Here is a 57671-nt window from a genome sequence, read left to right as displayed (position 1 = left end):
TGCATCAGATACGTGTCATTGCCTATACCAGCCAGCCATACGGCCTGAACGCCATCGGAAACCATGGTGTCATAGGCCCGTTTCAGCAGCGTGACCGCCGCCTCTTTCCCCGGCGCACCGGCAATCTGCTCTGCGGTCGGCGCCTCTTCCAGCAGCTGGCAGAGTTCTTTATTGTAGCTTAAAATTCCCACGGCACTTTTCTTGCCGTTAAAAAACTCATCTACGGTGTCCACCGCGTTCTTCGTCTGTCCCTCTGTCACCTGATAGCTCAGGTTTGTAACCGCCAGCGCGGCGATATAGCAGGTAACAAAAATCAGGACAGACAGCGCCGGAAACAGAATCTCAATCAGCCGCCGGTTGATCTTTCCGGATACGGTTGCCCGTTTTTCTCCCCGCCCCGTCTGTTCCGGCATGTGATGCTTTGCTTTTTCAACATTTTCGATCATTTTGCCCCTCCTTACTCACCATTATAATACTGAAAGGCATAACGGGCAAACGATTTATTAAATATTCCGGCCATATGCCGGAGGCCGTTCTGTCCTCCCCATTTCCCTTATCTGTACAGTTCCTCCCGACGCTCATCAAAGTGCTGATAAATCTGATCTCTCATAACGGTTATGGCCCTTCAGCCCTTTTTTATATTTCCAGCACCGAATCGCCTCTTCCAGGGAACGGCCCTCATTGTCCGCAAAGAAATCCCGAATATACGTGTTATACTCAAACTGCCGGTCAATCACTGTCTTTCCCCTTTTCTTCTCCTCCAGAATCCGGCCGTAAGCATCGATGGCCTCCCTGTAGGTTTTTCCGGTGTTGCTTTTCAGCCATTTTTGAAAGGCCACGTTAAAGGAAAATCCCGTGCCGATGGCTTCCCGGAAAAAGGCTCTGTGCTTTTCACTGCACACAAAATCCGGTTCTATCTTCATATCCTCGCTGATCCCCCCCACCTCCGGCCGGTTCTTTGTCTTTGCAGAAACCGGAAGAACGTTTCCCGTATCGAGGAAACAGGCGATCCGCTCCGTAATCTCGAGCTTTCCGCCGGAGACAGGCAGCCCGTTTTCCCGGCAGAATGCCGTCAGCTCTTCTTTCAGATAATAGTAGCTTCGGAAAGTCTCCCCGTCCAGCGATCTGTCCAGTCTGGGTCTCTCGCTCATTGATCTTCTCCTCCCTTTTTCTCATGGGCAAATTCCAGCTTTTCCACCTGGTATGTTCCGCCTTCCAGGGTCATTACCGCCATGGTGATGGGCTGGTGAAACCGCCTCGGCCCACAGCTTCCCGGATTCAGCCAGAGCGTTCCGTCGATCATCCGCTCGTCGTATCGGTGGGAATGGCCGTACAGAACCACATCGGCGTCTGATACGGCTTCAGGGGAAGCTTCCTTTTTATTGTGTATCATGTAAAATGACACGCCCTCCAGAGAAAAGCTCAATTCCTCCGGCATGCCCTCTGCCCACTCCTTATCGTTATTCCCACGTACCACATGGAGCGGCGCCAGATCTTCCAGTTCCTTTATAATGGTTTCTCTGTTTATGTCGCCGCCGTGAAGAATCACATCACACGTCCTTAAAACTTCCTTCACCTCTGACCGCAAGAGTCCATGGGTATCAGACAGAATTCCAACTCTCATACCAGCGTTCCTTTCTTTCCGCAATATGGTTATGGCGGGTCCCCTGCAATGGCGGATTCCCATGCAATGGCCGTTTTCCCTGCAATAACAGGCTTCACTGCGGGGAGTGACCTTACAGCAGTGAAATCGCCTCGCGGATATTCTCCACTCCGACCAGACGGATTCCCTCCATCTTTCTCATCTTATCCAGCGAGGTCTTCGGAAGTATACACGTCTCGAATCCCAGCTTTTTGGCCTCGTTCACCCGCTGTTCTGCCATGGGAACCGCGCGCACCTCTCCGGCCAGGCCGACTTCACCGAAGATAATCGTTCTCGGATTGACAGGCCTGTCCTTTAGACTGGAGATCACCGCCATAACGATAGCCAGATCCAGCGCCGGTTCATTCATCCGCAGGCCGCCTGCGATATTCACATAGGCGTCATACCGGGAAAGCTCATAATGGCACCGTTTCTCCAGCACCGCCATCAGCACGTTCACCCGGTTATAATCCGTACCCGCAGCCGTCCTCCTTGGCATACCGAACAGCGTAGGCGTGATGAGTGCCTGCACCTCTAAAAGCACCGGCCTCGTCCCCTCTAAGGAACAGGCCACCACGGCTCCTGACGCATCCTCCGGACGGCCGCTCAGCATGTATTCTGACGGGTTCTTCACTTCTTCCAGTCCGCTTTCCCTCATCTCAAAAACGCCGATCTCGTTGGTCGAGCCGAACCGGTTCTTTACCCCGCGGATAATCCGGTAGGAGGCACTTCTGTCCCCCTCGAAATAGAGCACCGTGTCCACCATATGTTCCAGCACTCTCGGGCCGGCCACCACGCCTTCCTTCGTCACATGGCCCACGATGAAAATGGCAATTCCCACTCCTTTTGCGATCTGAAGCAGGAGATTCGTAGATTCCCGCACCTGTCCCACACTGCCGGGCGCCGAAGTCACCTCCTCGCGGAACATGGTCTGAATGGAGTCGATAATCACCACATCCGGCTTCTCCCCGGAGATGGCGCCCTCGATCGTATCGAGATTTGTCTCACAGAGAAATTTTAACTCTCCTGCCACAGTCCCAATCCGGTTGGCCCTCAGCTTAATCTGTTTTAACGATTCCTCACCCGAAATATAGAGCACCTTCTGCCCCGATGCAGCCAGATTCCTGCACACCTGCAAAAGCAGTGTGGACTTTCCGATTCCGGGGTCTCCTCCCACCAGGACGAGAGACCCCCGCACCACACCGCCGCCCAGCACCCGGTCCAGTTCTTCATATCCGGTCTGCATACGGTCCTGTTCATCCAGCGATATCTCCGATAAATAGGAAGGCCTGATCTTTGACAAGCCGCCCTCCCCCACGCCGCCGAGTCCGTTCCCGGAGGCGCTTCCAAGGCCCCTCCGCGCCGCAGGTTCCTTTTTCGCCGTCAGTTCTTCCACAAAGGTGTTCCACTGCCGGCATCCGGGACACTGTCCCAGCCATTTCGGCGATTCGTATCCGCATTCTCTGCAGAAAAATGATGTCGCTTTCGCTTTTGCCATGCTGCTCCTTTCCTACGAAAAAAGAGGCTGGTAAACCGCCAGCCTCTTTCTGCCATTCTGATTTTATCTTCTTACGACTTTCACAGACACAGGTTCTTCCTCGTTCAGTTCCACACTGACAGACAGCTTACCGCTCATGTTGGTCATCATGCTTCCCACTGCAGCGTCGTCCACGAATACTTCGTATTCGGTATCATCCTCCAGCTGAATGGTCAGCTGCGCGTCCTTGTCTCCTTCAACGGAAAACTCCACGCCGTTGTTCGAAACGGTAAAATGCTCCACAGCAGTTCCCGGCACAGACTCATAGACGAACATGCCGTTGCGCTCCAGTTTCGTAATCTCATAAAATGTCTTCACTTTATATAAATCGCCATCGTGCTCAAAATCCTGTAATTTTGACTTTGTGCTTAATTTGTAATTACCAAAACTGATTGTTCCATCCTGCTCTGTGCGGATTAATTCTTCAATTACCGGCATCTGTACGCCCTCCTAGTATTCTTGTTTACTTATCCTTTTTGCGAAGCGCTCTGTAACGATTTCGCTTGTCATCATTATACACGAAATCAAATCAAATGGCTAGCACAACATTGTATAAATTCCTGTAAATTCTGCACCCGCTATTTACGCCAGGGGCTCGTATGCGAAGCTAGACGCAGGGTCCACTGTGCCGTCACTTCGCAGGCGGGCCCCTGACGCAAATATCAGGCGCATAATTCACAGAAACTTACATAACGTTGTACTAGTTCTTTACTAGTTCTTTATGAGCTCCGGAACAGAAAATTTTAACTCTGATTCTCCCTGGCTCACCAGAACTTCGTCCCCTTCTTTCACCGCTCCATCCAGAATTTCCTCTGCCAGCCTGTCCTCAAGACAGCTCTGAATGGTACGTCTTAACGGCCTTGCACCGTATTTTTCATCATATCCCTTGTTAATCAGGAACTCTTTTGCAGCCTCATCCACGGAGAGTGTGATGTTCATCTGTTCCTTCGTCCGCTTCATAATTTCTTTCAGCATAATGGTCACAATATCCTTCATATGCCCCTTGTTAAGCGGGTGGAAGACGATAATCTCATCGATACGGTTGATAAATTCCGGCTTGAATATATGCTTCACTTCCTCCATCACACGGTCTTTCATCACCTTGTAATCCGCTTTCTCATCGGCGACTGCTCCAAAGCCTAAGCGCTTCGGGGAAATGATGCTCTCCGCACCCGCGTTCGACGTCATGATAATAACCGTGTTCTTAAAATCAATCTTTCGTCCCTGTGCGTCTGTAATATGGCCGTCATCGAGGACCTGCAGAAGGATGTTAAATACATCCGGATGCGCCTTTTCAATCTCATCGAAGAGAATGACGGAATACGGATTTCTCCTCACCTTTTCACTGAGCTGGCCGCCCTCGTCGTAGCCCACATAGCCTGGCGGAGAGCCAATCATCTTGGAGACGCTGTGCTTCTCCATGTACTCCGACATATCGACGCGGATCAGTGCGTTCTCCGTACCAAACATGGCCTCAGCCAGCGCCTTTGACAGCTCCGTCTTTCCGACACCCGTAGGCCCCAGGAACAGGAATGAGCCGATTGGCCGCTTCGGGTCCTTTAACCCAACGCGACCGCGGCGGATCGCCTTGGCTACAGCGGTAACCGCTTCCTCCTGACCGATCACGCGCTCATGGAGAATGGACTCTAAATTCTTGAGTCTCTGGCTCTCTCCCTCCTCCAGCTTTCTCACCGGAATCTTGGTCCAGCTGGAGACAACATCGGCAATCTCGCCCTCGTCGACCACCTGTTTTCTGGTGTCTTTATCCTTCTGCCACTTCTCACGGATCTTATCAATTTTCTCTTTCTTCTTTTCCTGTTTCTTCTTGATGGCCCCGGCCTTCTCATACGCTTCATCGCGGATCGCAGCTTCCTTCTGATCCTCCAGCTTCTCGATCTCTTTCTCCAGATCCTTGATCTCAGGCGGCTCCACAAATGCGGTCAGACGAACCTTGGAAGCAGCCTCGTCGATGACATCGATGGCCTTATCCGGCATAAACCGGTCGTTGATGTATCTGGCGGAAAGCTTCACCGCGGCTGTCAGGGCTTCATCCGTGATTGTCACATGGTGGTGCGCCTCATACCTGCCTCTCAAGCCCTTTAAGATGGCTACAGCCTCCTCCTCCGACGGTTCCTCCACGGTGACCGGCTGGAAACGGCGTTCCAGGGCGGAATCCTTTTCTATATACTTGCGGTATTCTTCGATGGTCGTTGCGCCGATAAGCTGCAGTTCTCCTCTGGCCAGGGACGGTTTTAAAATGTTGGAGGCGTCAATCGCTCCCTCCGCGCCTCCCGCGCCGATGATCGTATGAATCTCATCGATGAACAGAAGCACCTCTCCATCCTCCATCACCTCAGCAATCACCTTTTTGATTCGTTCCTCAAACTCACCGCGGTATTTGGACCCGGCCACCATACCAGACAAATCCAGGGTCAGAACGCGCTTCTCCGCAATGGTTTCCGGTACATTTCCCTCAATAATCATCTGCGCCAGGCCTTCCACGACGGCGGTCTTTCCAACTCCCGGCTCACCGATCAGACACGGGTTATTCTTCGTCCTTCTGCTCAGAATCTGAATCAGACGCTTGATCTCCGTCTCACGTCCAATGACAGGATCCAGCTTGCCCTCTCTGGCAAGCGCCGTTAAATCGCGGCTGTAGCTGTCCAGTGTCGGCGTGCTTCCCTTTGTCCTGGAGCCCTTTAGAAGTTCCTCCTTGTTGGCAGGCGCGTCCTCACCCATGGCGGCCAGAACGTCGATATAAAGCTTCTGGATACTGATGCCGATGGTATTGAGCAGCCTCGATGCCACGCAGTCATTATCCCGTATGATGGAAATCAGCAGATGCTCGGTTCCGATCAGCCTTGCCTTAAAACGAACCGCCTCTTTATAGCTGTTCTCCAGCACTCTTCTGGCGCTGGGGGTATAGCCGTTCTCCTCCATGCGGACCGTCTGGTCCGGAGAGATCAGCTGGCTTACAAGGCCAATCACCTTTTCTTTCTTAACGCCGTTCTCCGAAAGGACTCTTGCGGCCACACCGCTGCCTTCCTCTAAAAGTCCAATCAGCAGATGCTCGGTTCCAACATAGCTGTGGCCCAGCTCCTCCGCTGCCTGGACAGCCAGATTAATGGACTCTCTGGCCTTGGCTGTAAATCTGTCTATCATATCAGTATGTCCTCCTTGTTATTATCTCCCGCCTATTTTGCCAAATCAGGCAGCTCTCTGCGGATAAATTCCGCCCTTGCAATATCCAGTTCTTCCTTGCTTAAGGGCCTGTCAGATATCTTCTGTAAATTTGCCGGCTGCAGTCCTAGCATAAGACGGTAAACGGAGCACGGTTCTTTCATTGCAAGCAGTCCGTCCGCCGTTCCTGCCATGACCTGGGACAAAAAGATCATTCCGTCTCTGGCCGTAAGCCTCCTGGCATATTTTAAAACACCGTAAGATTTGTATACCTCGTCTTCCCGTTCCAGGCGGCGCCGCTGGAGCGACATCTTCCTGACCGTCATCTCCTGGTTCGTCAGCTGGATGGCCGCCTTCGTAACCACATCGGCGATCTCCTTTTCGCTCTGTCCCAGCGTCTTCTGGTTCGATATCTCATAGAGGGAGCCAAAATTCTCCTCACCTTCGCCGTATACACCGCGGACCGCTGTCCCGAACCGGCTCATGTCAGCGATCAGAGCCGGAAACTTTCGGCCTGATGACAGCATGGGCAGATGTACCACCACAGACGCCCTCAGCCCGGTTCCCACATTCGTCGGAAAAGATGTCAGGTAGCCGTATCGGTCGTCAAACGCATAGGGAAACCGTTCATTGATATAATCATCCAGGGCATCTGCCCGCTCCCACAGTTCTTCCAGATGAAGTCCGGAAGAAAGCAGCTGAATCCGTATATGATCATCGCCGTTCAGCAGGATACTGGTATCCTCGTCCTCAGACAGAATGATGCCAGCCGGCGCCTTTTTTTCCACTGCGGCACGGTTTAAAATTCTCCGCTCCCGCAGGGCCGCACGGTCCAGTTCCTCCAGTTCTTCCAGCATGGCATATTCGTACTTCTTTCCTTCCACCTCTGATAAATCCTTCAGTCCGAATTCCAGGCGGCGGACCATCTCCTCACTCTCCTGAGTCCCGAGCATGGCCGGAAATTTATATTCTTCCCAGTTTCGCACCAGACGAATGCGGCTGCTGATGACACCCGGCCGGTTCTCGTCTGTCTTTTCAAACCATCTAAGCATTCGCCTCATGTCCTTTCTTTAATTCTCTGATTTTATCACGGCAGACTGCAGCGGTCTCATAGTCCTCAAACTGCAGCGCCTCTTTTAATTTCGCGTCCAGCTCCATGATTTCCTCTTCCCGTTCGCAGACGGCTTCTCCCGCCGCCTCGTCCTGTTGGCTCTTTATATCCGGAGCTTTATAAGAAATCTTCTGGTACTTCGGCTGCTTTCCCGTATGAGTGGTACTTCCCTGCAGCTGCTTTAAGCTCTCCTCCATCAGGGGACCAAACACACTGTAGCAGTCAGCACAGCCGAACTGGCTGTTTTTAATAAACTCGTCGTAGCTGGTCTTACAGGTTGGACAGACCACCTGATGCAGCTTATCCGGCACCCGGCTGGTATCCTCGATGCCGAGAAGTCCTGACAGCAGCTTGCCCAACGGAAAATCTCCGTCAAAAATAGCGGAATACGGTCCGAAATCCATCTCTTTGGCACACTGGGCACAGAAATGGTGTTCCTTTTTCACGCCATTGATTACCTCTGTATACTGGATATTCGCTTCGCGAATTCCACATCTCTCACATAACATAAGTATCCTCCATTCTTCCGGCTGTTCGTTACAGTCTGCTCCCTGCCTGAAGCTGCCAACAATAGCTACTCCTCCTTCTGGCCTCTGGAAAACAGCATGTATATCTCATCTACAAGCTGGTGCACCTCGTCACAGGTAACATTCTTGCAGATGCCACGGGCCAGCACGACGCTTAAGTCTCTCCTCATCTCGTCCAGAACGCGCATCTTATCCACATCCAGGGACACGACCGCCCCCTTGCGGCGGTCCAGTTTAACAAAGCCTTCCTGTTTTAAGACAGAGTACGCTTTATTTACCGTGTGCATATTAATTCCTATATTATCAGCCATCTGGCGCACGGAGGGCAGAGGATCCCCTTCTTTAATCGTCTCCGTGGCAATTCCAATAATGATCTGATTCCGAAGCTGGATATAAATTGCCTCATCACTGTTAAAATCGATTTGCAATATCATATTCTCACCATCTTTCGTTATATCTGTTATACACATAATAGCACACAAGAATTCTTTTTTCAATATGTAATATATTTACATCGGACATTCCCTAAAAAGAACCAAAAAAACAGCAACAGGACCGCTTCCTGTTTCAGAAGCAGTCCTGTCCATCATTCGTTTTCTCTTTTAATCATCAAGATCCATAAATTCAAAATCATCATCGTCTTCCATCTCCGGATATCTCACTGCACGATCCGGTTTGGACGGTTGTGGTCTGGACGGTTGTGGTCTGCCCTCCTGGCCTCTCATTGCCTGAGCTGCATTCCGTGGGTTTGGCCGTGGTGCAGCCATTGTCTGCTCTCTTATGGTTCTCTGCGGTGCAGCTGCGTCCCTCTCTGCCTCTTTTGCAAGACGGGCGGACAGTTTCTTCTCCATATCATCGAGACTGTCTTCCATCTCAAAATCATCCTCTTCCGGTTCTTCCTGTATCTGAAGAGGTGCTTCTCCCTCCCCTTCAAACTCATCACGGGTATAGCGGCGCACACGGCCCGCCTGGCTGTCCGGCTCTGTAAAGAAGCCTTCGGGCTCCTCAGTTCTTCCACGCCGTTCCTCCCGGAACCCTCTGTCCGAACCATTTCCACCCCGTTTTAAAAGGATCAGAATCGCGATCAGAAGGATAAATGCCAGCACGCCCACACCAATCAGGATATACCGCTGCAGGTTATAATCACGGACGAGGCTGTTGTAATCCTCTTTCATCTTGTTATAGGAATCCATGGATACGCCGGAAGCATAGTACCGCTGGATCGTCTTTTCTGTCAGATCATACCGATAGAAGTTCTTTTCTCCATTCCAGTTCATCGCATAGAACAGGCAGTACTGCGGATCGCCTTCGGACTTCGGGATCCAGCCCGTTACACGGACTCCGTCGATATCAATCTGACGTTCTTCAAAGCCCTCCGGAACCGTTACCCCCGCATCGAGCGGCACGATTACGATCGCCTTGGAGCTTGTCTCCACTGAGACGAACTGTGACCAGGAATCCGCCTCCGCATTATAGATGTAGAAGCCGCCGTTTCCGCCCGCATCCTGGAGATACAGGAGCGTTAAATCTTTTTCCAGACCTTTTCCGGCCATCACTTCGGTTCCCTTATAATCATACGTGCCTGCTTCAAAGCCCTCCGGCAATGCCGACTCGTCGAAGGAAGCCGCCACCTTATATTCCGTGCCGTTCACCGTAACAGCGGCGTCACCGAATTCCGCGGACACATCTGCCCCGATGCTTCCGCCCGGTGCCGTCTCTCCGCCTTCCGCCTTCGTCACAGCAATGGTATAGTTCTTAACGGTCTCTCCGTCCTCTGCCGTTACATTAACCACTACCTGATTTTCTCCGGCCTTTAAGCCCTTGTCGCCCTGCAGCCTGACACTGGCGCCCGCGTTGGCCGCCACCGCGTTCACTACTAAGTCTACGGTGTTTCCATCCACGGAAGCCGTATAGTTTTCCACCTCCGGTGAAAACTCCGGTGAAAGCTCACCTGGCGATATCTTTAAGGACTTGAGCGCGGCATCCTTTGAGGAGGTAGCCGGGGAAGTTACTTTCACAGTAGAACTACCCTGCTGATCCACCGTTACAATCTGGGAATCCGCATCATAAATCTCCTGGGATGTCACAGAAATCTGTGTATTTCCTGCCTTCAGTGCCTTAAATTTTAAGGTAAAGCTGAATGATTTCTGATCGGCGGCATCTGTGGTATCCTGAAGCTTTAACGCTCCTGCCCCACCGTTTGCACCGTTACCGCTGATAAATTCCAGTGCGGCCGAATCATAAGCCACCATGACGTCAGCCTTGCCAAGCGCAGAATCACTGGTGATCTTCATGGTTACTGTTACTTCATTGCCCACCATAACCGAGGGGTCTGAAAATGCAATTCTCGTATTGGCAGCCCAGGAGACCATCTGTCCCCATGGTCCCATCACTGTCAGCATGCAGACCAGCATAAGGCCGGCCATCAGTCGTTTCAGTTTTATTTTCATAGAAATCTCCTTACTTACGTTTAGTTAGAACCATCCGGGGCGATTGTTATATTGCTTCCGCCCGGTGTTCCCGCGCTGCCGCCGGAAGACGGTTCAGACACGCCTGGTCCGCTGCTTACGCCAGGTCCGACCTCTCCGCCGCCCGGTCCCGCTGAGGAACCGCCGCTGCCGCCGGTGCTTCCTCCGACAGAGGAGGAATACGTCGGGCCGTTGTCCTGACGGACCACGTGAACCACATACTCTCTGACACTGCCGTTCTGAGCCGTTACGGCGATCCGCACATCGTTTTCACCGTTCTGCAGCTGGATTGTTCCGGAGCCGCTGACTGCTGCCCTGCTGTCAATTGCACCGGCATTGACCGTAATACTGGAAACGGAAGGATCAACAATTAAATTATACTCCAGGGTATCTCTGTTGTAGGTTGGCGTCATCACAAATCCATCCACACTTAAATAGGACAGCTTGTTATTTGGATTGCCGTCTGTGGTCGGCTGGCTGCACGCGTTATCCGGCATGTTGTTATAAACCGGAATCTTAAACTCCAGAGCAGTCTGCTTCATCTCGTCGTTATAAGCCTTCGCATAGACTGCGCCCTCAGAAGCCGCGCCCTGTATATTAGTCATATACTGGTGCTTATAGAGATTATTCCCCTGTACGTTGAATTTCTTCAGATAAAATGTATCCTGTCCAACTTTTACGTAATTATTACCATAATAAAGAGCTCCGCCCAAAATTGATTTTTCAGGGGAATTCCATGGTCTCTCGTAGCTGCCTGACTGAGAAGCCCACCATAGTCCTCTCTGTACGGCAGACATACTGCCCGACTGATATGCCTCTATATTAAAGAAATTATAATAGCCTTCATATCCCGGTTCGGTTCCGGTAATACTTCCGCCGGTTCCGCTCGAACTCTGTTCCTGGATAATCATGGCGGCCAGCACATAGGGATTGACTCCCGACTGAGTTCCGGCGTTCATGATAATATCAACATAGTTGGTGCTTCCGCTCGGTGTCACGGTCCCGCTTCCGCTGCCGCCTGCCGAAGGGCCGGTCAGACTGACGCCCGGGCCGTACTCCATAAGCACTCGGGGCGTGTTCGGCGTAATGGAGGCGTGAGGCGATTCCTGGCTGACTCCCGGCGTATTGCCCTTGCTGGGAGCAGCGCTCTCGATCGTATCAGAACCTCCTGCCCCCGAGGAACCCCCGCCTGTACTTGGAAGACTAACCCCCGGGCCTCCACCGGAAACTCCCGGACCATAGGAGGAAGAATCCCCTCCTCCCGGGCTGCTGCCTCCCGGAGACGAACTTCCTCCTCCGGCTGCGGTTCCTGATAAAAAGGTTCCTTTTACCATCGTCTGAAGCCCCTCCACGGTGTGGCTGTTGCTGTCGTACGTATGCGTCAGGAACTGGAAGACATTGGTCTCATCCAGAAAATTTCTCGGATCCATATAATATTTTACAATATCCTCGGAGGCCGCCACCCAGGAGCTTCCGTCGAAGCCTGACCAGGTGCTGCTGTCCCAGTTAAACGCGCCATCCGCGATGGACTTCCAGGAAGACATGCTGTTGGTGTGAACCAGGTTTCGCCCCACCTGGCTCTCCTCCTTCACAGCCGTGTTCCAATCCAGGTTCGTATGCTGAGCCCTGAATACCCACTTCGGGTACTGTGCATGAAGTTCCCGCAGCCTCACTTTGTAACTTTCCGGAAATCCCTCCGAGTTTAAATGCGCTTCAAAATCGGCATCACTCGTGTAGGAAACCGGAAATTTCAAATAACTCTTTGAAACGTATCCGGTCGTCTCAGTCCCGCCTGAGCCCTTTACCCGGATCTGATACCACAACGCCCCGTCTGAGGCCGTCTTCTCATCTATAACCGTTACCGCCGCCCCGCTGGTCAGCTTCGTAACGATAGAATAGGTCGTACCAGGACCGCTCCTCACGTTCAGCGAAGAAGCATTAACCGTCGCCGACCTCTCCATGTATGCCATACTCTCTATGTACGGTGATACGTATCCCACGAGGGAATCAATCACCAGGACACTGGCCAGTATTGCTGCCATCTTACGAGCTTTTTTATATCTCCTCATCTGTCTCTCCCAATATGTCCTCAGTATTTTTCCATTTATACTAATTTATGTAAATTTCGCATTCAATTAATTATAATGACAAATACTGCCATGTGTCAACCTCAACACGAAAAGTTCACACAATTGGCAGTATTTGTAAGAAAATCTTTAAACTCTTGGGATAACACAATCGACAAGATCCCCAGTCTCTTCCATATGTTTCATCAACCGACTATGCAGCCGTGCCATCACGGGCTGCTCCCAGGGAGACCTGCATATCAGCGGACTCATTTCATATGGATCTGCAATTCTGTCAAACAACAGGAATCTTGGTATTTGTTCCGGCATATAGCCCTTCTCAATCACATATTTGTATTCCGGTGTTCTGATACAGCGCCAGCCGCTTCTTTTTGGATCCAGCCCCTTCTCCTTATAAGCTTCTAAAAAAATGTCACGGCTGATATAGGCAGAAGAGTATACAGCCTCATTTTCCGGCTTTTTACCGCACATAATCCAGTCTGCCAGACATCTTCCCTCTGCCGATGGAGGTATCGCAATGTCCACGAGTCCCAGCAGGGTAGGAACTATATCCACAGTTTCCACCGAAATATCATTACGGCCCGCAGGCAGTTTTTCCGGATATCTCATCAGGAAAGGGATGTTAATGGATTCCTCATACCAGGTATGTTTTCCCACATACCCATGTGCTCCCAGATGTTCCCCGTGGTCAGCAGTCAAAAGAACGATGGTCTGATCGTAAAGCTCCATCTCCTTCAGCCATGAAACGATTCTTCCGAACTGCTCATCCAGTCCCGTAATCGCCGCATAATAGCAGCGGACTGCCTCAGCCAGTTCCTCGCGGCTCCCGAATCCCGGTTCTCCCGTCTGATTGTCAAAGCGTTCCCCTTCGACATTGGGTGGTAAATCCGGTTCTAAGTTACGGTAACGGTTATAATACTCTTTCGGAACCTTCTCAAAGGGAGGATGCGGCGGATTCCAGGAAAGGAACAGGGCAAAAGGCTGCTCCTTCACACTTCCCATAAATTCCAGCGCCTTATCCGTCTCATGAACCGGTGACCAGGCATCCGCATAGATTTTTTCACTGCTGTCTTCCCAGTAATGCATCTGCAAATGGTCGTTCCATGCGTTATAGGCATGCCAATACTCGAACCCATGCCGCATCTTTCCCGGAGGCGTATATGCATCCCAGCCTTCCGCTCCAGACACCGGATGACTGACGGAGTTAAGTTCAGGACTGTCCAAATGCCATTTTCCAATGTAGCCGGTCCGGTATCCATACTCCTTTAAAACCTGGCTGATGCATAATTCATCCGGTGACAGACACATATCATATCCGGTCATGCAGTTTCCAAAGACTCCTGTATGAACGGCACGGCGCCCGGTAAGCAGTTCACTTCGGTAAGGTGAACACAACGGGCAGCCGCTGACAGCCTGATCCGTACTAAATGCCTCCTCAGCAAATTGATCCATATTGGGAGTTACAATCTGTGGATCATGAATTCCCCTTGCTGTATTTCTCCATTGATCTGCGAATACGACAAGCAGATTAGGCCTTTTCATGACGCATTCTCCTTTTCGTTTCTTTCATACCCAACTCTGATCACACGCAGTTCCAGAGGTTCCAGACTGTACGCATTCTCCTCCATACCTTCTTCATACATGCATAGGTTAGCATTCCTGCGAAGGCATGCCGTCTGCACATCCAGCCCCGTATTTAACAGTGCAAGAAGGCCTTCCCCCGTCTCTCTGTCTGAATAATAGAAAGGCGCAATATTGGGACTGTCTTCCACAAGTACGGGAAAGGTCCCCTTTGACAGCCATTCCACGATACGCATCATCTGCCAGCTTCTGCTCCGGTATGCAAACTGCCACGTCCCTATATAACCGGGAATCACGCAGACTCTTCCCCCCAGTCTGTTCTCGTACAATACAATTCCCTGTCCCAGGACCTTCCGGTCTTTATCGACATATACGGTCAGAACTTCGCAGTCGGGATCATACTGAAACAGAGGAATTCTGATTTTTTTGTATTCCAGTCTCATCCAGTCAGTCGGCAGCAGATTCCCGGAGAATGATCCATGAAATTCTTCTCCGCACAGAAGTTCTGCAGACGGCGACCTCAGTTCAGCTCCCACATCTTCACACCCGATATATCTTCCCAGCCCGCGTCTGCATAAATACCCGGCCGCTGCTCCATCCAGAATCAGACCTTTTTCCAACAGCCTCATAAGTTCCTCACGGCTGCAGCAGAGCGCATTGACACCGGACAGCAGATTTACTTCCCTCTCCCGGAAACATACAGGAATACCAAGCAGCGGAAAAAGTGTGTCAAACTCCCTTTTTAAAACCAGCTCTTCCAGCCGTCCTCCTGGTGTCTCCAGCAGATTTTCCTGCCCTGGATACCATAACACACCAAGCCCATCCTGCTCTTTTCCCCTGCGCAGCCCGTCCATCTTAAGAAGTTCCGGCTTCTTGTCTCTGATCAGCTCAACCATGGGCATCTCCTGCACATAAGGCGTCCCCATAAAATCAAAAACATTCATGGATATTTTGTCCGCCCCCGCCAGCACATGAAGCTTCATCTGCAGTCCGGTCATGTTCAGACTCTTTGTAAATCTCGTATGAGGCCAGTTTTCCACTTCGCTGATAATTTCCACCTCAGATGAAAGCTGTGCCATGCTAAGCGCCATTCCCTGATGGACTGCAATCAGATCCTGATGCAGACAGTCGGAGTATGCTCCTCCAAGAGGCCTCGAAAGAGGTCTGTTTGCTCCTGCAAATGTACGCAGAAGCGATTCCATATCTCTTCCCTGCAGCGCATGGGCTGCCTCCCCACTGTTCATCAATCCAATCCTTACCGCAGGATCGACGCTGTGTACCGCCTGCTCAATTCTGGCTGCCGCCTTGCTTTGGCCTTCAAAATTCACTTCCAGCCAGGCTTTTCTCACCGCTCTTCCTTCCTCTGTGTTGCGTGTTACCGCCTCCAAAAGCTGACTACTGTCAATCTCTCTCCCCAGTTTTTCCGATACAGCCCGCGCATGGAGTGAGCAGAAGCATCCAAAGGCATCCGAATGATTCAGACTTCGAAAATCGTCATCCACCATCAGAACAGCAGGATGGGTGCGCGCATAAACGGTACACACGTCTGCGATATATTTCTGCCATTCTTCATCCAGAATACAGTATACAGAATCTGCCGGTTGAAGGCTTTCCCCTGTAAATTTACTATATGGAAGGATATCTTTCTTTTCCAGTCTGCAGTCTACATGCCCCACACTGGTAGCCAGATTGATGCTGTATGTAATCTTCTCTTCCTTCAGCCTCTCTGCCATTTTACCGTAGATTTCTGCCATCCTGCGATGCTTTTCCAAGGGAAATGGAGACATCAGAATCTGATGGCACTGTTCCTTTAAATAAACCTCTTCAATTCCAGCTTCATGGCACACCCAAACAATATCTTCCAGTTGACGCTCCCATTGATCCTCATGAATCACTGCGCGTAATATATAGTTCATTTTGGCCTCCTGCTAATTTTTCATTCCGCTGGTCGCGATTCCCTCAATAAAATATCTCTGCGAGAACAGGAACATCACGATAATCGGAATCAGCACCATCGTAGCCGCGGCCATCTGGAGCCCGTAATCCACGGAATTATTCACCTGGAACATCTTAATTCCGACAGACAGCATCTGTTTGGCTGGTGTGGTTATAAATATATACGGCCCCATATAATCGTTCCATGCCCAGATAAAAGTAAAAAGAATCATCGTAATAACTGCCGGTTTGGCAAGCGGAAGGACAATCTGTGAATAAATTTTCAAGTGACCGCAGCCATCGATAATTGCCGCTTCACTCAGTGTCTCCGGTATTCCCAGAAAAAACTGGCGTACCATAAAGACAAAAAATACATCAAAGATAGACGGAAGAACGATACTCCACATGGAGTCCGTGATCCCAAACGCTTTAAAGATCACGTACTTCGGTATAATAACCGCATCCGGCGGAATCATCATGGATGAAAGCAGTACGACAAAGAGGATATCCCTTCCTTTAAAACGCAGTCTGGCAAACGCATATGCCGTCAGGGTAACTATGCCAACCTTCAGCACCAGTATGGTTCCAACCATAACAAACGTATTAAAATACCAGCGTACAAAGCTGTACTGGGCTGAAAAAACTTCTTTATAATTGCTTGTAATAAAGTGTTCCGGTATCAGCTTCACCGGATAAACAAATATTTCGTTCAATGGTTTGAAAGAAGCGGACAGCATAAAAATAAACGGGAATATATTTGCTGCCCCCAAAATCAGGAGAACCGCCGTCATCACCATCTTTCCAACCCTTTTTTTATTTTGCTTCATAGCGATACCCTCTCCTAATATATTTCGCTGCGGTTTTTACCGACCCACTGGATAACAGTAACACCCATAACCAGAACAAACATAACCATGGCCTGAGCACTGGCATATCCCATCCGCGCAGAAGAAAAAGCCGTATCCACAATGTTAAGAGGCAGTACCGTAGTGGAATTCCCCGGACCTCCGGCAGTGAGTACCTGAATGATCGTAAAATTCTTAAGCGAAGTGATAATAGAGGTAATCGTCAGCAAAAATGTAGTGTTTCTTATGAGCGGCAGCGTTACGTAAAAGAACTGCTGGAACCTGCCGGCTCCGTCAATCTGTGCCGCCTCCTTCAGTTCTGTCGGGACCTCCTGCAAAGCAGCTAAATACGTCACAAACTGTAGCCCCACTTCTCTCCACACAGCGATCATCACCACCGAATAAAGAGCCGTTTTCGATCCCATCAGCCACATTGGCGCCTGATTGACCCCCAATGCACGCAGGGTCTGATTCACAATTCCATCGACCGGGTCCAAAAGAATAGACCATACAATGGCGATTGCTACCATGTTGGATACGTATGGCATGAAAATCATCGCCCGTATTCCATTGCGGAAATGAATCTTCTGATTTACCAGGACTGCCAGCAGAAGGCCGGCAGCCATGACAAACGGTACAAAACAGATCGAATAAACGATGCTGTTGCAAAATGCGTTCCAGAATTCCGGATCCCGGCTCATCTCAAAGTAGTTGCCCAGTCCAATAAAATGTGTCTTGTCAATCATACTGATGTATCTCATGTCAGTAAGGCTGAGCACCGCGGACAGCAGAACAGGCAGAAAATGAAACAAGGTAAATCCAATCAAGTATGGCGTAATAAACAGCCATGCAATGCGCGCCTCTTTTTTACGTAAGGAAGAAGTCACGTATTATCATCCCTTTCCACTCTATTCTTTTACTTGCTGGCGGTTTCAATAGCCGCGTCCGCTTTTGTCTTGATATGTGCCACGGTATCATCCAGCGACTGCTCACCGATTCCATAAAGTCCGCACTCATCGACAATGATATTCTTGATCTCCGTACTCGCTGTTCCTACCGGTTTTTCATCAAAAATATTTACATCCGGATCAAACCACATGGCCTGGATGTCTTCTACTGTAATTCCATCCGGTTCCAATGCCGGCAAAATCTGGTCTCTGATATAATCCTGAATTTCATCGTCAGTCAGATCAATTCTGGCCGGAATACGTCCATATCCCAGTGTATACTGTTTTTCCGCAAACAGTTTCACCACGTCAAATGCCTTCTCCTTATTCTTTGATGTGGCAGGAATCCATACATTACTTACTACAACACTGACAGATGGATCTTCTCCCTCCGGATGAGGCATGGGCAGTACTCCTGCTTTCCAGTCTCTCGGATATTTTTCTTTATCAATAATCCAGTTCGTTGTCCAGCCGCCGCAGACACTCATACCTACCCTGCCTGTGGTAAAATAATCTACCGGCATCTGTTTGCTCTTTTGTACCAGATAGGAAGGCTGAATTTTTTCAGTATTTCCCAGATCGTAATACCATTTCACACTCTCTTTAAACAGCGGATCATCATAATTGGAGGAACCATCCTCTTTATAATGGCTGAACCCCTTCTGCATGGCATACATATAATTATAATGAACCCAGTCCGGGTTGTACGCACCATAGATCCCGGCCTTTTCATCTGTCAGCTTCTTTCCGATTTCAATGAATTTCTCCCATGTCCAATCGTCTGCCTCCGGATAAGACACACCTGCCTGATCAAACACGTCTTTATTGTAGATTGTAATCGCTTTATCCACATAAGCTGGAAGCCCATAGATTTTCCCGTCAAATGCCGCCGGATAATCACCGAAAATCTTTTCCACATCATATCCTGCTGCTTCCGCCAGGGGGCCCAGTTCCTCGATCACTCCGGCCTCATAAAACTGCTTCATATTAGAATAGGCATCCTCTACGATATCAAACTCGTCTCCTGCCATCAGGCTGATCAGAAGCTTATTCGCTTCTCCCGCCCCCGGATCGGGAAGAGCAATAATCTCTATATCCACATTGCAGGCTTCTTCCGCCATGGCCGCCATCTCTTCAAATTCCGCACGTCCAGCCTCACTGGCTTTCACCGCCCATTTTAAGTGAACTTTTTCCCCCGGCTGCTCACTGGCCTGCTGTTCTTTTTCCGTTTCCCTGTTCTCAGACGCTTTTGTTCCCCCTTCCTTTGTTGCGGAAGTCTGACCGGATGCACTCTGTGCCGTATCTGCCCCCTTGCAGCCGCCCATCATGGAAACAGCCATGGCAAACGCCAATACAATACTCAATCTTTTCTTCATGGTAGTTACCCCTCTCTTTCTTTATGGCTCAAGTATAGCATTGGGTCAGGACTGCAGCCATAAAAAAGAACTACGATTTCCGGTAGATTTTTACGATTTTCCCGTCGGTATTCGGATGATTACTTCCGTCCCCTCCCCTTCTCTGCTGAATATCTCCAGACCATACTGATTTCCATAATAAAGGCCGATTCGCTGATGGACATTCTGAAGGCCGATCCCTCTTCCGCTGTTCCTTCTGAGTTTTGCGTTCTGTTCATCATATTCAATTACATTCTGTTCCTTCAGACTTTCCCGGATGCTGTCCAGTTCGTCCTTTGAAATACCGATCCCATTATCCTCCACGTCGTATACCAACATGCCATGGCTGATATAAACTCCGATGCGAATCGTACAGTCCTCCTGTTCTTTCGTAAAACCATGAAGAATGATGTTCTCAACAATCGGCTGAAGAATCAGCTTTAAAGTACGCAACTGCAGCAGATCCTCATCATCCAGATCGATTTTTAAGTCAAATCTGTCGTTATAGCGGTTATTTTGAAGATGTACATAGAGTTTTACATGCTCCAGCTCCTTTTCCACAGTCAGCATGCTGTGTCCCTTATTCACCATAATATTAAACATTTTTCCCAGAGAATAGGCCATATCGCTGATTTTATATGCACCGGCAGCTCTCGCCTGCCACACAATGGATTCCAGTGTATTATAAAGAAAATGAGGATTAATCTGTGCCACAAGTGCGTCCAGCTCAGCAGCTTTTTTCATACGCTTTATCTGATACTCTTCTCTGATATATCGCTCAGTATTTTCCAGCATGGTATTGTAATGATGAATCAGCCGCGCAATGTCGTAGGGCCCCTTCTCTTCCACCCGAACAGAAAAGTCACCGTTTTCCACTCTTTCCATGGATGCAATCATGGTTTCCAGAGGCTTTATGGCCTCTCTCGACAGCAAAACCGATACCGATACAGAGATAATCAGAATGACGGCAATCACAAAGATAAACCTCTTATAGATCCCGATTACTTCACCAATCATATTATTCAGTGGAATTACTGCTATCGCTGTCCAATTACCGTCATTGAGACGTTGTGACATTACCACTTCCCTGTTTTCAATAAAATAGTTTCCAGTGCCTTCCATCGCTTTCTTTGTATATGCCAGGTTTACAACTTCCTCCGGATGGAGAAGCATGGATTCATCACTGTGAGAGATTAACCGTCCTTCTCTGTCGACAATATACAGATATCCTTCTTCCAAAAGCTTAGACTTTTTGTATTGTTCGTATATCTGTTCCTCGCTGAGACTGTAAATCAGAGTTCCCTGATATCCGCCGCCATCCAGTAAAAGATTTTTGAGCACAGGAATCATGCTGTCATTCCGAAGATTTCCCGTTTCAGGCGCAAAGCAGTTCTTCTGGAGAGGATACCAGTCATAGCCGTATTCCAGACGCTTCTTATCTTTCATCAGCGACTCAGCAAATGCTTCCGCTTCTTCTGCCATATCCATGGGATACTGGAGATTGTAGACCACTCCATTCTTATTGATAATTCCTGCCAGAACCCCGCTCACTCTGGAATATGAATTTCTTCGGGTTAAATAACGGTTCATCAGATAGATATCAACCAGTTTTTCATGCTGGTTTTCATAATCCTCCGGTTTTTGTTCCAGATGCTCTTTTAAATCCGAATCGCTCTGCATGACCTCCGTACTGATCTTTACCTCAGTCGTAATAAAATCATCTACGCTTCTGCATACATAGGTCAGCATGTCATAAGAGCTGTTAATCAGATTCTTCATGGATACCTCACCACTGTAACGGATCAGCATAATGGAACTGTACAGCAAAGCGACCGTCAGTAGAATGACATTTACTACGACAAGATTACGTTTCAGCGTCCATTTCCTAATCATAGAGCTTCTCCTCTTTCTGCCTGGCAACAGTCTCCCTGTAACCTGCAGGACTGAGTCCCGTATAACGTTTAAAAAGCTTGGCAAAATATGAACTGTCCGTATATCCGATAGACTCTGCGATACGGTACATCTTCATCTGCCCTTCTCCCACCAGACGTTTTGCCTTTTCCATACGGCATCGCACGATCTCATCATTAATATTTTTACCGGTCTCATTCTTATATACAGCTGACAAATAATTCACCGTCCGCCCGGTTTTTTCCGCGATATAGTTCAATGACATATTAAAACTGGAATAATCCTCTCTGATAATCTGTTCAATATCCCGTACCAGCCTTGACTTTACCTCCGTTCCCGTGACTGATTTAGCCATCTGGCTTATTTTTGCAGTCATAAGCGCCTGTTTTCCGCTCAGGGTATATATATCCGCCAGTTCTTCTGCAAATTCAGCCCTGGAACACGTCTCCAACACAGGAATTCCCCGCTTATCCGCATAGCGGAGAAGCTCCAGATACATCTGGATACATAAAAAATCCAGATGACGGTAATCGTAGATGTACTTTCTCTTAAAATAACTGAAAAAGCGTTCCAGTTCCCTCTCCCAGTCTGCTTCCCCATTTAGGAAAACTCCATTGATCACCGGCTCCGCCGGAAACTGAACCACCGTACAGTCCTCATCAAAAATAAGATCCTGATAGCTGAATATCTGTTCTGATTCCACAAAAATCATCTGATGCAGTGCAATATCTGCTTCCTTCATTCCCTCTGCCGTCTCTGTAATGTCAGTCATGGAACTGATTCCGAAGCAGAGACCGATCCCCCACTCAGCCCACACTTCTCTCATCAATTCCCGAATTTTTCTCTCCAGCTGTGCCTCCCCCAGAGTGCCGGATACAATCACAGTTATCAGTTGTCTTTTATTCACAAAGACAAAACCATCGCTGCTTCGAAAATACTTCTGCACACAGCTTCTTATCTTCATTCTGTCCTTATCATTTTCCTCAGCATTATCTCTGCGCCAGCCGATTTCCACCACATACGCATTTCGCGGCAGTGAGATACCGTACTCAGACGCCTTCTCCTCAATCGCCCCGGTCTCCCGGTATGCCCCCTCGGCCAGATCACAGAAAAAACTTTCCAGCAGCGCTTCTCTGTTTTTGTTCCAGTGTTCCTTAAAATAATGGTACTGTTCTTCCTTGCTCCGTTCCTGATCCAGAAGAGCCCTCAGATTACTGAAAATCTTCGAAAAGTCTTCCTCGCGTGACGGTTTTAATATGTAATCAAAGACCTTATATTCCAATGCCTTTCTGTAATATTCAATATCACTGTATCCACTAATAATCACGGACCGTATCTCCGGATACTTCTGATGGACACGGTCGATCAGCTGAATTCCGCTCATTTCATCCATCCGAATATCTGTCAGCAGCACATCCGGAATGTCAGCCTCGACGAGCGTCCAGGCTTCTTCTCCACTCGATGCTGCTCCCGTTACTTCAAATCCCCATTGTTCCCATGGCAGAGTATCCCTCATCCCCTTAAGGGCTTCCCATTCATCATCCACAATAATCAATCTGTACATTATTATTCCTTCTCCATTTTATAGAAAAGGCGGGATACGCACCCCCGCCTTCTCATCACTGCAATGACTCGTACGCAGTGCGTGCGGGTCATCATTTCCTGTCAATCTCTCTGTCCTGTGTCTGAACCGGTAATTTTTAAAAGGACTGTGTTCTTAATCAGAACGATTAAAAACACAATCCTTTTCTATTTTACATTATACCGGATAAGCCTTGCTTCCCTTATCCGCCACTGCAGAATCCACACCGGTCTGCTGGGCTGCTCTGTACTCGAAGAATTCCTTCGCTACAGCCGGGAACAGCGCGTAGGATAACACATCCTCATCCTGCTGCTTCCACTGCGCGCATTCCTTCTCAAACTGAGGAAGCTGCGGAGCAATTAAGTCTGCCGGACGGCAGGTGATCGGTGTCTCGTCACCGATGATCTTCTTCTGGACTTCCGCATTGAACGGTTTAACCGTCTGTCCGAACTCGCCCATAAGGATCTTCTTGGACTCTTTTGTTACCATCTTGTAGCGTTCGCCGCTGATTACATTTAATACGGCCTGAGTACCTACGATCTGAGAGGACGGAGTAACAAGCGGCGGCTCGCCGAAGTCTTTTCTTACTCTCGGGACTTCCTCCAGAACCTGTCTGTATTTGTCTTCCTGTCCTGCTTCCTTTAACTGGCTTACCAGGTTGGAAAGCATGCCGCCAGGTACCTGATACTGTAAGGTCTTGATATTGACACCCAGAACCTTCGGGTTTAAACGGCCGCTCTTAAGCGCTTCCTCACGGATCGGCTGGAAGTGGTCGGCGATTTCTGCCAGTAAGTTCTGATCATAACCGGTGTCATACGGTGTTCCGCGGAAGGTCTCAACCATAACCTCGGTAGCCGGCTGGCTGGTTCCCAGTGCCAGAGGTGACATTGCGGTATCGATGATATCGCAGCCTGCTTCTACCGCCTTTAAGTAGGTCATGGAAGCGACACCGGAGGTGTAGTGGGTGTGAAGATCGATCGGAAGCGCAGTGGATTCCTTTAATGCGCGTACCAGCTCGTCTGCCTTATAAGGTGTCAGAAGACCGGCCATATCCTTGATACAGATGGAATCAGCGCCCATGTCCTCAATTCTCTTGGCAATATCTTTCCAGTAATCCAGTGTATAAGCATCGCCCAGCGTGTAGCAGAGCGCAACCTGTGCATGGCCCTTCTCTTTGTTGCAGGCTTTTACAGCGGTCTGTAAGTTGCGGATATCATTTAAACAGTCGAAAATACGGATAATATCGATACCGTTTGATAAAGACTTCTGAACGAAGTACTCTACCACGTCGTCTGCGTAGTGATTGTAGCCCAGAATGTTCTGTCCACGGAACAGCATCTGCAGTTTCGTGTTCTTGAAGCCGTCTCTCAGCTTACGAAGTCTGATCCACGGATCTTCCTTTAAGAAACGAAGGCACGCGTCAAAGGTAGCGCCGCCCCAGCACTCTACCGCGTAATAGCCGACTTTATCCATCTTATCGACAATCGGAAGCATCTGCTCGGTTGTCATTCTCGTAGCAAGCAAAGACTGGTGAGCGTCACGAAGGACGGTCTCTACAATCTTAACCGGCTTTTTCTCTATTTCTGCCATTATTTTACCTCCTTGTTATGGGCACTCGGCGGGCGGTGTCCGGCCGCCGGGTGCGATACATGAAAAATCTTTATTTCACTCCGAAGATAGCCATGAAGGTACCGGCCGCTACCGCGGTACCGATAACGCCTGCCACGTTCGGGCCCATCGCATGCATCAGCAGGAAGTTGGTAGGATCTGCCTCAGCACCGACCTTCTGGGATACACGTGCCGCCATGGGAACTGCGGATACACCGGCAGAACCGATCAGCGGATTTACTTTTCCGTGAGTCAGCACACACATCAGCTTTCCGAACAGCACACCGGCCGCCGTACCAACGATAAATGCTGCAAGACCAAGGAATACGATCTTTAATGTGTTCAAGTTTAAGAATGCTTCTGCACTCGTGGTTGCGCCTACAGACGTTCCCAGCAGGATAACTACGATGTACATTAACGCGTTGCTCGCTGTCTCTGCCAGCTGCTTCACAACGCCGCTCTCTCTGAATAAGTTGCCTAACATCAGCATACCAACGAGTGGTGCTGTAGTCGGGAGGATCATACAAACAACTACCGTTACGATGATCGGGAATAAGATTCTCTCAAGCTTGGAAACAGGACGCAGCTGTTCCATCTTGATCTTACGCTCCTTCTCGGTAGTAAGCAGCTTCATAACCGGTGGCTGAATGATCGGAACGAGGGCCATGTAGGAATAAGCCGCCACAGCGATCGGTCCCATCAATGCAGTCTGTCCCAGCTTGCTCGCAAGGAAGATGGAAGTAGGGCCGTCAGCACCACCGATGATGGAGATAGCAGCAGCCGCTTTTCCATTGAATCCCAACAGAATTGCCAGGAAGTAGGCGCTGTAAATACCAAACTGTGCAGCCGCACCGAGTAAGAAACTCTTCGGATTGGCAATTAAAGGAGCGAAATCCGTCATCGCGCCGACGCCCATGAAGATAAGCGGAGGCAGGATGCTCCATTCGTCCAGTTTAAAGAAGTACTGCAGAAGTCCGCCGCCGGAACCATCTGCACCAATTTCCTTCATAATATCCGGGTAGATATTAACAAGCAGCATTCCGAATGAAATAGGAATCAGCAGCAACGGTTCAAATCCATGTCTGATCGCAAGATACAAGAATACGAATGCAACCAGAATCATGAGCAGATTGCCGCCTGTCATATTAAAGAATGCTGTTTGATGAAGAAGATTGTTCAATGTGCTAAATATATCCATGTTAATCCCTCCATATGGAATCCGCCTCTATCTGGCGGAAGCTCTGCCTTAGTTTAATGTAGCCAGTGTCTGACCTGCTTCTACGGAATCGCCGGTTGCTACATTAATGCCTGCAATTGTTCCATCCTGAGGAGCTACGATTTCATTTTCCATCTTCATGGCTTCAAGAATAACGATTACATCGCCCTTCTTAACAGCCTGTCCAGGATTTGCCTTAACGCCTAAGATCTTGCCTGGCATCGGAGCCGCTACCTTTACGGATCCGGCTGCTCCGGCCGGTGCTGCTGCCTTCGGTGCTGCCGGAGCTGCCTTCGGTGCCGCCGCAGGAGCTGCCTTTGGTGCTGCTGCCGGTGCCGCGCTTCCGGTTCCTTCTTCTACGGTTACGTCATAAACATTACCATTAACTGTAATTGTATAATTCTTCATGATGATAATCCTCCTGATTATTATGCTTTTTTCCATTTTCCCGCCGGTGCACGTCTGATGGAGCGTACGACAAGACCGCTTGGGCTCGTTCCTGTAGATGCTGCTATCGCAGCTGTAATGACTGCTACCAGTTCCAGATCATCGGCCAGGTTTTCTTCCTCTGCCTGAACAACTGCCGGTTCCGGTTCCGCAGCCGGCAATGGCGCCGGTTCTTCTTTCTTTCCTCTGTTCTTCATCTTCTCTTCAAAACGGTTGATGTATTTGAAGCAGCTGATGAGGAAACTGATAAAGATCAGGACAAGAAATACGGTTCCCATACCCATGAGCATATTCATGGCGGCCTGTTCCATATTTTCGCCTAATGTGTACTCCGGAACGAAGGAAACGCTGGTAATCGCCCCTTCCCTGTCAGTCGTGATGCCGAAGTCCATCTCTCTCTTCTCAAAAACCGCATGGACTGTTGCGCTGTAGCCGCTGTCAATCTCCTCTACCTCTGCCGTGTCCTCAACGGATATCATAGCGCCAAGATCATGCTTGACGTTCTTCCAGGAGTCCACGCCCTCGGCAAGAGCTTCGCTCTGCTTTGCAGTCTGGTTTCTCACTTCATCCAGCTGATCATCCGGAATGTTCACGTAAGAGTTTAAATATCCGGAAGCCATCTGGCTTAACTGAGCCTGAATGTTGACATCGACCTCTGTGGAAGCGCTGTCAGCCTTGCTGCAAGCAGATAATGAAAAGAGACAGGCTGCCATGCAAAGTCCTAATGCTACTCGTTTCATATTCAGTTTCATATACCTGTCACCTCATTCTAGACCGTGCCATGTTTTTTATCCGGACGATCCTCTCTCTTCGTGAATAACATCTCAAATGCAGCAATCACGCGGGCTCTAGTCTCGCTTGCATCGATGATATCATCAACATAGCCTCTCTTTGCAGCAGCCAGTGCACTGGACTGCAGCGCCTGATAGCTTTCCGCCTTCTCATTGATGAAGGAAACGCTGTCATCCGCCTTGCCGATCTCATCCGCATACATAATCTTCGCTGCTTCCTTTGCATCCATCATACCGATGGAAGCATCCGGCCATGCATAAACCATATCAGCACCGATTGACTTGCTGTTCATCGTTAAATAAGCGGTTCCGAATGCCTGTCCGATAACAACCGTTACCTTCGGAACGGTCGCATTGGCAAATGCATATGTCAGTCCGGCCGCCGCTTTGGCGATCTTTCTCTCTGTGCACTTGCTGGCCTTATATCCTTTTACATTGACAAGGGTAAGCACCGGGATATTAAATGCATCGCAGAACTCCACGAATTCAGCCGCTTTGGTGCAGCCCTGAGAGGTTAAAACCGCATCGTACTCAGCAGTCTTCAAGCCGCTCTCATCGTAGGATTCCGTGCGGTTGGCAACACAGCCCACCGTCGTTCCGTTCAAACGGATGAATCCGGTTACCATGGAAGGTGCGTAATCCTTTTTTACTTCCATAAAGAAATTATCATCAGAAATCTGAGTCAGCGCGATCGCCGTGTCTCCCACATAGTTTGCAAGGTCGGAGCACACACGGTTTAAATCATCGTTACACTCGTCATAAGACATGTCATCTTCGTTGTTGGCCGGGAGGATGGTAACCAGGGTTCTGATACCGTTTAAGATCTCCGCCTCATCGCCTGTGAAATCCGCCAGTCCGGTTTCCTTACTCTGGAAATCAGCGGACGACGTATCGCATTTGCCGGTATAGTTGCCAGCCAGTGCGTTCGGGGAATTCACAAACACCTTTCCGTTCCTGTTCTCCACAAATGTGAAATCAGCCATAGCTGCAGATACCGCCATACCGCCGCCGCAGGTTCCGAATACCGCGCTGATCTGGGGAATCACACCGGAAGCCATGGTCTGGCTTAAATAAAGCTGGCCGAATCCATCCAGGGCATCGGTAGCTTCCTGAAGTCTTAAGCCTGCGCAGTCGATCAGACCAATGACGGGAGCGCCCGTCTTCATGGCCGCCGCATAAAGATTAACGATTTTTTTTGCATGCATTTCGCCGATGGAACCGCCCAGTACGGAAGCGTCCTGGCTGTACACATACACAAGGCATCCTTCGATGGTACCGTAACCGGTAACAACACCGTCAGCAGGGGTTTCCCTTGATGTCATGTTGAAGTCTGTGTTTCTGGCCGTAATATAGGCGCCGACTTCAACAAAACTGTTCTCATCAAGCAAGGCATTGATTCTGTTGCTTGCTGATGTCTGTGCTGAATTACTCATTTTGCAATCCTCCATTTTGTAATATTTGTACGGACTCTGTTAAGCAATTAACAAAGATCCGTAGAATAACACCAATTTCTGCCGATTATAATTGTATAATTAATTATGACAAATTTCAAGGTTTTTTTGGAAAAAAAAGAACTGCATTCTATGGATTTTTCATAATCCACGTCCTGCAGTCCCAAGAACTTGTCAGCATTATTTCACAATCTTTCTTTACTTCCGGCGAAATACACAAGTTTTGATTGTTTAATTTGTAACTATTGCCTACGCTACTCCCGGATATCCGTGATGCCAAACGTTCCATCCTCTGTTTTCTTATAACGGATATGGGGATTTTCCTCTCCCATCGTCACACCGTCCGCATTCGCCTCCAGAGTCGCTGTGTCCACTCCGGCAATCGCCACCATTAAGTCGTCTCCGAAGATCAGGTCCGGATTCTGCTTTAAAAACTCGTCCCGGTCTTCAAATGTCATCTTCTCTCCGTCTGCGGTCTCCAGATTCAGCGGAAATGCCGAGAGATCTGCCAACGCTTCCATATCCCTGTCCGCCACTGCTTCCTGAATCCTCTCCGCAAAGGCCTCAATATCCTGAACTCCGGCCCCCGATTCAGCCGCGTCTTCCGCATCCGCACCCGGACCGTCTGCCGCGCGCTCCTCGTTCTCCTCAGCCGCCGGAGCCGTCTCGTCCTCTTTTTCTGTCTCCGTGTGAAGCGGCGCAGCCTCTTCTCTCACAGCCTCTGTGGCATTTGCCGCTGTCGTCTCCGCAGCTCCCGCTCCGGGTGACATACTTTTCTTAAAACAGCCGCCCAACGCCAGCACCGTGATAACAGCCAGCAGAACGGCCATAAGCTTTCCTCTTCCCGCCATAAGTGCACACTTCCTTTCTGCGCTTCGGGCAAAGTATATACCACGCAGAACAGGAAGTCAATAGAGTTTCCAAAACTGTAAATGTTAGTCAGCTTTCTGTAAGATTCTCTCCGGCTCCTTCACAGTTTGGAGCGCGCTGCGGCCCTATTTATACTCCTTGTGAAGCGTAAATCCACGGCCCCGCACTTCGCTGACCTGGTTGATAATCATAAATGCATTGGAGTCCAGTCCCATGACGAGTTCATTCAGCTTCGACAGCTCCCTGCCCGAGATGACCGTAAGCACTGCATAGGAAGCCTTTCTCAAATGGCCCCCTTCAATCAGAAGCAGCGTTGTCCCGCGGTCCATCCTGTTCTGGATGGCCTCACTGATGATTTCACACTGTTCACTGATAATCTTAACCTGCATCTGGTTCTGGCCGATCATCAGTACCTTATCCAGCACCATGGTGTAAAGAAGTACCAGCAGAATTCCGTACAGGATCTTCTCCTTACCCGCGAATACCATCTGGGTCAGCAGGATCAGGCAGTCAAACACCGACATCGTCATGGAGACCGGAAGCCGGAATTTTTTATTGAGAATCAGCGGCGGGATATCCATGCCTCCGGTCGATGCTCCCGCCCGGATTACCATACCGATTCCGGCGCCGATAAAGAGACCGGCAAAGACAGTCGCCAGCATCGTGTCCCCGGTGATGGGAGCGGTGCCGAACAGCCCTTCAAAAACGCCGAGAATAAACGGATAGTAAAACGTGCTGATGATCGTCGTAAAGGCAAACGCTTTGCCGAGAACCGCCGCGCCCGCCACAAACATCACCACGTTAAAGACACCCACAAACGCCGCAATGGGAATTCCAAGTTTATACTGGGCCACCAGCGCAAGTCCCGTCGTCCCCCCGGTAATAAGGCCGTTTGGAAGGATAAAGAGGGATACAGCCAGTGCATACAGCGTGTTTCCTACCAGCACGGTTATAATTTTTTTCATATTCATACAGATCTGTCATCCTTTCATCGGTAAATAACACGCCTCCCAGTATAGCATAATCCCCGGTTTCTTAAAACCCCCGCCGTTAAGATTTCGATTCATTTTCTCTTTCCTGGTTACAGTTCCTGACAGCCTGTTACAATAGAAACTTCCGTTTCAGTTCCGCCCGCTTCCGCTCATTTAAACCGATCCGCTCATACAGATAGGCTTCCACGGAACCGCAGGCCGCCTCCATGGCAGAAAACGCATGGCGGATATAATCCTCCGATACCGTCAAAAGCACCTTCACACACTCCGCAAGCCTCGCATCCTTCGTCTTCTCCCGCACCAGAGCCGCGGTCTTCTCCGCATTTTCCATCACAAATTCATTCGTTCTGACAAAATCCCGGATAATCGTATCCCGGTCTACGGAAAGGGCGGATAACAGCAGGGCTGTCCCCACACCCACCCGGTCTTTTCCGGCTGTACAGTGCCAGAGTACCGCACGGTCATCCGCCTCCAGAAGGATGTCGAAAAAGCGGCCGTAATATGACGATGCATGTTCATCCACAACGAGATTTTCATAAAGCTTATCCACATAGAGCTCCGGATCTCCGCCCAGAGAAGAGGCGTGTTCCAGCATTCCGAGGATGGCATCCTGCTTCGGCTTTCCCTCCTCTTCATCCTCAAAGGTAATTCCCACCGTCTCCTCATTCAGAATCGGATTAAAAATATTGGTGACGCCGTCCATGTCCGGATCCGGTTTCTGGCTTCTCTCCACGGCTGTCCGGAAATCCACCACCGTCCCCAGACGCCACTCTCCCACCAGCCTTTCCAAGTCCGCCGGCGTGGCCTCATAGAGCGCCCCGCTCCGAATCAGCCGTGCCGGTAAAATCTTCTTTCCCTCCATAGTCCGGATTCCGCCGAGATCCCTGGTATTGGGAAGTCCCTCCAGGGGAATCCTTCCTGTGCAGTGATTTGCTGTTCTGTTTACATTCTGTTCCATGATGTACGCCTCTTTCTTTCGTTCATTCTACCTCAGTATTTATCGGATACAAGTGTTCCCAGTATACCACAAATACGCGTTTCCTGAAAGCCCCCGCTTACAGTCAAAAGCTGTGATGTCAAACGGCGTTTGGGGCCATTTCTGTACAATGCAGAGAGCATGATTGCTCACAGAGCAGGCAGACATTCATTGACAAATGCAAATGGCGCCCGAAAGAGCTGTATCACATGATCGAGACACCACCGAAAGGTGATTTTTTCCACATCTTCGGTCAGATAAACCGGAAACGTCTTCACAGTCTCTCCCTGCAGGCGGTAGGTCACCGTTCCCACCGTCTGCCCTTTTTTCAGCGGTGCTTCCAGGGTATCCGGAAGTTCTTCGGATACGGTCACCTCCTCATCCTCTGCCATAAGAAGCTTCAGGCTCTTCTCTTCCTCCTTCAGATTCAAACCGGCGTGAACCACCACCGGGTCGCCCGGATTACCGGAACGCGGGACTCCATTTTCCACCGGTATTTCAGGAAATGTCTTCTCCTGGTAGACTTCCCGGTACTGATAATGCTCCATCCCATATCCGAACAGCTTCCTGGCATCTGACCATTTATACGTCTTGTGCGGCGGCCAGCCGCAGCCCAGAAGCGCAATGGTAAACTCTCTTCCTCCATCCTCCAGCGCCCCCACATAGGAGTAACCCGCTCCCCCCGTAAAACCTGTCTTGCCGGAAAAAGCGCCGCTCATCATCGTCAGAAGCGCATTGTGGTTCTGGCAGTTATAGGACCGCTTCCCCTCCTGATCCGTAAAATAATAGCTCTGCGTACCCGTGATTTTCAGAAACTCTTCCTTTTTGGGAGACATCCCGATGCAGTAATTCATGATGCGCGCCAGATCTGCAGCCGTAGTGGAATGCTCCTTCATCTGGCCGTTCTCCTCCCTGCTGGCGTCCAGCCCGTTGGGGGTGATAAAATACGTGTCACTGCATCCCAAATCCCGGGCTTTTTGATTCATCAGGGCCGCGAAGCCCTCCACGCTTCCGCCCACATGCTCCGCGATCATTACGGCCGCGTCGTTGTGAGATTCCAGCATCAGGCTGTAGAGCAAATCCTCCAGCCGGAAGGTCTGCCCCTTATACACGCCCAGATGGACCTTCGGCTGAGCCGCCGCATTCTGGGAGGCGGTCACGGTGTCAGAGAGATTTCCATATTCCAGGGCTATGATACAGGTCATAATCTTCGTCGTACTTGCCATGGGACGGGCCACGCCCTCATTTTTCCCATACAGGATTCTGCCTGTTTTCGCGTCCATCAAAACAGCCGACTGTGCATACAGCCCCAGTTCATCCTTCTGATTTTGTTGTTCCTGCCCATCCGTCTCCGCCTGCGCCGCAGTCCTCCCGCATATTCCCGTGCACAGCAAAAGACACAGAAAAAATAGTATGACCTGCTTCATCCTCATACCACCCTGTATGATTTTATTTTATCCTATTCCTTCCTTTTTTTATTTATTCCGGTTAAGAGTCCCGACCTTACGTTTGGACAAAAGTTTCCGCTTTACTTGCGAACGTATATTCGATATAATAAAGACAGAATGGAGGGAATCTTATGACGCAGAGTCCGCTTGTCTTTCACATTGATGTTAATTCCGCATTTTTAAGCTGGGAATCTGTCTGCCGGCTGGCAGAGGATCCGAAGGCCCTGGATCTACGCACCATCCCATCCGCGGTAGGCGGGGACGCCGCTTCCCGCCATGGCATTGTGCTGGCCAAGTCCACTCCGGCAAAGAAGTATGGGATCACCACCGGAGAACCGCTGGTCCAGGCGCTGCGCAAGTGCCCGGAGCTGTGTGTCGTTCCCTCCAGGTTCGATGTCTATATCCACTATTCCGGCCTCCTGATGAACCTCTTATCCGATTACACCCCGGATATTGAAAAATTCAGTATCGATGAGGCATTTTTAGACATGAGCTCTACCATCCATTTATTCGGGGATCCGTGGACCACTGCCAATCAGATTCGTGAACGGGTCTTCCGGGAACTGGGATTTACTGTGAATATCGGTATCGCACCGAACAAGCTTCTGGCCAAGATGGCCTCTGATTTTAAGAAGCCCGACATGTGCCATACGCTCTTTCTTGACGAAATCCCGAAAAAGATGTGGCCCCTCCCCGTCCGGGAACTGTTTTTTGTAGGCCGTTCCGCCCAGAAAAAACTGGAGGGGATTGGAATCCACACCATCGGCCAGCTGGCCGCCTGCGATGTAGAGCTGTTAAAACCGCTTCTGGGAGAGAAGTATGCCATACAGATTCACGGCTACGCCTGCGGAATCGATCCCTCCCCCGTGGCAGAACGTGAACCCACAGGCAAGGGATACGGCAACAGCACCACTCTGTCCCGGGATGTGGATGACTTCGATACGGCATGCACCGTTCTCCTGTCGCTCTGCGAGACCGTAGGGGCGCGGCTCCGTGCCGACCACGTGATATGCGACTGTGTCTGTGTAGAGATCAAAGACTGGGAGTTTCATGTGCAGTCCCACCAGGCGACCTTAAACAGCCCCACGGATTCCACCACGGTGCTCTACGAGAATGCCTGCCGTCTGTTAAAAGAGTTCTGGGATCTCACTCCGCTCCGTTTGATCGGAGTGCGCGCCACAAAGATATCTGACGACGAATTCACCCAGATCAGCCTGTTTGAATCGGAGCAGTCCAGGAAGATGAAGGAGATGGAAAAGGCCGTGGACCAGATCCGCAGCAAATTCGGCACCGACATCATCAAGCGGGCCAGCTTCTTAAAAAAGGATACTATCGTCGATCACGCCGCCAGTAAGCAGAAGCATCTGTCCAGTCGGTCAAAAGAACGGAAAAGCGGTTCAGAGTCAAAAAAGGAGCGGAATGATTAAGCATTCCCGCTCCTTTTTGATCTTTTCCGCTCAAATCATATCAATTGGTTTAAATCCCTCACCAAATACCTCATTGGAATCCGTAATGATGATAAACGCGCCCTTGTCGATCTCATGAACCTCCCGCCGGATAGGAATTACCTGGCTGTTGTTGCATGCGCACATAACCACCTTCTTTTCATCCAGAGAATAGGAGCCCTGCCCTTCCAGAAACGTGCAGCCGCGCCCGGTGGCCTCCTCGATGGCCTCCGCCACCGCCGCTTCACACGAGGTAACGATCAGCATCAGCTTTCCGGCGCCAAGACCGTACATGATCTTGTCAATCACCATGGTAGTCACGATGGACGAGATCATGCCCAGGATCACCGCGTCCAGATTACGGAACACGAAGCCGCCCGCGATGATGACGATGGCATCCACCACCAGGGAGATCTGACCGATCGTCAGATGAGGGAACAGCTTTCTGATCGCCATAACGAGGAAATCCGTGCCGCCCGTGGAACCGCCTCTTAAATAGACGATCGTAAGCCCAAGCCCCGAAAAAATACCGGTACAGATCGAGGCATAGAACGGATTGCCGTCATAGACGGGAATGATTGGCATCACATAGTCCAACACGAGGGCGAAGATCACCATACTCTTCATGGAGCGAAGCAGAAACCGCCTGCCCAGCAGCTTATAGCTGACCAGCAGGATCGGTATGTTGAGCAGGATGCTCACGATACCCATGGGAAGCCCGAATAAATAGCGAAGAATAAGGGCGATACCGGAGACGCCGACCGGGGCGAACTCCGCATTCACCGCAAAATTATAGATGCCGATATTAAAAAGGAACGCGCCCGCTATATCACAGAGCAGGTCAATCCCAAGATCTTTTGCTGTATACTGCTGTCTGATTCCAGTCATTTGATTCTTTCCTCCATTTTATTTTCTCCGGCAGCGGTCCTTCCGGTCCCGCCTGCGGAGATTTTGACTTCCGCATTCGTAATACGGACTGTCCTTAGAGGAAGTAATCGTCAATCTCAAATTCCTTTTTTCCCACACGGATCCACTTGATCAGCACACTGATCTCCCCGTCTTCCTCCGCACAGACTCCGCAGCCTTCAACGCTTGTCTTTCCATAGGATTCCTTAAAAATAACTTCTTTATCCATAATTCCCTGATCCGCCATATGTTCCGCAAGGTCGAGAAGCACATCCTCCACGTCTTCGTCCACATGATTCTTCTCAAATTCCTGTTCCAGTGCCTCGTAAAGCTCTTCATTCATCATAATCGTCAGTCCTTTCTTCGTTTCCTGTCAGCATTTGGTCCGATGCCCGCAAATTGTCGGAATTCTATAAGACAATTATACATATTTAAAATTTCTTGTCAATCGAAGCCTTCCATGATAAAATTTATGCCATGAAAACGACGATGACATACTTAATACAACAGCACGACACGCAAAAGACGGCAGAACAGTTCCTGCTGTCAAACGGATATTCCGCGGCACTAATCCGCCGGCTGCGCCGCACGGAACATTCCATTTTAAAGAACGGCAGCCCCATTTATACGACGCACCGCCTGAACGAAGGCGACACGCTTTCCGTCACACTGCCGGAAGACCACGGCTCAGAAAACATCCTCCCCATACCCATGGATCTGGACATCTGCTACGAGGACCGTGACCTTCTTGTTATCAACAAGGCCGCCGGTGTTCCCATCCATCCGTCACAGGGGAATCACGATAACACACTGGCCAACGGAATTGCCTGGTACTTAGGTGAAAAGGGCGAGACTGCCGCGTACCGTGCCATTAACCGGCTCGACCGCGACACAACAGGCCTGCTGATTCTGGCCCGGCACGCACTCAGCGCCTGTATTCTGTCTGAAATGGTGCGCACACATGCCATACGCAGATGTTACCTGGCCGCGGCCACAGGCCTGGTTCCCCCGGAAGGCGTGATCGATGCTCCCATCGCCCGGGCCGGAACCTCCACTATCGAACGCTGTGTGGACTTTGAACGGGGTGATTCTGCCAGAACCCATTACCGCACGCTGTGCTATAATCCAGACACGAACTGTTCCTTAGTGGAGCTTCGCCTGGAGACCGGACGAACCCATCAGATCCGGGTCCACATGAAGCATATCGGCCACCCGCTGCCCGGCGATTTTCTCTACAATCCAGACTACCGCCTGATCGGAAGACAGGCACTCCATTCCTGGCAGCTTGACTTCATCCATCCCATTAAAAAGGAGCCTCTTCACTTCGAGGCCCCTCTTCCGGACGATATGCGTCCTCTCTTCGGGATGGACTTACCTTTGGCTCTTTACAGCCAGCGCAGTCCCCTGGGATAATGATTCTTTAAGATTCCGCCGGCCAGCTTGGAAAATCCCAGGGGCCAGCCGTCCACGGTCATCAGGACCCAGCCTTTCTGCCCGTTTAACCGGCAGTTTTCTGACTCCTCTGGCCGGAGCCAGTCGTCGATCCGCAGTGTTTCCCCTTTCAGATAACGGCCTGCCTCCTGCCCTTCCGCCTTCATGGGAAACCGGCGTACTGCCTCTTCCTTCTTCATGGAGAGCGCCAGCGCATGGGACGGCTCAAAGCGGTTTTTCTTCATTGTTCCCATGTGAAGGCCGGGGCGCACTATCTTTAATCCCGCCAGATCGATCATCTGAGGCGGAAGTAAGTACAGCTGGTCTCCGAACAGAATATACTCTTCCCTGTCCAGGTAACGCTCCGGATCGGTAAACAGATCCCGGCAAAAGCCTTCATACTCCTTATGCACGGCCTTGTCCTTTAAATACGCCGGGGCCTTTCGTTTCCATGCCCGGCAATCCTCCCCCGTCTTTCGAAGGACCGCCAGATAGTGGCCTTCCCCCTCTGATAAATGGGGCCATATTCTGTAAGTTCCCCGGAGTGTCTCTGCAGCTGATATTCCCCATTCCGGCTTCCCCGGCGAAAGGCCTTCCCGTACTCCCATATCCTCTATCTCAAATTCCGGATGTTCCGAGAGAAACATTTCGATCGTCTGCTCGTCCTCCTCCGGCGAAAAGGTACAGGTAGAATAGACCATGCGTCCGCCTGCCTTCAGCATCCGAGCCGCGGAATCTAAAATCTGGCGCTGTCTTGCCGCGCACATGACCACGTGATCCGGACTCCACTGGCGGCATGCCTCCTCATCCTTCCGAAACATTCCCTCGCCGGAGCAGGGCGCATCCACCACCATCCCGTCAAAAAACTCCGGAAAGCGTTCTGCCAGCCGTTCCGGCGTCTCATTGGCGACTACCGCGTTCCGTATTCCCATGCGTTCCACATTCTGTGAGAGAATCTTCGCCCTGGCCGGATGGATCTCATTACTCAGCAAAAATCCCTCTCCCATCAGGCGGCCTGCTATCTGGGTGGTCTTTCCCCCCGGCGCTGCGCAGAGATCCAGCACACAGTCTCCCGGCTTCGGATCCAGAAGTTCCACCACTGCCATGGCGCTGGGCTCCTGAATGTAATACAGCCCCGCCTCGTGGTATGGATGTTTCCCCGGTCTGTCCGAAGAATCGTAGTAGTATCCCTCCCTCGCCCACGGAATCTTCGTTAAGTGAAACGGGACCTTCGCCAGGAACTCTTTCTCATCCGTCTTTCCCGGATTCAGCCGCAGTCCCTGCACCCGTTCCTTCTCATAGCTTTCCAGAAACGCCTCGTATTCCGTTCCCAGAAGGCTCTTCATCTTCTCTTTAAATGCCTCAGGCAGCTCTGTCATCACAATTCCTCATTTTTCTCAAAAATTTCTTCCATCAGATTACCAGATCCGGCCTTTTTCGTCAATATTTCGATCTGATTTTTCCTGTTTAGGTGAAGTGCGGTTGAGATACACCGGAAAATTTTACCTTTATTTTTCCAATTTTTTCGACAATTTACACACTTTCTTTATAATTATTTTCGAACTATATGATAAAAATAAATAGGAGACGTAAAACGACCCTTCAACAAATGAACCTGTGAGGTACGACATGATCTTAAACATTACCGCTTATTTTATTATTCCCGTTTACACGTTTCTTTTTGCCTGGGGAACCGATTGGTTCACGCTGAATTTCTCCGTGCTGGGCAGCCTGGCCAACCGGAAGAACGCATTTCTCCTGTGGGGAATCATTGTGGGCACCTATTTTTACTATGTGTTAAGAAAAATTATTCATCATCTGCCGCGCAACCGGAAGGAAACCGTTACAAGCGTCAGCGCGCTGATTCTGCTGGCCTTCGCGGTCACCACGCCATATCTCCCCGAAAACAGACCTTTCCGGGCATTTCTTCACGTAATATTCGCCTTCAGCGCCTCCGTGCTGCTGCTGGGCTGCCTTTATCTGATTGTGTGGAAGCTCTACTGCATGAATCGGGACGGATACCGTTCCTACTTTATCTGTTTAAATGTCATCACCGTGCTGTCGGCCATGCTCTTACTCCTGGCCGGAATCGTCAGCAGCGCACTGGAGATATTCTTTACCGTATCCTGTACCCTGATGCTGATCCGGCTGTACCGCCGCGTATCATCAGCCGGGGACACTTACTACAGCCTGAAGCATTAAATCAGTATCTGTCCCGCTCACAGTAAAAAAATAAGGTGCTGTAAAAAGAACGTCAGCCGCGGAAATCCGCGTCCATTCATTTTACAGCACCCTGTCATGTTCTATGTATTGAATTATAACTGTACCTTATACTGATCAGAACCTTCACCGTTTACAACGTAGTAAGCAGCGCCCTCTTCCGGCTTCACATAGATCTCTATCGTCTCGATGGCAGTGCCCTTGTTCATGGACTCATAAGCCTTCTTCGCAGCCTCCAGAACATCCCTGGCAACGATCTGTCTGCCGGCATACTCGATTACTACGGAAGATTTTACTTCCTTCTTCGCTGCAGGCTTCTTAGCAGCCGCTTTCTTCGGCGCAGCTTCCTTCTTCTCAGGAACGGCCTTCGGTTCCGCTTCCTTCTTAGCCGGAGCAGCCTTCTTTGGTGCAGCCGCTTTCTTTTCTGCCGCCGGTTTTGCTGCCGGAGCCTTCTTAGCCTCTGACGGAGTTGCCTTAACCGGTGTTTTCTCTGCTGTCTTTGTTTCAGCCGCTTTCGTCTCTGCCGCCTTCGTTGCTGCCTTAGTTTCACTCTTAGTATTCATCATAATTCTCCTCCTCAAACAGATTGATCTGTTTTTACTGTTGACGTGTATAAGTTCAGCCTGCCTTCTGATGTTTATATTTTAGCTGAGTGAATTATAAAACGAAAATACCGTTTTGTCAACAAAATGACTCGCATTAACCCTGCTTTTTTACTTATTTATGCAGGATTTTAAAGGAAAATTACATAAATTTTGCATTTTATAAGTATTTCAAAATCTGTGAATAGGCTGCTCTCAATTCCTCATAACCAGTCCGGCAGTTGGCGGGACTGGTCGACGGAAGCCGGACAGAGGCGATCCCGGTCTGGGAAAAACAGTATCTGCCATACAGTTCATCCGCCTTCGTTCCTGTCGTAAAGACTGCCTTTATATCTGCCCTGGAAAAAATCACATTCATGTCATTGGGAACCGGATTTTTAATGGAACTGTCATCTGCTCCGCAGATATCACACCCGGCCAGGACATCCCACACAGCGATATGATGGCGCAGCGCCAGGCTTTTCTTTTCCTCAATCGTTTCAGGAGCCGGCTCCCCCAACAGATCCGCCAGCACAGGCCAGAAACGGTTGCGGGGATGACCGTAGTAAAACCCCTGTTCCCTGGATTTGGGAGACGGCATGGTTCCCAGCATGAGAACTCTGGAGTTCTCATCAAATACCGGACAGAAGGTATGAACAACCGTCTCTTCCCTGTTTTTCTTCTGCATCATGGCCGGATAATGGAGGAGGCCCCGGAAAGCTTCTCGGCAATATCGTACATATTGGTGACATTTCCCACTGCCAGCTTCCCGCTTAGGCCGTAATAATTTAAACATGTGCCGCAGGTAAGAATCTCCACTCCCTGCGCCTCCAGACTTCTTAAATCTTCCACAGACTGCGATCCTTCTGCCGACAGCTTTGCGCCGCCGTTGTAGAGCAGAATCGTATCAGGAAGCACGTCCAGCTGGGTCTGGGCATAGAGAAATCCCTTCATCAGCTGCCTTCCCAGTTCATCATCCCCGGTTCCCATGCAGTCGGAGGAAATCACCACCACCTGCCCCTTCCGTCTGGCATCCGGGGTACAGGCTTCTGCTTCCGTTACTGCTTCCGCATCGGCAGGCTGTCTGCCGTCCCCCGGCAGCATTTCCCCGTTCCGCTCCGTGACGTCGTAGCTTACCCGGAATTCTTCCTCTGAAACCTTTTCTGATACCGGCTTCAGTCCAAAATAACCGCCCAGTTTCATTAAGTTCTGTACCGCAATCTCATTGTCCACCAGAACTTCAACCGTTCCCTCCGCCATCTCCTTTAATACCGCTTTTGCCTTTATTACAGGCTGGGGGCACGGAAGGCCCTTTGCATCAATAATTTTCTTCATCCTCTTCTCCTTTCCGGCATCACCGTTTATTCCCGCAGGCAGGCCGCCATACGGACACAGTCCGCCTCTTAAAAAGAAGAGGCTATCATCCTTAGACAATAGCCCCGCCTTCCTATTCGCTTTATTCCGTCTCGTCTTCGCCTACCAGTTCATCGTATTCTGCATCATCCAGCAATTCGTCAAACGCATCCGCTACGATCTCATATTCGTCATCATCTTCAATATTCTCCAGATTCGGCTGTCCATCCTCTGACTCGGAATAACGGTATAAGTAAACCTCTCCCTCTTCCGCCTCAGCACCTTCCATCGGAAGCAGAGCAATGTAATCGCGTTCGCCGGCCGTAAAGATGGTAAGAACCACACACTCGATTTCTGAACCATCGTCCAGAGTCAGTGTAACGGTCATCTCCTCCTGCTCTTCCATGTTCTCCTGGTCTAAATTCGGATCCTGTGCCATGTCGATACCTCTCTTTTTGTAATGTTCTTTTTCTATTATTTTGACGACTGCCTCGTCTCTTTCCACTCTATCAGACTATGCAGTAAAAATCAAGGGATTTCTGTCTGATACGGAATAAACTTCTAACAGCTGCTGCCGTTCAGGCTGTTAATATTCGATTCCCTCCCGCGCAGAAATCCCCTGATCGTAAGGATGCTTCACCTTTCGGATCTCCGACACGTAATCCGCCAGTGAAATCAGTTCCTCAGACGGCTCCCGTCCTGTCATAACAACCTCCAGTCCAGAGGGGCGTCCTGTGATAAACGCTCTGACGGTCTCCTCCTGTACCAGGCCACAATTCATGACCGCCATGATCTCATCGAGAACCAGCATATGGTAACCGCCTTTTGCTGCCTTCTTCAGTGTCCTGTCTAGCAGCGCTGTATAATACACAGCCGCTTCCTTCTTCTGTTCCTCCGTCATACGGAAGGTAAATCCGAAGCTTTGTTCACACGGTGTAACCGTAATCCCCGGTATCAGCCCCAGTGCTGCCACCTCACCAGAATGGTCAGTCTTCAAAAATCGGGTAATCAGAACCTTTCTCCCGCATCCGGCCGCGCGGACAGCCAGTCCCACGGCTGCCGTCGTCTTTCCCTTTCCATCTCCGCAATAGATGTGTACACATGAATCCATGTTGTGCTCCTTTCGTTACAGTTTACTCCCGTCCCAGGTACTCCTTGACAAACCGGGACACCTCCTGCTTCTTACTGTACCGCTCGCTTACGTAATTGACATGGAGCCGCTCCTTCGCCCTCGTCATAGCGACGTAAAACATGCGCCGCTCCTCTTCCATATCCGCGTCCAGAACCGCCTTGTGGTGCGGTGTGACGCCTTCATTGGCATCGAGAATATACACAATCCGGTACTCCAGCCCTTTCGAGCTGTGCATTGTCATCAGAGAAACGCCCTCCGTCCGCTTCTCCCTGGAACGTGCCTGAAGCTTCAGTTCCCTGGCGTACTCCTCCATATGGGCAAACCACGCTTCCACCGTCTTGAAGCCCGCAGCGCTCTCCGCCAGCTGGTCCAGGACCTCAAACAGTTCCTCCGGTTTCATACGGCGGTACTCCGCATACTCTCTGATGTAATCGTCATATCCCACCGCCTTTCGTATATAATTCACCGCAGCGGCAGGCGCCAGCTGCCTTAAGAATTTCAAATCGTACTCCAGCTGCTCGATCCGTTCCACCATCCAGCCTTTATCCTGATAAAACGATTTAACCGCCTCCCAATTCACGACTGGAAGTTCCAGTGCATCCCGGCTGATGTACCGGTTTGGACGGTTGATCACCGAGAGAATACAGGAACGGCTCAAATCTCCGGCGGCAGCATTTAAATAGGCGATCAGATTTTTTGCAATCCAGTGATCGTACAGATTCGGCACGGCATCCTTCATGCAGAAGGGAATATTGTACTCCATCAGCTTCTCGATCAGCAGACGCGGCCCCAAGTTGGTCCGATAGAGGACTGCAATATCAGACCAGGCGTATCCCGCCGCCGCGTAATCGGCAATTTCATGGACAATCTCCAGGGTCTCCTCCTGGGGATCCTTCCAGACTCTCGTAACCACAGGCTTTCCCCTGCCCTGCTTTGTGATGATCTCCTTTGGAAAGCGCGTCTTATTGTGGGCAATCAGCCTGCCCGCCGTATCCACGATGTCCTTTGTGCTGCGGAAATTGATATTGAGCAGGACACGCTCAGCATTGGGGTAGTCCTTCTCAAAGCCCAGCATAATCTCCGGCTTCGCGCCGCGGAACCGGTAGATGGACTGATCATCATCTCCCACAATAAACAGATTATTCTCAGGTGCCGCCAGCATCCGCACAATCTCATACTGAACCCGGTTAATATCCTGAAACTCATCCACCAGTATGTACTGATATTTCCTCTGCCATGCGCTTAAGATATCCTTCCGTTCCTGAAACAGCTGGTAGCACATAACCAGCATATCGTCAAAATCGATTAAATTTGCTCTCCTGAGCCGCTCCTCATAGCCTGAGTAAAGCTTCTTGAATACCTCTTCCGAACAATTCTTCGCATAGTAGTGATTTAAATGGATCATCTCTCCTTTTACGGAGCTGATCTCAGATAAAACAGCGCTTACAAACTCCGCCTCATCTTCCACCTCGACCCGGTTTGTCTCCATCAGTTCCCGGATATACTGCATCCGCTGTTCATCACGCACAATATTGCGCGCGTCATATCTGTATGCAAATTTTAGGATTCGGAAAAAAATGGCATGAAATGTGCCGAAACTGACAGATGACGGGGTCCCGCCGCACAGACTCTCATATCGCTCTTTCATCTCCGTGGCCGCCGCCTTCGTAAAGGTGATGACCAGGATACCGGACGGATTCACGCTGCATTCCTCCGTCAAATATTTAATCCGGTGGGTTATGGTAAATGTCTTACCCGAACCCGGACCGGCCAGCACCAGCATGGGCCCCTTATCGTGAGTCACTGCGGCCTTCTGCGCGCCTTCAAACAGTACTTCTGAACTCATCCGGATTTCCCTTCTCTTTAAACACGCTCTGGAGCGTGTCCGAACCATCCGTTCAGGCACGCTCCAAAAAGCCATTCTCTTATCTTTTCTTATCTGTTACCCGTTTCCATTCGTTTCTGCTTTTACGAACGGCTTAACAGCTCGATTCCGTTCCGAATCCTCGCAATGGATTCCTCCCTGCCGAGCACTTCCATAATCTCTGTAGCGCCTGCCGGCGTCATCTGCTTTCCGGAAACTGCGGTGCGGATGGGCCACATGACAAAGCCTGTTTTACAGCCCTTTTCCGCCACATACTTCGACAGCGCTTCGTATAATGCGTCGTTGCTGAAGTCATTCTGTGCTTCCAGAATCGGCAGAACCTCTGTGAGAACCGTCAGGGAGGTCTCCTTATTCGTCTTCATCTTCTTATGAACGTACATCTCCGGATCGTACTCCGGCAGCGTCTCAAAGAAGTCGATGTGATCTGCGATATCCGGGAATACTTCGATTCTCGTTTTCACCATGGCGGCGATCTTTCTTAAATCCAGATCTTTTCTGATCACTTCCCTGATATAGGGCTCTGCCATCTCGAAGAACCGGTCAAACTCCATGGCCTTCATATATTCGCTGTTCATCCATTTTAACTTCGTCATGTCGAACACGGCCGGGGACTTGCTGATGTTATGGTAATCAAATTCCTTTATCAGCTCCTCCAGAGAGAAAATCTCACGGTTGTCCACCGGAGACCAGCCCAGCAGCGCCACATAGTTGACAACCGCCTCGGAAATAAAGCCCTGCTCGATCAGATCCTCGTAAGAGGCATGGCCGCTCCGCTTGCTCAGCTTCTTATGCTCTTCGTTCGTAATCAGCGGACAGTGCACATAAACCGGAACTTCCCAGCCAAACGCTTCGTAGAGACGGTTATACTTCGGTGAGGAAGACAGATATTCATTGCCGCGGACCACATGGGTGATTCCCATCAAATGATCGTCTACCACATTGGCAAAATTATACGTCGGATAACCGTCCGATTTGATCAGCACCATATCATCCAGCTCGGAGTTGTCCACCGTAATGTCACCATAAATCTCATCATGGAATGTAGTGGTTCCCTCGGTCGGATTGTTCTGGCGGATGACGTAAGGCATACCGGCGGCTAAATTGGCTTCCACCTCTTTCCTGGATAAGGAGAGGCAGTGCTTGTCATAGGTCATGATCTCCTGGCCTTCCACCGTCTGCTTTAAGGAATCGAGGCGTTCCTGTGTACAGAAACAGTAATACGCTTCGCCCCTCTCCACCAGCAGCTTCGCATATTCCAGGTAAATACCGGAAGCCTGACGCTCGCTCTGAACGTAAGGGCCCACGCCGCCATCCTTGTCCGGTCCTTCGTCATGAACCAGCCCGGTCTCCTCAAGCGTTCTATAGATAATCTCGACAGCACCTTCCACATACCGCTCCTGGTCCGTATCCTCGATACGGAGAAGGAACTCTCCGTCTTCATGCTTTGCAATTAAATATGCGTACAACGCGGTTCTTAAATTGCCGACATGCATGCGCCCCGTTGGGCTCGGTGCGTATCTCGTTCTTACTTTGCTCATTTTGCACACTCCTAAATTATTATTTTACGCGTACCCTATTATATAACGAAGTACTGGAAAAAACAATCATTTCATCGAAATTTGGCAGGAAACCACGCCCCCTTCTCCGCTTACGGAATCGGCGGGAATACCGCGATAAATCCCAGAATAACCGCGGCTGCAAGGATAATGATTGCCGCCGTACGACGGTCCTTTAAGATCAGCGGGTTGCCTCCGCCGCCTTCGCTGTCATCTTCAAAATCCCCGGTGTTTTCTCCAGTGTCGTCTCCGGCCGCTTCTTCCTCGCCTTCCAGAACTTCCACACCGCCGTTTTTCTTCCCGTCCTCCCATTCCTTCAGGCATTGCTGCGCGGCAGGAAAATCAGAGGAACGCACATAGATTTTCTCCCCGAATATAGAGTATCCCATATAAATCCTCATATATCCGCCGCTCTCCTCATCCTGGGAATACGATGGAATCCCCTGATTCGCCAGGATTCCCTGCAGCAGCTCCGCTTCCAGGTGGTCGTTTACAGTCGTCAGTATTTCCACATCGACGCCCTCTGTTATTAACTCCTCTTCTCCCGCGCTTCGCTCCTCTTTAGGAATGAGCAGAGTCTTGCAGTCCGTACACACCTCGTTTCCATCCACAAACTCCGCACCGCATTCAGGACACTTCATTGTCATCGCACATACCTCCCTTTCCGGGCCGCTTTCGATAAACAGGCAGCCATTCTCTCCATCTATTATACCATAAAATCCCTGTGTATAAAAACTGTTTACATTTGTCTTTGCATCGTGTAAAATACTTTATATCCTACTAAACAGATAAGAATGATAGGAAGGGGAAAAGACCATGAAAATTTCTACAAAGGGACGGTATGCCCTTCGTATGATGCTGGAATTCGCCCTGCATCCCGGTGAATGTACGAAAATCAACCAGGTAGCCGAACGCCAGCAGATATCAGACAAATATTTGGAACAGATTGTGACAATCTTAAGCCGCGCCGGCTATGTCAAAAGCATGAGAGGTGCGCAGGGCGGCTATTATCTGACGAAAGAACCTTCCGATTATACCGTCGGTATGATCCTGCGTCTTACCGAAGGCAGTCTTGCCCCGGTAGCATGCATGGAGGATGAATTAAACCAGTGTATCCGTTCCGGCCACTGTGCTACACTGACGGTATGGAAACAGCTGGATCAGGCGATTAACGGGGTTGTGGACAACATCACGCTGGCCGATCTGGTGGAAGAACAGAAGAAACTGGATGGTGACTGTCATGATTCATGAATTCTCACGGAGTGAGCTCCTGTTGGGTAAGGACTCCATGGCAAAGCTGGCAGGTTCCTGCGTCGCCGTCTTCGGCGTCGGCGGAGTGGGCTCCCACTGTATTGAAGCCCTGGCCAGAGGCGGCGTCGGCCGCCTCGTTCTGATTGACAACGACACGGTCTCCATAACCAATATCAACCGTCAGAGCATTGCCTATCACAGTACTGTGGGCATGTACAAGACTCAGGTCATGAAAACGAGAATCCAGGACATCAATCCACAGGCGGAGGTCTTTCCGTTTGAGACCTTCGTTCTCCCCGATAACCTTGAAGCTCTGTTTGAACAGATTCCATACAAAGTCGACTACATCGCAGACGCCATCGACACGGTCACGGCCAAGCTGGCCCTGGTCCAGTACGCCATAGAGCATGACATTCCGATCATCTCCTCCATGGGAACAGGCAACAAGCTTCATCCGGAGCTGTTCGAGATCACGGATTTATCGAAAACCTCGGTCTGTCCGCTCTGCAAAGTCATGCGCCGGGAGCTTAAGAAACGGGGAATTACCTCTCTGAAAGTCCTGTATTCCAAGGAGGAGCCGCAAAAGCCGCTGGAAGACAGCGGGGAGGTCACCTCGAAGCGCGCCGTACCGGGCAGTGTCTCCTTCGTTCCCCCGGTTGCCGGTCTCCTGATCGCAGGGGAAGTGATACGCGGGCTGACGGGCAGGAATTAGCTGTAAGACAGGCAAAAGCCATCAGACAGAAAAAGGAAGCATTTAAGCGCCCGGTCACCATAACTCCGGCCACACGCTCAAATGCTTCCCTTTCTTTTTATATTCCGTCTCTAAAACTTGGCTATATACCCCTGAATAAAGATAAACAGTACGATCACAGGCAGGACAAATGTCACATAGCCCCTCACCCATCTCGGGAACCTGATTCCCTTTCCTTCATTGGCTTCCTTCATGAAGTTCTCAAATCCCCAGCCGTACCTTGTGGTACAGAAGGCCAGATAGATCAGACTTCCCAGCGGAAGCAGGTTATTGCTGATAATAAAATCCTCTAAATCCAGGACATTGCTCCCTTCGCCAAATGGCATGAAACCGCTCCATAAATTAAATCCCAGAACACACGGCAGGGAAAGCAGGATGATGGCAGCGGCATTGCACATAACCGCTTTCTTGATGGTGCAGCCCGTCAAATCCGTGGCGAATGACACAATATTCTGGAATACGGCGATAACCGTGGAGACCGCCGCAAACGACATAAACAGGAAGAACAGCGTCCCAACCAGTCTCCCTCCCGCCATATTGTTGAATACGTTGGGCAGTGTCACGAAGATCAGCTTCGGTCCCTGACCCGGTTCAATGCTGAACGCAAAACATGCCGGGAAAATAATAAGGCCTGCCATAAAGGCTACGAACGTGTCAAGGATCGTAACAGAGAGCGCCTCGCCCATCAGACTGCGTTCTTTCCCGATATAGCTTCCGAAAATAGCCAGTGCGCCGATTCCCAGGCTCAGCGTAAAGAATGCCTGTCCCATGGCCGCGAAGATTACCTCTCCCAGACCGGCTTCCTTAATCTTTCCAAAATCAGGCTTCAGATAGAATTCCAGTCCAGGTCCGCTGTTGTCCATCAAAACGGAGTGAATCGCCAGAATTACCATCAGAATCAAAAGGCAGACCATCATCACCTTGGTGATCTTTTCCACACCGCCCTGCAGTCCTTTTGCACAGACTGCAAAACAGCCAATTACAACAAGAATCATAAATACGGCCATCAGAACCGGATTCGTCAGCATTCCCTCGAATTCCGCGCCGACACCGGCCGCATCCAGGCCTGTAAAATCGCCCTTGGCCATCTTTAGGAAATATAAGATCATCCAGCCGGCAACGGTAGTGTAGAACATCATCAGGATGTAATTACCTGCCATTCCCAGATATTTTGCGTAATGCCACTTTGTTCCTTTTGGTTCCAGCACATCATAGGACAGCGCCACACTTCTCTGGCTTGCCCTTCCCACTGCAAATTCCATGACTACGATCGGAAGACCCAGTATTACTAAAAATACCGCGTAAATTAATACGAATGCCGCGCCGCCGTACTGACCTACGATGTATGGAAAACGCCATACATTGCCGAGTCCGATTGCGCATCCCGCTGAAATTAGAATAAAACCCAGCCGGGATGAAAATTTCTCTCTCCCCATACTCTTTCTCTCCTGGTTGATTAGATTCGAACCGCCGAACCGGTCAAAATCTGCTTCCTTCTGACTGGAACGGCAAAGATTCTGTACCATTATAGCACAGAATCTCTGTTGTGGCTACTTCATATTATACTGTATCCATTACCGTCCCTAACGCCTGATGGAAGCCGCCATCCGATGGTATGTGTGTCTCACGCCGCGGATTACTTTTCCATATTCCAGGATATTTTCCGGAAGCGCCATACCGCCGTATCCGGCATCTCCCAGGTGATGCATATCCGTTCCGGTCATCTTGCACATCAGCGCAATCTCCCGGATTGTGGCCGTGTCCGAGCCCTCCTGGGACGTCCCTACAGCGGTCAGGGTCAGCGCTCCCAGCTCATGTGCAAAGGAGACAAGCCCTCTGATATATTCCATGGTAATTCCCGGAACCGTTCCCGGAGCCGGCATCAGGATCACATCGGCGCCCGCTTCGCGAAACTGCTTTACATCCTCCCGCGTAATGATCTTCTCCCCGGCCTCTGACAGAATTCCTGCCGCATGCATCTTTCCGGCCACCAGGACAACGGCATCCCCAAACTCCTTCCGGTACAGCGCCAGCGTCTCTGCGATGGCCCGGTTGGTGACACCGACCCCCGGATTTCCCGTCAGGACGATGAAATCGACTCCCATGGCAACTGCCTTTTTCCCATTTTCCAGCGTTCCCAGACGGCCTCCCGTGATCCCCCACATGGCATCTGCTTCCACCGCACTCTCGACGCCCTGTTCCTTTGGCTCTAAATTGATGCCCACCGGCCGCCCGGTCAGCGCCTTCACCTTCCGTATGATGTCCGCTCCATCGACAGGAGGAAGCCCGTGGATTACAGGGTGGTCCACGTCAAAGATATTTAACAGAATCACATCGGCGCCCATAGCCGCGGCCAGCTCTGCATTGCTCACATCTCCCAGCATTGGCTGTGTCGTCCCGATCGTCTCACAGACCAGTACACGGCCCTCGCTGGAGGCAATGGATTCCACCAGTTCTTTCCCATTCATCTTCTCAAAATCCGATGCATTGCAATTTAAAAAGCGCTTCACCGCATATTCTCCTCTCCATATGAAAATGATTTTATAAAAGTACCGCAAAACCACTCATGATCCCGTGATTTTGCGGCACTCTGTCTCTTATTAATCGGATTCTCTCAAGTATGGCTTATGCAATGGTCTCCGCATACTTTCTGATATTAGATGCATTGGCGATCTTCTTCACCTGACCATCCTTGATGACGACCAGAGTCGGCGCCTGCATAATGCCCAGCTGTTCTGCCAGCTCTGCGTTTTCCTCTGCATCCACCACCTCGTAATCCACATCCTTTAAGAACTGCTTCGCCATCTTGCAGTTTGGACACGTCTTGGTCGTGAAAAGGTAGGATCCCGCCGGAATCTCCGCATTATGAACGGCTTCCTTCACGGTCTCCGCTCCCTTGTTTCCCTTCTTTAATACGGAACCGGTAATGTCATAGGTGGTACGGTTCTTATATTCCTGAGTCTTGCCTTCGTTCCAGTTCTGTACCGGTCTGTAGTAGCCGGTGATACGGCTGTAAATCTCAGCACGTTTCCCGCAGATCGGGCAGACGCTGTGCTCTCCGATCAGGTAGCCGTGCTCTGCACAGATCGAATACGTCGGAGACAGCGTATAGTATGGAAGCTTGTAGTTCTCTGCAATGGTGCGTACCAGTCTCGCCGCGGCCGCCCAGTCAGGAAGCTTTTCACCCAGAAAAGCGTGGAACACGGTTCCCGACGTATATAAGGTCTGCAGTTCATCCTGAATATCCAGCGCATCGAATATATCAGCCGTATAATCCACTGGCAGATGAGAACTGTTGGTGTAGTATGGCGTGTCACCCTCGGCTCCTGCCGTCCTGATATCCGGATACTTCTTCCTGTCATGCTTGGCCAGACGGTAGGTCGTGGACTCCGCCGGTGTGGCCTCTAAATTGTATAAGTCGCCGTATTTTTCCTGATAATCGGAAAGGCGCTCTCTCATATGGTTCAATACGTTCTTCGTGAATTCCTGCGTCTTCGTGCTTGTCATATCTTCGCCCAGCCATCCGGCATTTAATCCAACTTCATTCATGCCGATTAAGCCGATGGTGGAGAAATGATTCTCAAAGGTTCCCAAATACCGCTTGGTATAAGGATATAGTCCCTGGTTCAGCAGCTTGGTGATGACCTCCCGCTTCGTCTTTAAGGATCTGGCGGAAACATCCATCATATGATCCAGACGGCTGTAGAAATCGGCTTCGTCCTTTGCCAGATAAGCGATTCTCGGCATATTGATGGTTACAACGCCGACAGATCCGGTACTCTCGCCTGATCCGAAGAATCCGCCCGTCTTCCTGCGCAGCTCACGAAGGTCGAGGCGCAGACGGCAGCACATGCTTCTGACATCGCTGGGTTCCATATCACTGTTGATATAATTGGAGAAGTATGGCGTTCCATACTTGGAAGTCATCTCAAACAACAGCCTGTTATTCTCAGTATCGGACCAGTCAAAATCCTTGGTAATGGAATAGGTCGGAATCGGATACTGGAAGCCGCGGCCATTGGCATCTCCCTCGATCATCGTCTCGATGAAGGCCTTGTTGATCATGTCCATCTCTGCTTTACAGTCTTTGTACTTGAAGTCCGCTTCTTTTCCTCCTATAATGGCCGGAAGCTCTGCCATATCACCCGGTACGGTCCAGTCCAGGGTAATATTGGAGAACGGAGCCTGTGTTCCCCAGCGGCTTGGCGTATTGACACCATAAATGAAGGACTCGATGCACTTCTTTACCTCCGGGTAGGTTAAGTTATCTATCTTTACAAAAGGAGCAAGGTAGGTATCGAAAGAGGAGAATGCCTGGGCTCCTGCCCATTCATTCTGCATAATGCCTAAAAAGTTAACCATCTGGTTGCAGAGCACGGATAAATGCTTTGCAGGGGATGAAGTGATCTTTCCCGGAATGCCGCCCAGGCCTTCCATGAGAAGCTGCTTTAAGGACCAGCCTGCACAGTAGCCTGTCAGCATGGACAGATCGTGGATATGGATGTCTGCGTTCCTGTGGGCATCCGCAATCTCCTGATCGTATATCTCGGACAGCCAGTAGTTGGCCGTAACTGCGCCTGAGTTGCTTAAGATCAGACCGCCTACGGAATATGTAACAGTCGAGTTCTCCTTGACACGCCAGTCTTCCACCTTCACGTAACTGTTTACCACATCCTTGTAGTCCAGGATGGTATTCTTCATATTACGGATTTTTTCTCTCTGTTTTCTGTATAAAATATAGGCCTTTGCCACATCCGTATAACCGGTCTGCTCCAGAACATGCTCAACGCTGTCCTGAATCTGCTCAACCGTTATCTGGCCGTCTCTCATCTTTTCCTGAAAGTCTGCCGTGACACGGAGGGACAACAGCTCCAGAATCTCATTATTATAATCCTTCTTCGTAGCCTTAAATGCCTTCTTTATCGCTTCCGTTATCTTATTCAGACTGAATTCAGCGACCTCCCCATCTCTTTTCAATACTGCTATCATCTATACCTGACTCCTTTCCTTTTACAACCGTGACACCGCCTTAACCGGTGCATTGTTTATTATAGCAGAAGAGAAACGAAAACACAATATCTGGTTTCGCAAAAAACATTAAAACCAGATATTGTGTCTTATTATGTTTTCTTATAAGCTTCAAGTCACTTATCGCAAAACTGCGGACTGTCTGCCAGTATAACACAACTGCCACAGTTTCTCAACCATCATTTCGTCCGATGTGCTTCACAGCCGTACATTTACGCTTTTAAATCAGGTTTGTATACATCTCCGCAGGCACATAGGCGCTGACAAAAATGCCGTCGTCCCGGTACTCTTCCTTCAGAAGCTGTCCGTATTTCCGGATCAGCTGAATCTTTCCGGCTTCCTGATAGGGGTATACCCGCTCCAGGAATACTTTCCGGCTCCTTAATATACTCTCCAGCAGATTGAGGAGCTCATCCAGTCCCTCCCCGGTCTTTGCCGATATCTTCACCTGGTAATCGGAAGATAAATCGCGGGGGATCCTCATCTCACCTGCTGCATCGATCTTATTAAAGACCGTGATCACTTCCTTGTCGTGAACCCCCAAATCCTTCAGCGTCTCATAGACCACATACATCTGCATGTCCATCTGGGGATTGGAGCAGTCCACCACGTGAAGGATGATGTCCGAGTATTTTGCCTCCTCCAGTGTGCTCTTAAACGCCTCAATCAGATTATGGGGCAGCTTCCGGATAAATCCGACCGTGTCGGTCAGAAGAATCTGCTCCCCGCCGGGAAGTTCTAAGTTTCTGGTCGTCGGGTCCAGCGTGGCAAACAGTTTGTCCTCCGCCAGAATTCCGGCGTCCGTAAGCGTATTGAGCAGCGTGGACTTTCCCGCGTTGGTGTAGCCCACAATGGCTGCCACCGGCGTATGATTCCTTGTGCGCTGCTGCCTGGCCACATCCCTGTGGCGCTTCACATCCTCCAGCTCCGCTTTTAGCTGGCCGATCCGGTCGTGAATCAGACGGCGGTCCGCCTCCAGCTTCTTCTCGCCGGGACCTCTCGTTCCGATTCCGCCGCCCAGACGGGAGAGCGAATTTCTCATTCCCACCAGTCTGGCAGCCCGGTACTTTAACTGGGCCAGTTCCACCTGGATCTTGCCTTCCCTGGTGGTCGCCCTGGAGGCAAAAATGTCAAGAATCACCATGGTACGGTCCATAACCTTCGTGTCCAGGGCATCCTCCAGATTCCGAAGCTGTGCGGGGGACAGCTCGTCGTCGCAGACAATACCGGTGGCATTCAGCTCCCAGACACGCTCCTTCACCTCTTCGATCTTTCCCTTGCCCAGATACGTGCCCGGATGAATCCGCTCCCGGTTCTGGATCATCTTATCCACCGTGACGGCTCCCGCCGTCTCTACCAGCTCTTCCAGCTCATCCAAGGAGGAGGCTGCCAGGCTTCCCTCTTCCGTACTCACGGCCACCAGTATGACCCGCTCTTCGATTTCCTTTAACTCCACTAAATCAGCCATTGATCTCCTAATCCATTACCTCATCTTTATTCCAACCCAACCTTTGAGGCTCATATACCACTCAAAATAACACAGCGGCTTATCTGCTTTTTAGAAATTCCAGTTCCCGCGCAGCCTCTTCGTCCGAGCTGTTTCCTGCCACATACTGCTCCATCAGCTCCCGAGCCTTGTCAAAGTCTCCCTTGTACTCGTACGCAACCGCCTGATTATAAATCAGGTCCGGCACTGAGGCGGCGTCCGGCTTTAATAACCCCTGGGCGAAACAGGTAATAGCCGTCTCATAATCCTTTTCCCCAAATTTGCAGAGGCCCATCCGGTTATACAGTTCGGCGCTTTCGATGCCTTCCGCCTTTGCACTCTCATAGAGCGCCATAGCCTCGGCGGCAGCTCCCTGGTTCTCTAACGCCGCTCCGGCCGCGAGAAGCGCCTCCGCCCTGCCCGGAGCATTTTTCTCCGTATCCAGCTCCGAAGCACGCTTATAATCTTCCAGCGCACCGTTTAAATCACCGGTCTGTGCCCTGGATACACAGCGCATGTTCAAATATTCCGGCCGTTCCTGATCCACCTGAATCAGAATCCCGTAGGTATCCGAGGCCGCCTGGTAATCCGCGGCCCGGTATTCGGCTTCCGCCCGGTATTTCAGTACGTCGATATCAAACGCTCCCACCAGTGCGTTGGAGGCGTTAATCGCCTCGTCGAACGAAGCAATCGCACTTTCATAATCCCCAGCATTCAATGCTTCTATTCCTGCATCGCGGTACGTATATTTATTTTCACTTTTCCCGCATCCGACGGTCAGCCCCATGCACAGACCGGCCGTCAGGATCAGCACCTTTATTTTCTTCTTATTATAACCCGTTTTCACTCTGGAATAACTGTTCATATTCAATTCTCCATCCGGGGAGCTTACTGCTTACCGGTACTTCCGTGGCCTCCGCGGTCTTCATGGTCAAGCCTGTCCGTCTCTTCAAAGGACAGCTCCGGCTGGTGCTTCATGATGCGGAACTGGCAGATTCTGTCGTTGACACGGATCACCGTATCACGAAGGGCATAAGCCGGAAAAAACCACTGGTCATTGTCCCCACAGTATGTTTCGTCGATCACTCCCATGCTGTTCGTCTGGATCACACCGTAATTCTTAAACGTACTGCTTCTCGGCACCACATGGGCCTCGTAGCCCTCCGGCAGTTCCATGGCGATTCCAAGAGGAATTAACCGAAACTCTCCGGCCTTTAATGTAATCTCTTCTGCCGCCCGCAAGTCGATCCAGTCGGATTTGCCTCCGACGTAGCATAAACGCTCAATTTTATCTGTAAAGTATTTAATTCTGATCTTTTCTGTCACTGTATGTCCTCCTGGTTATCAGCACTTTTTGGCTGTAGTTCGTTTCTATTATTGTCTGCGGAGCTGGCTTCTGTAAACCCGGCTTCACTCTCCTGTCGGGTCACGGCTGCTTCCTCCGCTCCCGCTCTCATCTCCGCGATGGGAATCTCATCCAGAAGCACCTCATCCTCCGGGAGCAGTTCCCCGCTTCCCTTTAACTCCTCCTCCACCTCCATGCGGATCTCAGCCGCAGTTTCGGGATCGGGAGTCGGAAGGTTCTGAGTCGAACCGATTCCAAACCGGCGCAGGAACTCTTCCGTCGTTGCAAACAGCGCCGGACGGCCCGGAGCATCGAGGCGGCCTACCTCGTATACCAGATTGTATTCCACCAGCCTGTTCACTGCGTGATCGGACTTTACGCCGCGGATCTTCTCGATCTCCATCTTTGTAACCGGCTGCTTGTAGGCGATGATCGACAGCGTCTCCAGAACCACGTCCGTCAGCACCTGTTTTTTCGGAGTAGCTGCCACACGGATGAGATTCTCATAATACTCCGGCCTGGTGCACATCTGGTAACTGTTCTCCAGTTCAATAATCTGCATTCCCTTCCGGCCGGCCTCATACTGCTTCTGAAGCCGTTTCACGGCGGAGCGGGCCGTCTCCTCATCCTGCCCGATCGCGGCTGCCAGCTGTCGCACCTCGACGGAATTGCCCATGGTAAATAAGACCGCTTCGATCACGGCCTCATACTCTCGCTCTTCATTCGTAATCTCTCTCAGTTCCTCCATCGGCAGCGACTCCTGCGCCTCCCACTTCTTCTTCATCTTCTCTATACCCTTCGATATCTTCCTCTAACTCCGATAAGTCCAGATCCTCTTCCTCACCTTCCGGCTCCAGCGTCTCGATCAGCATATCGTCAAATAAATGCTCCTGGGTCAGATGAATCTTACCGATCTTCATCAGCTCCAGAAGCGCCAGAAATGTCACTACGACCTCCGTCTTATCCGCCTGCTTCTCAAGCATTCCCCGGAAAGAAAATCTGCGGTGAATTCTGGCGTACTGAAGCACCGAGGTAATCTTGTCCTCCAAACTCACAGGTTCTTTCGTGATATTGCCGAACCGGCTCCTTACCGGGTCGATCCGGTCTTCCGTCCGTTTCATGACAGACTTGAAAATCTCCTGTAGCTTTGCCAGCGTCAGTCCGTCCAGCAGGCCATCTAAGTCCACCGGAGGCTCGTACTTCGCCACCTCCGGCGGAACTGTGGGCCCCTTAAAGAGCAGACGGTCCGCGCCGACCTCCTTCTCCTTCAGTTCAAACGCCATATACTTGTAATACTTATATTCCAGAAGACGCGCCACCAGTTCGGCTCTCGGGTCCTCCTCCTCGCCATCCTCATTCACTTCTCTCGGCAGGAGCATACGGGACTTGATATCGATCAGCGTCGCCGCCATCACCAGGAATTCACTGACAACGTTCAAATCCTCCGTCTCCATGTGACTTACGTAATCGAGATACTGCTCCGTAATCGTCACAATAGGAATGTCATAAATATTCACTTTATTCTTTTCAATCAGATGGAGCAGTAAGTCCAGAGGACCCTCAAAATTCTCCAGCTTATATGATATTCCCATAGATTCCTCCCGGCTCCAGAAAGTAAGCGCTACTGATTAGTATATCAAATCCGCCGGCTTCTGTAAATATTTGGCGGCAAAACTATTTTTTCTTTAAATCCACAACCACCAGCTGAGGTTTATTGTTCAGTCTGATATTGATGGAATGGGTCCCCAGCCCACGGCTCACAATCATGGTTTTTCCATTCTCCTCAAACGTACCCGCACACCACGGCAGAAAGAACTGAAACTGAGGGGTCATGACTCCGCCCAGATACGGAAGCCGTATGGTGCCCCCATGAAAATGGCCGGACAGTGTTAAATCAGCGCCCCATTTCCTGCAGGCGTCGAAAACAAGGGGGGAATGGCAGAGCAGAATCTGAAATTTCTCCCGCTTTGCCGGTCCTGCCAGCCTTTCGATCTCCTCCGGACGCAGATGGCCGGGATGAAACTTCTTATAATACCGTACCGCCAGATCGATTCCGGTGACAGCGATATCATCCCGGAAATCTTCTGTCCTGTCAGAGAGTAATACGACTCCCATATTCTTTAACTTTCTCACATAGATGTCGTACTGCAGCCCGAAATTCTTCCGCTCCCAGTTCATCCTCGTCTCATGGTTTCCATTGCCGTAATAGACGGGATATCTTTTTGTCAATTCTCCGACCAGAGCCAGGGATACCCGTAAATCCGCGCTTTCCCTGCTGACCATCATATCTCCCCCGATCAGAACCACATCAGGCTTCACCCCGTCAATCGCTTCAATCAGGCGTTCATTATGATCTCCAAACTCATGGTCATGTAAATCAGAGAGAAATACCATCCGGCAGTCTCTCGTTATCTTTTCATTCAGAATCTCCGTCCTCTCTACAGACAGCTGCTCCCGCTCATACTGTGAGCGAAGCAGACAGCCCGCCCCTGCAGCGGCGGACAGTACACCGGCGGCAAGCCACATATTTTTCTTCCTCATCTTTCACCAGTCTTCCTCTTGATTTAATTCCTCTTTTATTATCACAATTCATGACTTTTCCATTGTATTACCTTGCGATTTTGTATCATCATACACTGAAAAAGTATGCCGCGTCAAGGTAAAGCATGCGTAAGCTTACACGTTTTATGAGATGGGAATTTCCGTGAAACGAAAGGTCCTTTTCTCATGTCATGCGCTTCCTCATCAATATTCA

Annotated in this window: 52 protein-coding genes (1 of these 52 running past the window's edge); 5 read left to right on the top strand and 47 right to left on the bottom strand. The window is 50.3% G+C overall.

Going from position 1 to position 57671, the window contains the following annotated elements:
* The 27 genes from NE473_RS19565 to NE473_RS19435 form a co-directional block, all read right to left on the bottom strand.
* Positions 1 to 446 carry the start of a methyl-accepting chemotaxis protein gene (locus NE473_RS19565; RefSeq protein ID WP_081034944.1) on the bottom strand. It extends 1615 nt beyond the left edge of the window, so 446 of the gene's 2061 nt are visible here — the first part of the coding sequence; its start codon is at positions 444 to 446; the stop codon falls past the left edge of the window.
* Between the two features lie 135 nt (positions 447 to 581).
* On the bottom strand, positions 582 to 1151 hold the full coding sequence (locus tag NE473_RS19560) for a DUF6434 domain-containing protein (protein ID WP_055650978.1): 570 nt from the start codon (positions 1149 to 1151) through the stop codon (positions 582 to 584).
* Positions 1148 to 1624: a metallophosphoesterase family protein gene (locus tag NE473_RS19555; RefSeq protein ID WP_055650979.1), complete on the bottom strand. Its 477-nt coding sequence runs from the start codon at positions 1622 to 1624 to the stop codon at positions 1148 to 1150. The genes NE473_RS19560 and NE473_RS19555 overlap by 4 nt, the downstream gene beginning before the upstream one ends.
* A gap of 112 nt (positions 1625 to 1736) precedes the next feature.
* Entirely contained in the window at positions 1737 to 3140 is a 1404-nt protein-coding gene (gene radA, locus NE473_RS19550) for a DNA repair protein RadA (protein WP_022031013.1), read from the bottom strand.
* Between the two features lie 63 nt (positions 3141 to 3203).
* A complete protein-coding gene (locus NE473_RS19545; RefSeq protein WP_002600463.1) occupies positions 3204 to 3617 on the bottom strand; it encodes a hypothetical protein in 414 nt (137 codons plus the stop codon).
* A gap of 273 nt (positions 3618 to 3890) precedes the next feature.
* A complete protein-coding gene (locus NE473_RS19540; RefSeq protein ID WP_022031185.1) occupies positions 3891 to 6341 on the bottom strand; it encodes an ATP-dependent Clp protease ATP-binding subunit in 2451 nt (816 codons plus the stop codon).
* A 32-nt stretch (positions 6342 to 6373) separates the two neighbouring features.
* Positions 6374 to 7411, bottom strand: a complete 1038-nt coding sequence (locus NE473_RS19535; RefSeq protein WP_022031184.1) for an ATP--guanido phosphotransferase — start codon at positions 7409 to 7411, stop codon at positions 6374 to 6376.
* On the bottom strand, positions 7404 to 7979 hold the full coding sequence (locus NE473_RS19530; protein WP_055650980.1) for a UvrB/UvrC motif-containing protein: 576 nt from the start codon (positions 7977 to 7979) through the stop codon (positions 7404 to 7406). The genes NE473_RS19535 and NE473_RS19530 overlap by 8 nt, the downstream gene beginning before the upstream one ends.
* Before the next feature lie 65 nt (positions 7980 to 8044).
* On the bottom strand, positions 8045 to 8431 hold the full coding sequence (locus NE473_RS19525; RefSeq protein ID WP_039891423.1) for a GntR family transcriptional regulator: 387 nt from the start codon (positions 8429 to 8431) through the stop codon (positions 8045 to 8047).
* A gap of 168 nt (positions 8432 to 8599) precedes the next feature.
* On the bottom strand, positions 8600 to 10447 hold the full coding sequence (locus NE473_RS19520; protein ID WP_055650981.1) for a cadherin-like beta sandwich domain-containing protein: 1848 nt from the start codon (positions 10445 to 10447) through the stop codon (positions 8600 to 8602).
* Positions 10448 to 10467: 20 nt separating this feature from the next.
* On the bottom strand, positions 10468 to 12534 hold the full coding sequence (locus tag NE473_RS19515; RefSeq protein WP_006772987.1) for an SH3 domain-containing protein: 2067 nt from the start codon (positions 12532 to 12534) through the stop codon (positions 10468 to 10470).
* Positions 12535 to 12681: 147 nt separating this feature from the next.
* Positions 12682 to 14094 carry a sulfatase family protein gene (locus tag NE473_RS19510; protein WP_055650982.1) on the bottom strand — a complete coding sequence of 471 codons (1413 nt, stop codon included), beginning with the start codon at positions 14092 to 14094 and terminating at the stop codon, positions 12682 to 12684.
* Positions 14091 to 16049, bottom strand: coding sequence for a hypothetical protein (locus tag NE473_RS19505; RefSeq protein WP_055650983.1), 1959 nt, complete (start codon positions 16047 to 16049; stop codon positions 14091 to 14093). Before NE473_RS19505 ends, NE473_RS19510 begins: the two co-directional genes overlap by 4 nt.
* Before the next feature lie 12 nt (positions 16050 to 16061).
* A complete protein-coding gene (locus NE473_RS19500) occupies positions 16062 to 16895 on the bottom strand; it encodes a carbohydrate ABC transporter permease (protein ID WP_006772991.1) in 834 nt (277 codons plus the stop codon).
* A 14-nt stretch (positions 16896 to 16909) separates the two neighbouring features.
* A complete protein-coding gene (locus NE473_RS19495) occupies positions 16910 to 17800 on the bottom strand; it encodes a carbohydrate ABC transporter permease (RefSeq protein ID WP_055650984.1) in 891 nt (296 codons plus the stop codon).
* 29 nt (positions 17801 to 17829) lie between these two features.
* Entirely contained in the window at positions 17830 to 19236 is a 1407-nt protein-coding gene (locus tag NE473_RS19490) for an ABC transporter substrate-binding protein (RefSeq protein ID WP_055650985.1), read from the bottom strand.
* Between the two features lie 90 nt (positions 19237 to 19326).
* A complete protein-coding gene (locus NE473_RS19485) occupies positions 19327 to 21147 on the bottom strand; it encodes a cache domain-containing sensor histidine kinase (RefSeq protein ID WP_006772995.1) in 1821 nt (606 codons plus the stop codon).
* Complete coding sequence (locus NE473_RS19480; protein WP_055650986.1) at positions 21140 to 22729, bottom strand: response regulator; 1590 nt, start codon at positions 22727 to 22729, stop codon at positions 21140 to 21142. Before NE473_RS19480 ends, NE473_RS19485 begins: the two co-directional genes overlap by 8 nt.
* A 195-nt stretch (positions 22730 to 22924) precedes the next feature.
* Positions 22925 to 24337: an oxaloacetate decarboxylase subunit alpha gene (locus tag NE473_RS19475; protein ID WP_006774954.1), complete on the bottom strand. Its 1413-nt coding sequence runs from the start codon at positions 24335 to 24337 to the stop codon at positions 22925 to 22927.
* 70 nt (positions 24338 to 24407) lie between these two features.
* Positions 24408 to 25553, bottom strand: coding sequence for a sodium ion-translocating decarboxylase subunit beta (locus NE473_RS19470; RefSeq protein WP_055650987.1), 1146 nt, complete (start codon positions 25551 to 25553; stop codon positions 24408 to 24410).
* Between the two features lie 48 nt (positions 25554 to 25601).
* Positions 25602 to 25979 (bottom strand): biotin/lipoyl-containing protein, encoded by a 378-nt coding sequence (locus tag NE473_RS19465; RefSeq protein WP_055650988.1) that lies wholly within the window; start codon positions 25977 to 25979, stop codon positions 25602 to 25604.
* 20 nt (positions 25980 to 25999) lie between these two features.
* A complete protein-coding gene (locus tag NE473_RS19460; protein ID WP_055650989.1) occupies positions 26000 to 26770 on the bottom strand; it encodes an OadG family transporter subunit in 771 nt (256 codons plus the stop codon).
* A 17-nt stretch (positions 26771 to 26787) separates the two neighbouring features.
* The gene (locus NE473_RS19455; RefSeq protein ID WP_055650990.1) at positions 26788 to 28242 is read right to left on the bottom strand and encodes an acyl-CoA carboxylase subunit beta; all 1455 of its coding nucleotides are present in this window, start codon (positions 28240 to 28242) and stop codon (positions 26788 to 26790) included.
* A 272-nt stretch (positions 28243 to 28514) separates the two neighbouring features.
* Positions 28515 to 29111, bottom strand: coding sequence for a hypothetical protein (locus NE473_RS19450; protein ID WP_006774948.1), 597 nt, complete (start codon positions 29109 to 29111; stop codon positions 28515 to 28517).
* Positions 29112 to 29255: 144 nt separating this feature from the next.
* Positions 29256 to 30101: a YitT family protein gene (locus NE473_RS19445; protein WP_256265365.1), complete on the bottom strand. Its 846-nt coding sequence runs from the start codon at positions 30099 to 30101 to the stop codon at positions 29256 to 29258.
* Positions 30102 to 30231: 130 nt separating this feature from the next.
* Positions 30232 to 31080 carry a tyrosine-protein phosphatase gene (locus tag NE473_RS19440; protein WP_055650991.1) on the bottom strand — a complete coding sequence of 283 codons (849 nt, stop codon included), beginning with the start codon at positions 31078 to 31080 and terminating at the stop codon, positions 30232 to 30234.
* A gap of 167 nt (positions 31081 to 31247) precedes the next feature.
* The gene (locus tag NE473_RS19435) at positions 31248 to 32525 is read right to left on the bottom strand and encodes a D-alanyl-D-alanine carboxypeptidase family protein (RefSeq protein WP_022031174.1); all 1278 of its coding nucleotides are present in this window, start codon (positions 32523 to 32525) and stop codon (positions 31248 to 31250) included.
* Positions 32526 to 32677: 152 nt separating this feature from the next.
* On the opposite strand from NE473_RS19435, the gene NE473_RS19430 reads away from it, so the two are divergent.
* The gene (locus NE473_RS19430; protein ID WP_006774942.1) at positions 32678 to 33973 is read left to right on the top strand and encodes a DNA polymerase Y family protein; all 1296 of its coding nucleotides are present in this window, start codon (positions 32678 to 32680) and stop codon (positions 33971 to 33973) included.
* A 30-nt stretch (positions 33974 to 34003) separates the two neighbouring features.
* Here the strand turns inward: NE473_RS19430 and NE473_RS19425 are convergent, their stop codons facing one another.
* Positions 34004 to 34879: a YitT family protein gene (locus NE473_RS19425; RefSeq protein ID WP_006774941.1), complete on the bottom strand. Its 876-nt coding sequence runs from the start codon at positions 34877 to 34879 to the stop codon at positions 34004 to 34006.
* Between the two features lie 94 nt (positions 34880 to 34973).
* Positions 34974 to 35243 (bottom strand): hypothetical protein, encoded by a 270-nt coding sequence (locus tag NE473_RS19420; RefSeq protein WP_006774940.1) that lies wholly within the window; start codon positions 35241 to 35243, stop codon positions 34974 to 34976.
* 131 nt (positions 35244 to 35374) lie between these two features.
* Between NE473_RS19420 and NE473_RS19415 the strand changes: the two genes are divergently transcribed.
* A complete protein-coding gene (locus NE473_RS19415) occupies positions 35375 to 36310 on the top strand; it encodes an RluA family pseudouridine synthase (protein WP_055650992.1) in 936 nt (311 codons plus the stop codon).
* On the opposite strand, the gene NE473_RS19410 is transcribed toward NE473_RS19415, so the two are convergent.
* Positions 36283 to 37707 (bottom strand): RsmF rRNA methyltransferase first C-terminal domain-containing protein, encoded by a 1425-nt coding sequence (locus NE473_RS19410; protein ID WP_055650993.1) that lies wholly within the window; start codon positions 37705 to 37707, stop codon positions 36283 to 36285. The two genes, NE473_RS19415 and NE473_RS19410, sit on opposite strands and share 28 nt — an antisense overlap.
* A 250-nt stretch (positions 37708 to 37957) precedes the next feature.
* On the opposite strand from NE473_RS19410, the gene NE473_RS19405 reads away from it, so the two are divergent.
* Positions 37958 to 38530, top strand: coding sequence for a hypothetical protein (locus NE473_RS19405; protein WP_006774937.1), 573 nt, complete (start codon positions 37958 to 37960; stop codon positions 38528 to 38530).
* A gap of 113 nt (positions 38531 to 38643) precedes the next feature.
* Here the strand turns inward: NE473_RS19405 and NE473_RS19400 are convergent, their stop codons facing one another.
* The 8 genes from NE473_RS19400 to NE473_RS19365 all read right to left on the bottom strand — a co-directional run bounded on the left by NE473_RS19400 (position 38644) and on the right by NE473_RS19365 (position 45702).
* Positions 38644 to 39114 (bottom strand): DUF6465 family protein, encoded by a 471-nt coding sequence (locus tag NE473_RS19400; RefSeq protein ID WP_055650994.1) that lies wholly within the window; start codon positions 39112 to 39114, stop codon positions 38644 to 38646.
* A 196-nt stretch (positions 39115 to 39310) separates the two neighbouring features.
* Complete coding sequence (locus NE473_RS19395) at positions 39311 to 39820, bottom strand: DNA-deoxyinosine glycosylase (RefSeq protein ID WP_022031169.1); 510 nt, start codon at positions 39818 to 39820, stop codon at positions 39311 to 39313.
* Positions 39817 to 40464 carry a sulfurtransferase-like selenium metabolism protein YedF gene (gene yedF / locus NE473_RS19390; RefSeq protein WP_055651030.1) on the bottom strand — a complete coding sequence of 216 codons (648 nt, stop codon included), beginning with the start codon at positions 40462 to 40464 and terminating at the stop codon, positions 39817 to 39819. Before yedF ends, NE473_RS19395 begins: the two co-directional genes overlap by 4 nt.
* A 121-nt stretch (positions 40465 to 40585) precedes the next feature.
* The gene (locus NE473_RS19385) at positions 40586 to 40921 is read right to left on the bottom strand and encodes a DUF1292 domain-containing protein (protein ID WP_022031167.1); all 336 of its coding nucleotides are present in this window, start codon (positions 40919 to 40921) and stop codon (positions 40586 to 40588) included.
* 147 nt (positions 40922 to 41068) lie between these two features.
* Positions 41069 to 41593: a cob(I)yrinic acid a,c-diamide adenosyltransferase gene (locus NE473_RS19380; protein WP_022031166.1), complete on the bottom strand. Its 525-nt coding sequence runs from the start codon at positions 41591 to 41593 to the stop codon at positions 41069 to 41071.
* A gap of 22 nt (positions 41594 to 41615) precedes the next feature.
* Positions 41616 to 43460, bottom strand: a complete 1845-nt coding sequence (locus tag NE473_RS19375; RefSeq protein ID WP_006774932.1) for an ATP-dependent helicase — start codon at positions 43458 to 43460, stop codon at positions 41616 to 41618.
* A gap of 122 nt (positions 43461 to 43582) precedes the next feature.
* The gene (gene gltX / locus NE473_RS19370) at positions 43583 to 45037 is read right to left on the bottom strand and encodes a glutamate--tRNA ligase (protein WP_055650995.1); all 1455 of its coding nucleotides are present in this window, start codon (positions 45035 to 45037) and stop codon (positions 43583 to 43585) included.
* A gap of 110 nt (positions 45038 to 45147) precedes the next feature.
* Positions 45148 to 45702: a putative signal transducing protein gene (locus tag NE473_RS19365; protein ID WP_006774930.1), complete on the bottom strand. Its 555-nt coding sequence runs from the start codon at positions 45700 to 45702 to the stop codon at positions 45148 to 45150.
* Positions 45703 to 45871: 169 nt separating this feature from the next.
* Here NE473_RS19365 and NE473_RS19360 point away from each other — a divergent pair, with 169 nt between their 5' ends.
* Entirely contained in the window at positions 45872 to 46306 is a 435-nt protein-coding gene (locus NE473_RS19360; protein ID WP_006774929.1) for an RrF2 family transcriptional regulator, read from the top strand.
* On the top strand, positions 46296 to 47018 hold the full coding sequence (locus NE473_RS19355; RefSeq protein ID WP_055651031.1) for a tRNA threonylcarbamoyladenosine dehydratase: 723 nt from the start codon (positions 46296 to 46298) through the stop codon (positions 47016 to 47018). The genes NE473_RS19360 and NE473_RS19355 overlap by 11 nt, the downstream gene beginning before the upstream one ends.
* Before the next feature lie 110 nt (positions 47019 to 47128).
* On the opposite strand, the gene NE473_RS19350 is transcribed toward NE473_RS19355, so the two are convergent.
* From NE473_RS19350 to NE473_RS19310, 9 genes are all read right to left on the bottom strand, one after another.
* Positions 47129 to 48493 carry a sodium-dependent transporter gene (locus NE473_RS19350; protein ID WP_022031163.1) on the bottom strand — a complete coding sequence of 455 codons (1365 nt, stop codon included), beginning with the start codon at positions 48491 to 48493 and terminating at the stop codon, positions 47129 to 47131.
* A gap of 147 nt (positions 48494 to 48640) precedes the next feature.
* Positions 48641 to 49567 carry a DUF7916 family protein gene (locus tag NE473_RS19345; RefSeq protein ID WP_172682277.1) on the bottom strand — a complete coding sequence of 309 codons (927 nt, stop codon included), beginning with the start codon at positions 49565 to 49567 and terminating at the stop codon, positions 48641 to 48643.
* 115 nt (positions 49568 to 49682) lie between these two features.
* Positions 49683 to 52046, bottom strand: a complete 2364-nt coding sequence (locus tag NE473_RS19340) for a ribonucleoside triphosphate reductase (RefSeq protein ID WP_022031161.1) — start codon at positions 52044 to 52046, stop codon at positions 49683 to 49685.
* A gap of 259 nt (positions 52047 to 52305) precedes the next feature.
* Complete coding sequence (hflX, locus tag NE473_RS19335) at positions 52306 to 53553, bottom strand: GTPase HflX (RefSeq protein ID WP_055650996.1); 1248 nt, start codon at positions 53551 to 53553, stop codon at positions 52306 to 52308.
* Positions 53554 to 53632: 79 nt separating this feature from the next.
* Positions 53633 to 54436 (bottom strand): tetratricopeptide repeat protein, encoded by an 804-nt coding sequence (locus NE473_RS19330; protein WP_055650997.1) that lies wholly within the window; start codon positions 54434 to 54436, stop codon positions 53633 to 53635.
* Positions 54437 to 54459: 23 nt separating this feature from the next.
* On the bottom strand, positions 54460 to 54897 hold the full coding sequence (locus NE473_RS19325) for a dUTP diphosphatase (protein WP_022031158.1): 438 nt from the start codon (positions 54895 to 54897) through the stop codon (positions 54460 to 54462).
* Positions 54894 to 55700 carry an SMC-Scp complex subunit ScpB gene (scpB, locus tag NE473_RS19320; protein ID WP_242866187.1) on the bottom strand — a complete coding sequence of 269 codons (807 nt, stop codon included), beginning with the start codon at positions 55698 to 55700 and terminating at the stop codon, positions 54894 to 54896. The genes NE473_RS19325 and scpB overlap by 4 nt, the downstream gene beginning before the upstream one ends.
* On the bottom strand, positions 55636 to 56508 hold the full coding sequence (locus NE473_RS19315) for a segregation and condensation protein A (RefSeq protein WP_022031156.1): 873 nt from the start codon (positions 56506 to 56508) through the stop codon (positions 55636 to 55638). Before NE473_RS19315 ends, scpB begins: the two co-directional genes overlap by 65 nt.
* A gap of 82 nt (positions 56509 to 56590) precedes the next feature.
* A complete protein-coding gene (locus tag NE473_RS19310) occupies positions 56591 to 57442 on the bottom strand; it encodes a metallophosphoesterase (RefSeq protein ID WP_502802834.1) in 852 nt (283 codons plus the stop codon).
* Positions 57443 to 57671 lie beyond the last annotated feature (229 nt).

The sequence above is a fragment of the Hungatella sp. SL.1.14 genome, assembly GCF_024460495.1.
GTDB lineage: Bacteria > Bacillota > Clostridia > Lachnospirales > Lachnospiraceae > Hungatella > Hungatella hathewayi.
The sequence above is the reverse complement of the archived record's forward strand: the minus strand, read 5'-3'. Positions and strand labels throughout refer to the sequence as shown.

Bases quoted from the DNA above. Each gene is read 5' to 3' on its own strand.
- NE473_RS19500 (WP_006772991.1), bottom strand. From the start codon at position 16,895: ATGAAGCAAAATAAAAAAAGGGTTGGAAAGATGGTGATGACGGCGGTT.
- NE473_RS19445 (WP_256265365.1), bottom strand. From the start codon at position 30,101: ATGAATATGAAAAAAATTATAACCGTGCTGGTAGGAAACACGCTGTAT.
- NE473_RS19520 (WP_055650981.1), bottom strand. From the start codon at position 10,447: ATGAAAATAAAACTGAAACGACTGATGGCCGGCCTTATGCTGGTCTGC.
- NE473_RS19525 (WP_039891423.1), bottom strand. From the start codon at position 8,431: ATGATATTGCAAATCGATTTTAACAGTGATGAGGCAATTTATATCCAG.
- NE473_RS19465 (WP_055650988.1), bottom strand. From the start codon at position 25,979: ATGAAGAATTATACAATTACAGTTAATGGTAATGTTTATGACGTAACC.
- NE473_RS19470 (WP_055650987.1), bottom strand. From the start codon at position 25,553: ATGGATATATTTAGCACATTGAACAATCTTCTTCATCAAACAGCATTC.
- NE473_RS19315 (WP_022031156.1), bottom strand. From the start codon at position 56,508: ATGGGAATATCATATAAGCTGGAGAATTTTGAGGGTCCTCTGGACTTA.
- NE473_RS19395 (WP_022031169.1), bottom strand. From the start codon at position 39,820: ATGATGCAGAAGAAAAACAGGGAAGAGACGGTTGTTCATACCTTCTGT.
- NE473_RS19535 (WP_022031184.1), bottom strand. From the start codon at position 7,411: ATGCTTAGATGGTTTGAAAAGACAGACGAGAACCGGCCGGGTGTCATC.
- NE473_RS19440 (WP_055650991.1), bottom strand. From the start codon at position 31,080: ATGGAACAGAATGTAAACAGAACAGCAAATCACTGCACAGGAAGGATT.
- NE473_RS19375 (WP_006774932.1), bottom strand. From the start codon at position 43,460: ATGAGTTCAGAAGTACTGTTTGAAGGCGCGCAGAAGGCCGCAGTGACT.
- NE473_RS19380 (WP_022031166.1), bottom strand. From the start codon at position 41,593: ATGGATTCATGTGTACACATCTATTGCGGAGATGGAAAGGGAAAGACG.
- NE473_RS19400 (WP_055650994.1), bottom strand. From the start codon at position 39,114: ATGATGAATACTAAGAGTGAAACTAAGGCAGCAACGAAGGCGGCAGAG.
- NE473_RS19405 (WP_006774937.1), top strand. From the start codon at position 37,958: ATGATCTTAAACATTACCGCTTATTTTATTATTCCCGTTTACACGTTT.
- NE473_RS19425 (WP_006774941.1), bottom strand. From the start codon at position 34,879: ATGACTGGAATCAGACAGCAGTATACAGCAAAAGATCTTGGGATTGAC.
- NE473_RS19365 (WP_006774930.1), bottom strand. From the start codon at position 45,702: ATGACAATGAAGTGTCCTGAATGCGGTGCGGAGTTTGTGGATGGAAAC.
- NE473_RS19340 (WP_022031161.1), bottom strand. From the start codon at position 52,046: ATGATAGCAGTATTGAAAAGAGATGGGGAGGTCGCTGAATTCAGTCTG.
- NE473_RS19530 (WP_055650980.1), bottom strand. From the start codon at position 7,979: ATGTTATGTGAGAGATGTGGAATTCGCGAAGCGAATATCCAGTATACA.
- NE473_RS19460 (WP_055650989.1), bottom strand. From the start codon at position 26,770: ATGAAACTGAATATGAAACGAGTAGCATTAGGACTTTGCATGGCAGCC.
- yedF (WP_055651030.1), bottom strand. From the start codon at position 40,464: ATGAAGAAAATTATTGATGCAAAGGGCCTTCCGTGCCCCCAGCCTGTA.
- NE473_RS19330 (WP_055650997.1), bottom strand. From the start codon at position 54,436: ATGAACAGTTATTCCAGAGTGAAAACGGGTTATAATAAGAAGAAAATA.
- NE473_RS19555 (WP_055650979.1), bottom strand. From the start codon at position 1,624: ATGAGAGTTGGAATTCTGTCTGATACCCATGGACTCTTGCGGTCAGAG.
- NE473_RS19420 (WP_006774940.1), bottom strand. From the start codon at position 35,243: ATGATGAATGAAGAGCTTTACGAGGCACTGGAACAGGAATTTGAGAAG.
- NE473_RS19415 (WP_055650992.1), top strand. From the start codon at position 35,375: ATGAAAACGACGATGACATACTTAATACAACAGCACGACACGCAAAAG.
- NE473_RS19360 (WP_006774929.1), top strand. From the start codon at position 45,872: ATGAAAATTTCTACAAAGGGACGGTATGCCCTTCGTATGATGCTGGAA.
- NE473_RS19510 (WP_055650982.1), bottom strand. From the start codon at position 14,094: ATGAAAAGGCCTAATCTGCTTGTCGTATTCGCAGATCAATGGAGAAAT.
- NE473_RS19455 (WP_055650990.1), bottom strand. From the start codon at position 28,242: ATGAGTAATTCAGCACAGACATCAGCAAGCAACAGAATCAATGCCTTG.
- NE473_RS19485 (WP_006772995.1), bottom strand. From the start codon at position 21,147: ATGATTAGGAAATGGACGCTGAAACGTAATCTTGTCGTAGTAAATGTC.
- NE473_RS19350 (WP_022031163.1), bottom strand. From the start codon at position 48,493: ATGGGGAGAGAGAAATTTTCATCCCGGCTGGGTTTTATTCTAATTTCA.
- NE473_RS19560 (WP_055650978.1), bottom strand. From the start codon at position 1,151: ATGAGCGAGAGACCCAGACTGGACAGATCGCTGGACGGGGAGACTTTC.
- NE473_RS19450 (WP_006774948.1), bottom strand. From the start codon at position 29,111: ATGGCGGGAAGAGGAAAGCTTATGGCCGTTCTGCTGGCTGTTATCACG.
- NE473_RS19475 (WP_006774954.1), bottom strand. From the start codon at position 24,337: ATGGCAGAAATAGAGAAAAAGCCGGTTAAGATTGTAGAGACCGTCCTT.
- radA (WP_022031013.1), bottom strand. From the start codon at position 3,140: ATGGCAAAAGCGAAAGCGACATCATTTTTCTGCAGAGAATGCGGATAC.
- NE473_RS19435 (WP_022031174.1), bottom strand. From the start codon at position 32,525: ATGAAGCAGGTCATACTATTTTTTCTGTGTCTTTTGCTGTGCACGGGA.
- NE473_RS19385 (WP_022031167.1), bottom strand. From the start codon at position 40,921: ATGGCACAGGATCCGAATTTAGACCAGGAGAACATGGAAGAGCAGGAG.
- gltX (WP_055650995.1), bottom strand. From the start codon at position 45,037: ATGAGCAAAGTAAGAACGAGATACGCACCGAGCCCAACGGGGCGCATG.
- NE473_RS19480 (WP_055650986.1), bottom strand. From the start codon at position 22,729: ATGTACAGATTGATTATTGTGGATGATGAATGGGAAGCCCTTAAGGGG.
- NE473_RS19430 (WP_006774942.1), top strand. From the start codon at position 32,678: ATGACGCAGAGTCCGCTTGTCTTTCACATTGATGTTAATTCCGCATTT.
- scpB (WP_242866187.1), bottom strand. From the start codon at position 55,700: ATGAAGAAGAAGTGGGAGGCGCAGGAGTCGCTGCCGATGGAGGAACTG.
- NE473_RS19355 (WP_055651031.1), top strand. From the start codon at position 46,296: ATGATTCATGAATTCTCACGGAGTGAGCTCCTGTTGGGTAAGGACTCC.
- NE473_RS19490 (WP_055650985.1), bottom strand. From the start codon at position 19,236: ATGAAGAAAAGATTGAGTATTGTATTGGCGTTTGCCATGGCTGTTTCC.
- hflX (WP_055650996.1), bottom strand. From the start codon at position 53,553: ATGGCTGATTTAGTGGAGTTAAAGGAAATCGAAGAGCGGGTCATACTG.
- NE473_RS19545 (WP_002600463.1), bottom strand. From the start codon at position 3,617: ATGCCGGTAATTGAAGAATTAATCCGCACAGAGCAGGATGGAACAATC.
- NE473_RS19540 (WP_022031185.1), bottom strand. From the start codon at position 6,341: ATGATAGACAGATTTACAGCCAAGGCCAGAGAGTCCATTAATCTGGCT.
- NE473_RS19505 (WP_055650983.1), bottom strand. From the start codon at position 16,049: ATGAACTATATATTACGCGCAGTGATTCATGAGGATCAATGGGAGCGT.
- NE473_RS19515 (WP_006772987.1), bottom strand. From the start codon at position 12,534: ATGAGGAGATATAAAAAAGCTCGTAAGATGGCAGCAATACTGGCCAGT.
- NE473_RS19410 (WP_055650993.1), bottom strand. From the start codon at position 37,707: ATGACAGAGCTGCCTGAGGCATTTAAAGAGAAGATGAAGAGCCTTCTG.
- NE473_RS19310 (WP_502802834.1), bottom strand. From the start codon at position 57,442: ATGTGGCTTGCCGCCGGTGTACTGTCCGCCGCTGCAGGGGCGGGCTGT.